Annotated in this window: 66 protein-coding genes and 5 pseudogenes (1 of these 71 running past the window's edge); 14 read left to right on the top strand and 57 right to left on the bottom strand. The window is 32.6% G+C overall.

Annotation, left to right across the window (positions count from 1 at the left end):
* The 12 genes from JCM21714_RS07875 to JCM21714_RS07825 form a co-directional block, all read right to left on the bottom strand.
* Positions 1-20: the beginning of a type IV secretory system conjugative DNA transfer family protein gene (locus tag JCM21714_RS07875; RefSeq protein ID WP_052000463.1), read on the bottom strand. 1,168 nt of this gene lie to the left of the window's left edge; 20 of the gene's 1,188 nt are visible here — the first part of the coding sequence; its start codon is at positions 18-20; its stop codon lies off the left edge, out of view.
* Positions 21-182: 162 nt separating this feature from the next.
* Complete coding sequence (locus tag JCM21714_RS07870) at positions 183-926, bottom strand: hypothetical protein (RefSeq protein WP_035723179.1); 744 nt, start codon at positions 924-926, stop codon at positions 183-185.
* 36 nt (positions 927-962) lie between these two features.
* Positions 963-2,102, bottom strand: a complete 1,140-nt coding sequence (locus tag JCM21714_RS07865) for a CpaF/VirB11 family protein (RefSeq protein ID WP_052000462.1) — start codon at positions 2,100-2,102, stop codon at positions 963-965.
* Between the two features lie 30 nt (positions 2,103-2,132).
* Entirely contained in the window at positions 2,133-2,828 is a 696-nt protein-coding gene (locus JCM21714_RS07860; RefSeq protein ID WP_035723173.1) for a hypothetical protein, read from the bottom strand.
* A gap of 11 nt (positions 2,829-2,839) precedes the next feature.
* Entirely contained in the window at positions 2,840-3,172 is a 333-nt protein-coding gene (locus JCM21714_RS07855) for a hypothetical protein (RefSeq protein WP_035723170.1), read from the bottom strand.
* 21 nt (positions 3,173-3,193) lie between these two features.
* Positions 3,194-3,595, bottom strand: a complete 402-nt coding sequence (locus JCM21714_RS07850; RefSeq protein WP_035723168.1) for a hypothetical protein — start codon at positions 3,593-3,595, stop codon at positions 3,194-3,196.
* A 17-nt stretch (positions 3,596-3,612) separates the two neighbouring features.
* On the bottom strand, positions 3,613-5,169 hold the full coding sequence (locus JCM21714_RS07845) for a hypothetical protein (protein ID WP_148294997.1): 1,557 nt from the start codon (positions 5,167-5,169) through the stop codon (positions 3,613-3,615).
* The gene (locus JCM21714_RS07840) at positions 5,109-5,567 is read right to left on the bottom strand and encodes a hypothetical protein (RefSeq protein ID WP_035723162.1); all 459 of its coding nucleotides are present in this window, start codon (positions 5,565-5,567) and stop codon (positions 5,109-5,111) included. Before JCM21714_RS07840 ends, JCM21714_RS07845 begins: the two co-directional genes overlap by 61 nt.
* Before the next feature lie 144 nt (positions 5,568-5,711).
* The gene (locus JCM21714_RS07835; protein ID WP_035723159.1) at positions 5,712-6,467 is read right to left on the bottom strand and encodes a hypothetical protein; all 756 of its coding nucleotides are present in this window, start codon (positions 6,465-6,467) and stop codon (positions 5,712-5,714) included.
* 61 nt (positions 6,468-6,528) lie between these two features.
* On the bottom strand, positions 6,529-7,098 hold the full coding sequence (locus JCM21714_RS07830) for an S-layer homology domain-containing protein (RefSeq protein ID WP_035723158.1): 570 nt from the start codon (positions 7,096-7,098) through the stop codon (positions 6,529-6,531).
* Positions 7,099-7,155: 57 nt separating this feature from the next.
* On the bottom strand, positions 7,156-7,332 hold the full coding sequence (locus JCM21714_RS20110; RefSeq protein WP_158413487.1) for a hypothetical protein: 177 nt from the start codon (positions 7,330-7,332) through the stop codon (positions 7,156-7,158).
* Between the two features lie 294 nt (positions 7,333-7,626).
* Positions 7,627-7,965: a hypothetical protein gene (locus tag JCM21714_RS07825; protein ID WP_235182690.1), complete on the bottom strand. Its 339-nt coding sequence runs from the start codon at positions 7,963-7,965 to the stop codon at positions 7,627-7,629.
* Between the two features lie 705 nt (positions 7,966-8,670).
* Here JCM21714_RS07825 and JCM21714_RS07820 point away from each other — a divergent pair.
* A complete protein-coding gene (locus JCM21714_RS07820; RefSeq protein WP_035723153.1) occupies positions 8,671-9,036 on the top strand; it encodes a helix-turn-helix domain-containing protein in 366 nt (121 codons plus the stop codon).
* An 833-nt stretch (positions 9,037-9,869) separates the two neighbouring features.
* Here the strand turns inward: JCM21714_RS07820 and JCM21714_RS07815 are convergent.
* The 33 genes and pseudogenes from JCM21714_RS07815 to JCM21714_RS07680 form a co-directional block, all read right to left on the bottom strand.
* Positions 9,870-10,478 (bottom strand): ATP-binding cassette domain-containing protein, encoded by a 609-nt coding sequence (locus JCM21714_RS07815; RefSeq protein WP_052000461.1) that lies wholly within the window; start codon positions 10,476-10,478, stop codon positions 9,870-9,872.
* A gap of 323 nt (positions 10,479-10,801) precedes the next feature.
* Complete coding sequence (locus JCM21714_RS07810; protein WP_235182689.1) at positions 10,802-11,491, bottom strand: transaldolase family protein; 690 nt, start codon at positions 11,489-11,491, stop codon at positions 10,802-10,804.
* A 71-nt stretch (positions 11,492-11,562) separates the two neighbouring features.
* Positions 11,563-11,925 carry a PTS glucitol/sorbitol transporter subunit IIA gene (locus JCM21714_RS07805; protein WP_035723152.1) on the bottom strand — a complete coding sequence of 121 codons (363 nt, stop codon included), beginning with the start codon at positions 11,923-11,925 and terminating at the stop codon, positions 11,563-11,565.
* 105 nt (positions 11,926-12,030) lie between these two features.
* Entirely contained in the window at positions 12,031-13,032 is a 1,002-nt protein-coding gene (gene srlE / locus JCM21714_RS07800; protein WP_035723150.1) for a PTS glucitol/sorbitol transporter subunit IIB, read from the bottom strand.
* A gap of 18 nt (positions 13,033-13,050) precedes the next feature.
* Positions 13,051-13,596: pseudogene (gene srlA / locus JCM21714_RS07795) on the bottom strand (PTS glucitol/sorbitol transporter subunit IIC).
* 21 nt (positions 13,597-13,617) lie between these two features.
* Entirely contained in the window at positions 13,618-14,043 is a 426-nt protein-coding gene (locus JCM21714_RS07790; RefSeq protein ID WP_035723148.1) for a transcriptional regulator GutM, read from the bottom strand.
* A 77-nt stretch (positions 14,044-14,120) separates the two neighbouring features.
* Positions 14,121-16,052 (bottom strand): BglG family transcription antiterminator, encoded by a 1,932-nt coding sequence (locus JCM21714_RS07785; RefSeq protein WP_035723145.1) that lies wholly within the window; start codon positions 16,050-16,052, stop codon positions 14,121-14,123.
* Positions 16,053-16,166: 114 nt separating this feature from the next.
* Positions 16,167-16,966: pseudogene (locus JCM21714_RS07780) on the bottom strand (SDR family oxidoreductase).
* A 505-nt stretch (positions 16,967-17,471) separates the two neighbouring features.
* A pseudogene (locus tag JCM21714_RS07775) lies at positions 17,472-17,954 on the bottom strand (transposase); the annotation flags it as partial.
* A 151-nt stretch (positions 17,955-18,105) separates the two neighbouring features.
* Positions 18,106-18,354 (bottom strand): hypothetical protein, encoded by a 249-nt coding sequence (locus JCM21714_RS07770; RefSeq protein ID WP_148294996.1) that lies wholly within the window; start codon positions 18,352-18,354, stop codon positions 18,106-18,108.
* A 125-nt stretch (positions 18,355-18,479) separates the two neighbouring features.
* Complete coding sequence (locus JCM21714_RS22905) at positions 18,480-18,608, bottom strand: hypothetical protein (RefSeq protein WP_268748314.1); 129 nt, start codon at positions 18,606-18,608, stop codon at positions 18,480-18,482.
* Positions 18,609-18,642: 34 nt separating this feature from the next.
* Positions 18,643-18,825: a hypothetical protein gene (locus JCM21714_RS07765; protein WP_035723139.1), complete on the bottom strand. Its 183-nt coding sequence runs from the start codon at positions 18,823-18,825 to the stop codon at positions 18,643-18,645.
* Between the two features lie 47 nt (positions 18,826-18,872).
* A complete protein-coding gene (locus tag JCM21714_RS07760) occupies positions 18,873-19,949 on the bottom strand; it encodes a hypothetical protein (protein ID WP_035723135.1) in 1,077 nt (358 codons plus the stop codon).
* Positions 19,950-20,184: 235 nt separating this feature from the next.
* Positions 20,185-20,736, bottom strand: a complete 552-nt coding sequence (locus JCM21714_RS07755) for a hypothetical protein (RefSeq protein ID WP_035723133.1) — start codon at positions 20,734-20,736, stop codon at positions 20,185-20,187.
* A 281-nt stretch (positions 20,737-21,017) separates the two neighbouring features.
* A complete protein-coding gene (locus tag JCM21714_RS07750; RefSeq protein ID WP_052000459.1) occupies positions 21,018-21,878 on the bottom strand; it encodes a M23 family metallopeptidase in 861 nt (286 codons plus the stop codon).
* A gap of 47 nt (positions 21,879-21,925) precedes the next feature.
* The gene (locus JCM21714_RS07745; RefSeq protein ID WP_035723130.1) at positions 21,926-22,120 is read right to left on the bottom strand and encodes a hypothetical protein; all 195 of its coding nucleotides are present in this window, start codon (positions 22,118-22,120) and stop codon (positions 21,926-21,928) included.
* 14 nt (positions 22,121-22,134) lie between these two features.
* Positions 22,135-22,488, bottom strand: a complete 354-nt coding sequence (locus JCM21714_RS07740) for a hypothetical protein (RefSeq protein ID WP_035723127.1) — start codon at positions 22,486-22,488, stop codon at positions 22,135-22,137.
* A 35-nt stretch (positions 22,489-22,523) separates the two neighbouring features.
* Complete coding sequence (locus JCM21714_RS07735) at positions 22,524-22,856, bottom strand: hypothetical protein (RefSeq protein ID WP_035723124.1); 333 nt, start codon at positions 22,854-22,856, stop codon at positions 22,524-22,526.
* 119 nt (positions 22,857-22,975) lie between these two features.
* Positions 22,976-24,820, bottom strand: a complete 1,845-nt coding sequence (locus JCM21714_RS07730) for a CD3337/EF1877 family mobilome membrane protein (protein ID WP_369403508.1) — start codon at positions 24,818-24,820, stop codon at positions 22,976-22,978.
* Entirely contained in the window at positions 24,817-25,368 is a 552-nt protein-coding gene (locus tag JCM21714_RS07725) for a hypothetical protein (protein WP_035723119.1), read from the bottom strand. Before JCM21714_RS07725 ends, JCM21714_RS07730 begins: the two co-directional genes overlap by 4 nt.
* Before the next feature lie 11 nt (positions 25,369-25,379).
* On the bottom strand, positions 25,380-25,730 hold the full coding sequence (locus tag JCM21714_RS07720) for a hypothetical protein (RefSeq protein WP_035723116.1): 351 nt from the start codon (positions 25,728-25,730) through the stop codon (positions 25,380-25,382).
* Complete coding sequence (locus tag JCM21714_RS19785) at positions 25,675-25,944, bottom strand: hypothetical protein (RefSeq protein ID WP_148294995.1); 270 nt, start codon at positions 25,942-25,944, stop codon at positions 25,675-25,677. The genes JCM21714_RS07720 and JCM21714_RS19785 overlap by 56 nt, the downstream gene beginning before the upstream one ends.
* An 11-nt stretch (positions 25,945-25,955) precedes the next feature.
* Entirely contained in the window at positions 25,956-27,632 is a 1,677-nt protein-coding gene (locus JCM21714_RS18255) for an ATP-binding protein (protein WP_052000458.1), read from the bottom strand.
* Positions 27,629-28,612 (bottom strand): hypothetical protein, encoded by a 984-nt coding sequence (locus JCM21714_RS18250; protein ID WP_052000457.1) that lies wholly within the window; start codon positions 28,610-28,612, stop codon positions 27,629-27,631. Before JCM21714_RS18250 ends, JCM21714_RS18255 begins: the two co-directional genes overlap by 4 nt.
* A gap of 18 nt (positions 28,613-28,630) precedes the next feature.
* The gene (locus tag JCM21714_RS07710; protein ID WP_035723114.1) at positions 28,631-29,134 is read right to left on the bottom strand and encodes a TcpE family conjugal transfer membrane protein; all 504 of its coding nucleotides are present in this window, start codon (positions 29,132-29,134) and stop codon (positions 28,631-28,633) included.
* Positions 29,135-29,199: 65 nt separating this feature from the next.
* On the bottom strand, positions 29,200-29,370 hold the full coding sequence (locus JCM21714_RS20105) for a hypothetical protein (RefSeq protein ID WP_158413485.1): 171 nt from the start codon (positions 29,368-29,370) through the stop codon (positions 29,200-29,202).
* Between the two features lie 3 nt (positions 29,371-29,373).
* Complete coding sequence (locus tag JCM21714_RS07705; RefSeq protein ID WP_084040625.1) at positions 29,374-30,381, bottom strand: conjugal transfer protein; 1,008 nt, start codon at positions 30,379-30,381, stop codon at positions 29,374-29,376.
* A 91-nt stretch (positions 30,382-30,472) separates the two neighbouring features.
* On the bottom strand, positions 30,473-30,697 hold the full coding sequence (locus JCM21714_RS07700) for a hypothetical protein (protein ID WP_035723109.1): 225 nt from the start codon (positions 30,695-30,697) through the stop codon (positions 30,473-30,475).
* A gap of 17 nt (positions 30,698-30,714) precedes the next feature.
* Positions 30,715-30,912, bottom strand: a complete 198-nt coding sequence (locus JCM21714_RS07695) for a hypothetical protein (protein WP_035723105.1) — start codon at positions 30,910-30,912, stop codon at positions 30,715-30,717.
* On the bottom strand, positions 30,869-31,006 hold the full coding sequence (locus JCM21714_RS20100; RefSeq protein WP_158413484.1) for a hypothetical protein: 138 nt from the start codon (positions 31,004-31,006) through the stop codon (positions 30,869-30,871). The genes JCM21714_RS07695 and JCM21714_RS20100 overlap by 44 nt, the downstream gene beginning before the upstream one ends.
* 108 nt (positions 31,007-31,114) lie before the next feature.
* Positions 31,115-31,477 (bottom strand): hypothetical protein, encoded by a 363-nt coding sequence (locus tag JCM21714_RS07690; RefSeq protein WP_035723102.1) that lies wholly within the window; start codon positions 31,475-31,477, stop codon positions 31,115-31,117.
* An 11-nt stretch (positions 31,478-31,488) separates the two neighbouring features.
* Positions 31,489-32,571 carry a ParM/StbA family protein gene (locus JCM21714_RS07685; RefSeq protein WP_035723098.1) on the bottom strand — a complete coding sequence of 361 codons (1,083 nt, stop codon included), beginning with the start codon at positions 32,569-32,571 and terminating at the stop codon, positions 31,489-31,491.
* Between the two features lie 14 nt (positions 32,572-32,585).
* Positions 32,586-33,056: a metal-dependent hydrolase gene (locus tag JCM21714_RS07680; protein WP_084040624.1), complete on the bottom strand. Its 471-nt coding sequence runs from the start codon at positions 33,054-33,056 to the stop codon at positions 32,586-32,588.
* A gap of 433 nt (positions 33,057-33,489) precedes the next feature.
* Here JCM21714_RS07680 and JCM21714_RS07675 point away from each other — a divergent pair, with 433 nt between their 5' ends.
* Entirely contained in the window at positions 33,490-33,906 is a 417-nt protein-coding gene (locus JCM21714_RS07675; RefSeq protein ID WP_035723095.1) for a hypothetical protein, read from the top strand.
* Between the two features lie 1,243 nt (positions 33,907-35,149).
* Here the strand turns inward: JCM21714_RS07675 and JCM21714_RS07670 are convergent.
* The 11 genes and pseudogenes from JCM21714_RS07670 to JCM21714_RS07630 all read right to left on the bottom strand — a co-directional run bounded on the left by JCM21714_RS07670 (position 35,150) and on the right by JCM21714_RS07630 (position 44,123).
* Complete coding sequence (locus tag JCM21714_RS07670; protein WP_035723092.1) at positions 35,150-35,440, bottom strand: hypothetical protein; 291 nt, start codon at positions 35,438-35,440, stop codon at positions 35,150-35,152.
* Positions 35,440-35,964, bottom strand: a complete 525-nt coding sequence (locus tag JCM21714_RS07665; protein WP_035723090.1) for a hypothetical protein — start codon at positions 35,962-35,964, stop codon at positions 35,440-35,442. The genes JCM21714_RS07670 and JCM21714_RS07665 overlap by 1 nt, the downstream gene beginning before the upstream one ends.
* 381 nt (positions 35,965-36,345) lie before the next feature.
* Positions 36,346-37,351: pseudogene (locus tag JCM21714_RS07660) on the bottom strand (DNA/RNA non-specific endonuclease).
* A gap of 329 nt (positions 37,352-37,680) precedes the next feature.
* Entirely contained in the window at positions 37,681-38,502 is an 822-nt protein-coding gene (locus tag JCM21714_RS18245) for a hypothetical protein (protein WP_052000455.1), read from the bottom strand.
* Between the two features lie 983 nt (positions 38,503-39,485).
* The gene (locus JCM21714_RS07650; RefSeq protein ID WP_035723087.1) at positions 39,486-40,919 is read right to left on the bottom strand and encodes a VWA domain-containing protein; all 1,434 of its coding nucleotides are present in this window, start codon (positions 40,917-40,919) and stop codon (positions 39,486-39,488) included.
* Positions 40,920-40,986: 67 nt separating this feature from the next.
* Positions 40,987-42,081 (bottom strand): AAA family ATPase, encoded by a 1,095-nt coding sequence (locus JCM21714_RS07645; RefSeq protein WP_035723085.1) that lies wholly within the window; start codon positions 42,079-42,081, stop codon positions 40,987-40,989.
* A 25-nt stretch (positions 42,082-42,106) separates the two neighbouring features.
* Complete coding sequence (locus JCM21714_RS20355; RefSeq protein WP_162833700.1) at positions 42,107-42,268, bottom strand: hypothetical protein; 162 nt, start codon at positions 42,266-42,268, stop codon at positions 42,107-42,109.
* A 17-nt stretch (positions 42,269-42,285) separates the two neighbouring features.
* Positions 42,286-43,215, bottom strand: coding sequence for a DUF6744 family protein (locus JCM21714_RS07640; protein ID WP_035723082.1), 930 nt, complete (start codon positions 43,213-43,215; stop codon positions 42,286-42,288).
* Positions 43,216-43,283: 68 nt separating this feature from the next.
* Positions 43,284-43,619, bottom strand: coding sequence for a RadC family protein (gene radC / locus JCM21714_RS19170; protein WP_052000454.1), 336 nt, complete (start codon positions 43,617-43,619; stop codon positions 43,284-43,286).
* Between the two features lie 7 nt (positions 43,620-43,626).
* Positions 43,627-43,857: a Mov34/MPN/PAD-1 family protein gene (locus JCM21714_RS24695; protein ID WP_052000453.1), complete on the bottom strand. Its 231-nt coding sequence runs from the start codon at positions 43,855-43,857 to the stop codon at positions 43,627-43,629.
* Positions 43,858-43,910: 53 nt separating this feature from the next.
* Positions 43,911-44,123 (bottom strand): hypothetical protein, encoded by a 213-nt coding sequence (locus JCM21714_RS07630; RefSeq protein WP_035723080.1) that lies wholly within the window; start codon positions 44,121-44,123, stop codon positions 43,911-43,913.
* A gap of 911 nt (positions 44,124-45,034) precedes the next feature.
* On the opposite strand from JCM21714_RS07630, the gene JCM21714_RS07625 reads away from it, so the two are divergent.
* From JCM21714_RS07625 to JCM21714_RS07600, 11 genes and pseudogenes are all read left to right on the top strand, one after another.
* Entirely contained in the window at positions 45,035-45,850 is an 816-nt protein-coding gene (locus JCM21714_RS07625) for a ParA family protein (protein WP_035723079.1), read from the top strand.
* 4 nt (positions 45,851-45,854) lie between these two features.
* A complete protein-coding gene (locus tag JCM21714_RS07620; protein WP_148294994.1) occupies positions 45,855-46,295 on the top strand; it encodes a hypothetical protein in 441 nt (146 codons plus the stop codon).
* A gap of 501 nt (positions 46,296-46,796) precedes the next feature.
* A pseudogene (locus tag JCM21714_RS24690) lies at positions 46,797-46,974 on the top strand (ATP-binding protein); the annotation flags it as partial.
* A gap of 209 nt (positions 46,975-47,183) precedes the next feature.
* Positions 47,184-49,130 (top strand): SNF2-related protein, encoded by a 1,947-nt coding sequence (locus JCM21714_RS21135; RefSeq protein WP_235182688.1) that lies wholly within the window; start codon positions 47,184-47,186, stop codon positions 49,128-49,130.
* A gap of 11 nt (positions 49,131-49,141) precedes the next feature.
* Entirely contained in the window at positions 49,142-49,543 is a 402-nt protein-coding gene (locus tag JCM21714_RS21130) for a hypothetical protein (RefSeq protein WP_235182687.1), read from the top strand.
* A complete protein-coding gene (locus tag JCM21714_RS21125; protein WP_235182686.1) occupies positions 49,504-50,442 on the top strand; it encodes a C-terminal helicase domain-containing protein in 939 nt (312 codons plus the stop codon). The genes JCM21714_RS21130 and JCM21714_RS21125 overlap by 40 nt, the downstream gene beginning before the upstream one ends.
* A complete protein-coding gene (locus JCM21714_RS07610; RefSeq protein WP_035723074.1) occupies positions 50,417-51,043 on the top strand; it encodes a DUF4391 domain-containing protein in 627 nt (208 codons plus the stop codon). Before JCM21714_RS21125 ends, JCM21714_RS07610 begins: the two co-directional genes overlap by 26 nt.
* Before the next feature lie 2 nt (positions 51,044-51,045).
* The gene (locus tag JCM21714_RS07605) at positions 51,046-53,004 is read left to right on the top strand and encodes a site-specific DNA-methyltransferase (protein WP_035723072.1); all 1,959 of its coding nucleotides are present in this window, start codon (positions 51,046-51,048) and stop codon (positions 53,002-53,004) included.
* Between the two features lie 13 nt (positions 53,005-53,017).
* The gene (locus JCM21714_RS21120; protein ID WP_235182685.1) at positions 53,018-53,797 is read left to right on the top strand and encodes a DEAD/DEAH box helicase family protein; all 780 of its coding nucleotides are present in this window, start codon (positions 53,018-53,020) and stop codon (positions 53,795-53,797) included.
* Positions 53,798-53,855: 58 nt separating this feature from the next.
* Positions 53,856-54,122 carry a hypothetical protein gene (locus JCM21714_RS21115; RefSeq protein WP_235182684.1) on the top strand — a complete coding sequence of 89 codons (267 nt, stop codon included), beginning with the start codon at positions 53,856-53,858 and terminating at the stop codon, positions 54,120-54,122.
* A complete protein-coding gene (locus JCM21714_RS07600; protein ID WP_235182683.1) occupies positions 54,079-56,130 on the top strand; it encodes a restriction endonuclease in 2,052 nt (683 codons plus the stop codon). The genes JCM21714_RS21115 and JCM21714_RS07600 overlap by 44 nt, the downstream gene beginning before the upstream one ends.
* A 445-nt stretch (positions 56,131-56,575) precedes the next feature.
* Here the strand turns inward: JCM21714_RS07600 and JCM21714_RS07590 are convergent, their stop codons facing one another.
* Positions 56,576-56,956 carry a YhjD family protein gene (locus JCM21714_RS07590; protein WP_035723069.1) on the bottom strand — a complete coding sequence of 127 codons (381 nt, stop codon included), beginning with the start codon at positions 56,954-56,956 and terminating at the stop codon, positions 56,576-56,578.
* A gap of 142 nt (positions 56,957-57,098) precedes the next feature.
* On the opposite strand from JCM21714_RS07590, the gene JCM21714_RS07585 reads away from it, so the two are divergent.
* Entirely contained in the window at positions 57,099-57,281 is a 183-nt protein-coding gene (locus JCM21714_RS07585; RefSeq protein ID WP_035723067.1) for a hypothetical protein, read from the top strand.
* Positions 57,282-57,671 lie beyond the last annotated feature (390 nt).

Genomic DNA, 57,671 nt, shown 5'->3' with positions numbered 1-57,671 from the left:
CATAGTATAGGTTCTCCCATCTTTTCTATCTCCCCCCTTTCCTATTTCATTTTTAAAGGTATTTTTTGATTTATATCTCATGTTGTCGTATAATAGAAATACCTTTAAAATTTCTTTTTAGAAATTTCTTTCTTGCACTACATTTCGTTCGATACGTAAATGTAGTGCATTATTTTTTTCTTCTACTTATACTGAATAGCTAAATCACTTACCGATTTCTCCATAAAGAAGTAGCTAATAACTATTCCTGAATAAATTGCTAATGTCAGCCCCATTCCGAAAATCCCTGTCGATAGAAACGTATCGTATAATTCATGTGCTGTAAGTGATAACAGCAATGGCATACATAAGACGATCAACATCATTACCATGACCTTATGTTTCATATATCGTTTTCTCCTGAATAATTCATCACGTTTTACGATTTCAAAGTTGATACTTTTATTTATGTTACTAAATAAATCTTTTGTGTTTCCACCCTTGTCATACTTTATTTGCAATATCTGATGAAAAATATCAACGGAAGAAAAATTATACTTTTGAAAATGATCTGTTTTCATTTCCGCATTTTTCCTTAATTCATTAATGGTGATATTAATATCTTTCTCAATTTTTGGATCTAACGTTTCTTTGGTTGTCTCAAGAGCTTTTAACACGTTATAGCCTGATTGCAAGTAAAAGGTGACGTTCGTTGTATATTTCTGTAATTCTTTAAAATAATGATTTTCCACTTGTACTTTTTTATCTGTATACAGAATGAAGTAAAAGGAAAATAGAGCTGTTATGCCACCTACTATAAGGCTTATATTCTGATCTTTTGTAATAACCCATAAGTACCCTGTTGCTAAACTGAAAATTAATAACAGATTTAATACAATCTGTATAAGTGAATAAGTTTCCAGTAGAGCTTTCATATGTCTCTTCATTTTAAAACTCCTTTCATTACACACTTTTCAATGTATTTACACACTTACACCACTTGCTAATCCTAGTTTTGCTTCTTCTTTTATAAAGGGATAAGGTAGTAAGTGATACAATTCTTTCTCTTTTAATTTCCTTAATGTATCTTCACTTAATGGATTCAATTCAACGATTTTCTTATATTCCTTTTTCTGTTCATCATAATCTTTGCTTACTTTATAAATCGTGCGGTATTCAATTCCGTTATCATTAAATCCTGTATACTCCACTATTTCATCTATATATCTTCTAATCCCTTCATCTGTCGTTTCAGATGCCATGTGTATACCGATTTTTAGCACATTCACAATATCTTTCCCAAGCAAATATTCGTTCATCTGATAGCGTTGGCCGATCATTGTCATTATTCGAGAGGGAATACCTTTGGCATCTTCTGCATGTATAGTGGTTATAATAGAGTGACCTGTTAAGGCACTTTCTAGCATGTCGTAGGCTTCTGAACCTCTTGTTTCTGCAATGATTAACCAGTTAGGATTGTTACGCAGCCCTGCTTGAATCAGTGAATTAAAATTGATTTTGTTTTCTCTTGTATCTTCCATTAACGTCTGCCAACTATTTATATCTTTTTCGGGGGGGTATAACGCTTTAATATGTGAATCCATCGTATCTTCGATCAAAGTAATCTTTTTATTATCAGGGATAAAACTTGTTAAATACTTCTGCAACTCTGTTTTTCCAGTTCCTGTTTCCCCCCCTGCAACAATCGTATTTATATCGCCTTGAATCAATACGTTTAATAGCTGTTCTACTTCTTCATTTGCAACTTCACTTAAATCAGTCATAGCAAGTATTGGCTTAGAAATACGAATAGCAAACGTACAACCTGAAGGGCTGACAGCCGAATGAATGAAATTAACACGTAAGTAGGAAAGTTCTGTGTCCAATATAGGATTATTTGTGGTAAACTCTTTTCCCATTTCATCTGCAATACGTTTTCCGAGTGACATCACATCATCATCAGAAGGTTGTTTATCAGTTTTATAACGACCTTTTTTATTATCCTGCACATACATAGTCGTTCCGTTATAAGAAATATCCGTTATCGTATCTTCTTTTAAAAAAACACCTATAAAGCTTTGTTTAATTAGATGCTGTATTCTTTCCTGGAGTTCTTTATCCACCCTTACCAGTCCTTTCTTTTTTAATTGGTATTACATCAAAGAATTAACGGATGTAAAATAAACCATCATAACGATTCCTGCAAATCCGAGAATGTAGGCTAGTGCGTATATCATAATCGGTGTCGCATGTTTCTCCATGCCATTCACTTTATATTCAATTAGATCATTTACTTTATTGTTTTGAAGCTCGTTTACAACACTTTCTAATTCTTTTAAATCGTTTTTATTAATACCTTCCTGATGAAATTCATAAATTATACCTATTATCATTCTGGCATCACTAGAATTAATGTAATCCGCAAATTCCATGAAAGCATCACGTTGCGATTCTTCATCTTTTTCTAACTTAACGACTAGCTCTTGTACTTTTTCTTTTAACGGTTCGTGCATGTAAGGTACAATTGCGCGCAATGTTTTATACACATTTCCTTGTGTTTCTATTAAACTGACGAAGTATCTTAAAAATGTAGGGAAAGCATATTGATTGATAATATCTCGCTTATTTTTTCGAGATATTAATTGGAAATAAGGAAGTTTGTAAGCTGCTAAAATAGCAATTGGATAGCCAATAAGCATCAATATATTCTGTTGTTGTAAATAAACTAGGGTATAAACTATAGTAAACAGCAGAATTAATAATATTCGTTTTATAAAAAACTGCTTTTTATCCACCTTAAAATAATCGAAGTACATTGTTTTATTTCTTTCTAAAATGAATTCTGACACCTATATCACTCCTATCTTCTTAGTATTACCGTCGAATTTCGTGTCTGAAAATCTTCATACTCATAATCCATTATGATTTCTTCTCCTACTGGAACTGTTCCACTTACTGTATTACCGTTTCCATCTGTAAAAACAATAGTAGCGCCTTGAGATTCTAATTTAGTTACTACTTCTTGTACTCTTGGGGTAATACCACCTTCTGCTGATACCAACTGCTGCACTTCAGCAGACGTTGATAATAGTTTGGTGCTATACACATGGTTCACATATGTATTAATACACAAAGGTAGAAGTCCTATTGCGAATACAAGGAGAACTGCTATAAACCCTGTTTTCTCTCCCATATGCCATTTCTCCCTTCTTCCCTAATACTTTTTCAAATCAATTCTTTGTTCAGATCTTGAAATGATTTTTCCTTTATCCATAATCTTTACTAAGAATTGAACACTTTCTATATTGTCATCATTGCTTGTTTTGTTTCCCGATCCATCTAAAAACATATAATCAACTTCTATATCCTTGCCTTGCTCTTTATGAGTTTTAGCTATGTCTAATATCATGTTGTTTACTATCGCCTTTTTATCTATCTTGTTATCGGTATTCTCTCTCATTTCCCCCCCTATTTGCGCTGATTTTGTTGCTATCTGCACTTCTTGGGTAGCTGTAACGTTGGTACTGTGCCTTACCCCCCCTGCATTTGTGATAAGGATTATCCCCGAAACGAAGATAACCCCCCCTATTACTAAATACTTGATCCAACTTATCATTTATCCACCTCTTTCCTTTAATAAGAAAGAGAAGGAAGGATATTTTTTACTTGATTATATTTTTTATAAATGTCTGTAGATCGGAAGCCATGAATTAGAAAGTTTCTGTCATTTGAAATGTCTTTTAAATCACTTATTTGATTCGATTTAATCGTAATGCTGTTATCATAATTAGCATTTAACACCTTGCTTCCTGGCTGCTCATTGATTACTGGATCATCAATCGGATTACCTAGCAGATATTTTTCAAATTCTAGATTCTCTCCTATATGCAAAGTAGCATCTGATAATCCTAATTCACCTACAATATAATCATTGCTATATTGTATATTTGGCTCTTGCTCGCTGTTCCCATTGATATTGAAATAGTATCTCGATCCATTAAATGGACTGTTTAAAACTTCATCTTCATAGGTTTCTCCTGTGAAATCCTCATATTCCTCTTTCGCCTTTTTATTAATGGCTAATATGCTAACCTGTGTATGTGGTAAAGAAAAAAGTAAACCGTTATTTTTGGTGACGAAAAAATTATCTTCTGTTTTGTAGTTAATAGAGCTGTTATTTTTCATATTAACTCGTAACGGTATCGCAATATCTGAATACGTGAAAGATGTTGTATTCTTGTACTGTTCTTCTAAATTTTCGTCTATTTCATTTGGAAAGTACCACAACTCGTCAGTTAGTGAATATAACGGATTACCAAGATCTGAACGATAGGTGACTGGTTCATTAATTTCTATCCATGTTTGTGTTTCTTTTGTGATCGTCGAATTATCCACATTAAAATGTTCCTGCTGATAGCTTTCATTCATGTTGGACAGGTTCGTAGTACGACCAACAATTAAAGATATGTTATTGGTCGGATAAACGATCTCTTGTTGATCCTGATATTTATGATCACCTTTCATTGTTTTATTAAATGTTGCTGTTTCTTGATATGTCCAATCTGGTTCTCTGTGAGAGTATGTCCATTGTATGCATCCATCGGATCGTGATGATGAGCACGTATACACATCTCGATAGTAGTTTGTGTAATCATAAGCAAAAGCATAGTTGATATTCTTGTCTCTCAGATCATGTGGATCATTTACATAATAGTTTTGCGGTGCTGTACTTGTTTTACTGATTACACTTGGACTGTTTATTTGGTATATGGAATTTCGTGTAGCAAAATGGCTTCCTGCAATTCCTGCTGTATTTCTTAACTGAACACGACTAGGGGCATTGGCATTTTGTTTATTTAATTGCCATATGAATTGACCACTCGCTTTTCCATTACCTGTACTGCTGGCTTGTCCGCTATTTGTTGGATTGTTAACAACTGCATATACCCAACCTTGATAACGGTACACTCTTGTATCACTAGTTGGTTTTGTTACAAATCCTTCATAACGGTACACCCTTGTATCATTTCCTGGTTTTGTTACAATACCTGAATACTTAGCTGTCCAGTTTTCAGAGCAAGAAGCATTTGGAAAACCTGTTTTCGCACAATATCTATTAGGTGATGCGCTTATTCTATAAAGCGTTCCTGAATATCCCTGTGCATCATTGTAACTCTCTGATGAAGGCATAATTGATTTTGATAATCAGGACTTGCTAACCTTTTCCCTTCGGAGTTATATACATATACTAGTGTGTTATAACAAGTATAGTTTGCATTTTTGCTTTCTGAAGGTGTATAACTACCACTATAAACATAAGAACTTAGCGATCCACTATAACCACTTGCATTATAATAAGAGGTTGTTTGTCCACTAATCCAAATAGTATCTGAAGGTGTATAGCTACCACTATAAATATAAGAACTTAGCGATCCACTATAACCACCTGCATTATAATAAGAGGTTGTTTGTCCACTAATCCATTTCTTATCATCCACTATCTGTTGCGCATATACATTGTTAAAATTAAATAAAAGGATAAATAAAATTATCCCGATTGAATAGATTATTTGCATTACTATTTTCAAATAAATTTCACTCTCCTTTTTAAGTAAATAGATTTTTTCTAATATCTTCAGAATAATATTTATATACAGCTTAGTTATTAATCTTTTAATTGAATATAAAAGTACCCTGTAAAATTAAGTTACTACTTTACAGGTACTTTCGTTTTAGTAATTTGTAATATTGACAAATTCAGGAGAACCTTCAAATTGCTTAATACTAAATGTATATTTATTTAACTTTACTGAATTTTTAGTGGATTGTACTTTTTTTACAGCATTATAAATTTCATCTTTTGTTAAATCTGCGCCCCCCCTATAAAATACAACATGGTAAGCCATAGTGAATAGATCTTTTTCATTATTTATCTCGTAATTACCTACAAAGCTTTTTTCTTCATTCGGAACTGGCATATCTATATGAGTATTATTCGCTTCATCTAGCCATGTAGGTTTAACAAATTTACCATTATTCAATATATACTTCGGGTTTTCACTATTATCGTCTCTCCACCAATTAGTATTATGCGTAAAGACAAATCCTTTTATGGAAATAGGATTAATGTTTAAATTTCCATCTACAAGAATAGGATCATTAGGATTAATAGGCTCTTCGATCACTATTGTTTTAACTACTATGCTAGTAATTGCCTTTATTCCTTCATATTCCGCTGTTAGTTTGGTTTCACCTTGAGTAAGTCCTTTTATATTTCCGTTTTTAATTATTGCTACACTTGAATCTTCAATTAGAAACCTGGTATCCTTTGTTACATCTTTTTTTGTTCCATCTTTATATTCAATAATTAATTTAAGTATGTGGGAATCTCCCACTTTTAAAGATTTCTCAAACGCAAAATCGATTTTTGCTATATTATCAATATTACTTGATGGTTCTTCTCGATCAGGAGACTCAGGATTAACCACTCGTTCTAAGAATGCAGAAAATTCAGCTCGTGATATATTTTTTAATGGGTTGAATTTACCATTAGTGGCCCCCTTTTACAGCACCAAATTGATCTAATGCGTTTATATCATCATACGCCCAATATTTATATTTCACATCAGGAAAACGTAAGGCCTTATCTTTGTCTCTTAAATTAATGTTGTATGCTCGTACAAGAATAGATGCAAGTTCACCTCTTGTTAATAAATCTTTTGGTCCAAAGTTACCGTTAGGGTAACCTTTTATAATCGCTTCTGTTTTTCCTGTATTGATGTAAGGTTTAGCCCAAAATTTATCCGTTACATCAGGAAAAACACTATCACTATTATCAAGTGGTAATCCTAATTCACTTACAATCATCTTAACAGCACTTGCTCTTGTAATAGGTTCATCCGGTCTGAATGTTCCATCGGGAAATCCATTAATAGATCCAACATCAATTAAATATTCAATATTGTGCTGCCCCCCCCAATGTCCTTGAATATCATCAAATGTTTTAATAGGTGGCGCACTATCTGCTTTTGTTACTTGATTGCTTTCGGCTCCTGTTAATGTTGGTGCGATTAACACCGATAGAGATAAAGTTGCGATTAACGTCTTTTTTAATTTCATCATTCATTCTCCTTTTTATTTGTTTTTATATTAAAAAAACTGTTGTTTTAATTATTGTTAAGGTGTTGCTGTTGGTGTTGTGTAGCTTCCTAATGAATCATCTACTACGCCTTGCATTCCATCTGTTACACTTTGGATTAAATTTGGAAATGCAGTTTGAGCAACTAGTAGAATACCAACCATTACAACCAATACAATTAACATATTTGTAATACCGCCTGACTTTTCGCCCATTCTTTAAATCTTCCTTTCATTTTTAAAGTAAATTTTTTCTTCTTATTCAAGAGAAAAATAGATAAATAATTGTGTTCTTAAAGAAATCTCCTTTAGTCTGTTTTCGGCAAGATACAGACACAACCAGTATAAAAAGGAGAACGAACATGGTTGCTGACCAGTTTTAAGCACTTCACTCGCCCAACTAGAACATTCGGTACATTACTTTGGCAACCTGCTCAAGGAATATACACCTATTCAGTTTTTTATTTTCATCATTCTTCTCTAACTATAAATAATTTATCGCGCACACGATTAAATTGTCTGTTTTAGGTATTCAATTTTTCTTAATTCGTCGTTTTTTCTTAGTCGTTTAGCCACTTCCAAACCAGTTTTATCAATGACTGTTTTTATATCCTTATATATAATTGTAAAGTCTTTCACTTCTTGCGTTTTAGCGTTGATTGCACACATTCCTCTTTTTTTGGAGAAGAATAGACGGTACATTTCTTTGTCAAACGTTCTTATGTATCCTTCTTTTGCTAAAACCACTACATCATACATGGAAACTCTATCACGAAATCTTCTAGGCAATCTCATGTTTGTTGTTTTCACCTTCTTCCATTGCATGAATACATTGTTCTTCTTTTTCATAAGCATTTGCTAGTTGATCAAAAGGAATTTCGCAAATGTGCAGATCGAATAAGTAAATGAGCTTTGCGATACTCGTTAATCGCAGGTCATTATGTGTTCCTCTTTCCCAATTGGAAATGGTTGAAGCTTCATATCACATAATTGAGCCATTTCGTATTGGGTCCATCCCTTTTTCTCTCTTTGGTCTTTTAGCCATTCAGCAAATGTTTTTTGTTTTGCTGATCCCCCCCCACCTTCTTTATCCCTCTTTCATTCTAATATTTGTTCAAAATATTGTTTCAACCTACACAACAATAAATTAGTACTAAATCATTAATAACAATTTATTGTTATGTTTATACCATTATTATATATATTTTCAACACCTTGTCAACAATTTATTGTTATTCTATAAATCGAACAATTCGAGTTTATTCGACATTTTTTTGTTCATGTTATATAATTAACTTAGTATTATTTCTTTGTTTTTTTACTATTTACCGTGCTTTAGTTACGACATATTAATTATCAGTGTTCTTTTTAAAGCTACACAAGGTAATAACTAATAAAGAAAAATTATAAAAAATATCAATTTTTTGTTTATTTATTCGTTTACATTATATAAAATGGTAGCAAAGGCGTTTTATTTTGTAACAAGACGTGAATACTATTTGTAATAGGAAATACAAAGTGTTCTTTTTCGGGCGATTAAAGGGAGGGCTTAATATGTCTGAACACAAGATGAATGATAAAAGCAAAGACGTGGAATTACTATTTAAAGCAGTTAGACATAGAATTTTATATCTTGCAAAAATTAATGATTTGAAGATTTCTCAAGTGGCTGCAAGGGCTGGAATAAGACAGTCAACGCTTAGTGAATTTATGAGAGGAAATTCTAATGGGTTGCGAATTGTAAATCTCTATCGTGTATGTCGCCATGCATTTGATATGTCATTGATGGAATTCTTTAATGATTCGATTTTTGATGATTCCATTATGAATAATGATATGGATACGTTTTTCATGTCAAATAAAGATGATACAGATCAAGATTCAGAAAAAGATAAGGATGACATATCTTCCCTTACTTGATTAATTCTTTAAGTGCTAAATAAAGTATATTTTTTTAATAAAATCAAACACTTTTAAAGTGTATTTTAAAATACCTGCTGTTTATAATACTATTCAGCAGGTTTTTATGTTTTATAATTTGGAACATTTGTTCGTCATCGAAGAGCAATTTGTTATATTTTTTTACTGCATAAAGGGGGGGGTAGCATTATGATTATACGGATTTATATGTATATATTAATTAAAAATTGAACCACATGTTAATCCAAAAGTGAACCACAAAAAGTTTGTGGATAATTTTATTTAGCAGTCATCAAGATTGCTTTATACGGAGAGGTGGGCATGATACCCTTTCTAGATACCGCGCTATTTAGCAAAATAGTCATGCCCGTAGAGGATCCTTGTCAAGCCAATATTTTTTTAAAATTACAGTGAAAGTTTGTGAAAAAAATTAATTTTAACTGGCTCAATTTCAATTGCGAAATACACCAACAGACAGGAGATATGTAAAAATAAATCTTACAGAATCCGAAACAAGCTACATCATCAAAATAAGTAAGGACATTTATTTAAATATGGAATTCATGTTTAAGGATTCGGATAATGAAGATATTGTATCATTCGAAGTTTGTATAACAAACATTAGCAGTCTCTTGCATAAATTAGATAAACAGTAATCTCAACAAAAGTATTTTCAGCCTTTTATTTAGCCAACTAATTTAAATAAATTTCATAAATCCTTGTTTAATTAACTGCTAGTTAGCTTAATAGATTATTATATATAGTTGTTTAAAAGTGACACTTTTTGCGCAATATGTGTCTACTAAAAAATATAAGATTTATCCTCACTCTGTCTAAAAGTATAAATACAGATTATTTGGTATTGAGCGTTCATTAAGTGCAAAGGTACTCCTTATGACAGCATTTGAATTAAGCTTAAACAACATATCTACTTCTCTATCAGTTATAGCAGATGTTGGCTCATCCATCACAACAATTTCCACTTCAAATGATATAGCTTTTACTATTTCCACCATTTGCATCTCGACTACACTTAACGAAGGTAATTTAGCTTTCGGATTTATCGTCAATCCAATTTCATCAAATAAATCTTTCGCTCGTTGATTCAGTTCTTTTCTTTTCACTACACCTAAAAATTTATAAGATGATTCTCGACCATTAAAAATATTCTCAACAACTATCATCTCAGGAATCGTCTCCAATTCTTGGTGTATCATGCCTATTCCTGCATTTAATGCATCTTTGGGATTATGAATTTCTACTTTTTCACCATTAATAATGATTTCCCCCTTGTCTGGGCGATGCTCACCTAATAGTATTTTCATTAAAGTAGATTTTCCAGCGTCATTCTCTCCCATTAAAGCATGAACTTCTCCTTTTTCGATATGCAGAGAGACATTTTCTAAAGCAACTGCCCCCTGGAAATACATACATACATACATATATCATTCATTTCTAGTAGTACCTTTGGTTCGCTCACATTTATCCTCCTTCTCTCTTTGTACAACTGCTTTTATTATAAAATGACATGAAAACTGTAACATTATAAAAAATACAGCCTTCTTATTATTAATTTTTAAGATTTTTTGAATTCGCCTACAATTTTATTGTTCAAGACATTTTTAGAACGAGCTAATATAAAAAAGAAAGAATCAAAGGAAAATCACTAAGATATTTTCAGTTCCACTGAATATCTTAGTGATTTTGATTTTAATCATAGCCAAAACTTGATATATGAATAATTCAGTAATAGTATTACATACAATTATTCTATAAAAGTTTCAGATCCATAAAGATCGAACCACTCTTTTCGAAATTGATTAACATTTGCCTCAATAGTTGGTATATTAAGAAACTCATCTATAATATCGGGAGAAGCGGTAACTCCATGAGAACCTATCAAACTAACATCTAATATTTGTTGCGTATTCTTAAAACTAGCTGCCAGCACTTTACAATTTGTATACTCTTTTGATAATACTTCTACTATATTCTTTACTACTTGGACACCATTTCCTGTTAAGTTATCAATTCGATTTACATATGGAGCTACATAACTTGCTCCTGCTTTTGCTGCTAAATATGCATTCAATGGAGTATAAACTGTTGTAGCTAGTGTTTGGACACCTATAAGGCTTAATTTTCTGATCGCTTTTATCCCTTCTTTTGTTACAGGTATTTTTATGACAACATTTCCCGATAAAAAATCTCGAATGTAGATTGCTTCTTTCACAATTTTTTCTGCCTTTTGAGCAATTGTTTGGACAAATAAAATTTTTTCATCACCTAAAACACATTGTATTTCTTTTAATAAAGGTATAAATGGCCTTTCCTCCTTAACAATAATACTTGGATTAGTTGTTACCCCGTCGATTGGATAATACTCACTTATCTGTCTTATTTTTTTATATTTGCAGAATCTATAAATAGTTTTATTTCCCTCACCCCCCCTCAAATTCAGAAATATAATAACTTAACTTTTGATAATCTTAACCTAGTTATCTAAAAAAATAAGACTTTTGTACTTTATGAATAAATACGAATGATATCACCTTGGTTGATTTCGTGAATTTCAGTATCTTCTAAGTATAGTGTTCCAGGTAGTTCTGGATCTTCAGACCCGTCAAATTTTAGAGTAATATGTCCTAGAGAAGTAAGGTTTTTTTCAACAGCGTCACCTACAGAAGTGATGTTATATTTGTTATTACCAATTTGAAGGATATCACCTACCTTGATTTCATTGTCAACATCATTAACAGTAATTGATAAACAATAATCTGATAGCTCCGTTGGTGCATTTTCATCAAATAAAATTAATATCTTTTCTCCAAGAAAATCAGCGACCGAGGAGCCAATTTTATTAACTTGCGTTTCAAATTTTATCTGCATATTCAAAATCTCCTTTATTTATATTTCTCAAATTTAGAATAATTTAAAAAAGCAGGAGCAGGATTCAGTGAAATAGAATCCTGCATACCTGATAATCTATATTACTTATTCGTATAAACCAAAACTTGCTAACCATGCGATAAATACAGTTGGTGCACCTGTTAAGAATCGACCATAAAGAACAGACGGCACTCCTACCTCTACTGTTTCTGGCTCTGCTTCTGCTAAACCAAGTCCTACTGGAACAAAGTCAGCGGCTGCCTGAGAGTTGATTGCAAATAATGCTGGTAGTGCTAAGTGAGCTGGTATATTACCTTTTCCAATTTCTACACCAATTAACGTCCCTACTACCTGAGCAATAACTGCGCCAGGCCCTAGGAATGGAGATAATAGTGGGAAAGAACAAACAATTGCTATAACCATCAAGCCCCAAACATTCCCTGCAAATGGTGACAAGAATTTAGCAAAAAGATCACCAATACCTGATTCTATAATAATCCCAACTAACATAGCTACGAATGCCATAAATGGTAGAATTGTTTTGAGTACTGTATCAATAGCATCTCGCCCTGCTTGATAAAAGACACTCACTACAGAACCCATACCCATACCTATTTTAGCCATCAAGCCTCTAGGTTTTTGCTGTTCACTGATTTTCTTTTCGGAGTTATATTTAAATTCTTTATCATTTGCCTTTTCCATTGTAGCAGTCGTCTGTGTAACTTCTTCGCTAGCTTCTGTAAGTTGGATATTCTCATCTTTAACTCCAGAGACATAAATATCTTCTGTAATGTGTTTTGCTAATGGACCACTTCGACCAGTTGGCATAATGTTTATTGTAGGTATACGCTTTTGTGGATAAAGTCCACATCTTAATGTCCCACCACAGTCAATAATAACACACGCCATTTCACTTTCAGGCACACTTGTTTTAAATCCATTAACAAGTTCACAACCTGTAAGATCTGCAATTCTATCAGCAATGTCTGGTTTTTCTCCTCCTGTAATATATACAACTTTATTCTTTTTTTCAGTTGGAGTTATTACTAATGGACCACCAAATCCACTAGCACCTTTTGTAACTTTAATCGATTTAAACGTTGTCATTTTATTTCACCACCCAAATTATAATTTAACGGAATCTTTCAATTCTACTTTTTGTTGTTTAGCGACATAAGCTGTCATAAAGTCTGTAATCCAACCTCTAAAGAAGTTTGTCACAATACCTACTAAGAAATAACGAAGTGCTAGTTCAGCAGTATCATAACCAAGCGTTGTAATACCTGCTGCAATACCTAAGAATACAAACAATTCTCCTGGGTTTACGTGTGGAAATAACCCATTATGTGTATGACACGAAAAGATGCAGCTGCATAGTAACTAGGTTTGAATTTTTCTGGTAAGAATCTCCCTAGTGATAAAGTCATTGGATTTGCTAATACAAATGTCCCGATAATCGGTAATATAAAATACCTTGTAAATGGATTTTTTCCTGATTTTTTAGCTAAGCTTTCTATCTTTTCTTCTCCCACTAAGCGAACAAGTGAATTCATAGCAACTAATAACATAATTAATAAAGGTACTATTCCTGTTACAAGATCTACAAATACTTCCCCCACCATGTCTGAATAAATCCATAAATTTCTCTGCACCTGTGATAATAATATCCATATTAATTTCCCCCTCTTTCTTTCAGCCCTTTTTAGGAATTAAATAATCAATCCATCCCTTTTTAACTTTCAACTCGCCACCTTTTGAAATAACATCATAATTATTTACTGCGTCTTCAATTGCCAGTTTAGTTAACTTGTTTACATTTCGATAATCAGCATCCGAAATTTTTAATAGGTTTATTCCATTAAATCCTTTTAATTCTCGAACGCGGGAAAATACGGTTACACCTTGCATTTTTGCGGCCCTTAAAATGTTATTATGCTTATCAATTGCAAACATAACAACAGTCCCAGCCTGGAACATACCTGTTTTTTTTCCGATAGCTACACGGCCTAAACCCCTTAATTCACTATACCTTCTATTAAAATGTTTGATTTGCAAAAAACCAAAAACACTTTGTAAAAGCCATGCAATACCTATCATTATAATAAGACCCCAGACCATCGTTCCACCCCCCCTTTTCCACTAATTATAATACCTACTAACACCGCATCCGCCTATAAATCACACCGATATACTTTTTAATTAAACTTATTTACCTTTTTTAGAATTTCCGAAGCCTCATTATAACAAGTAACACTTGCTAGTTGATCAATTAGTCGCGTATTATTTGCAATACGTATGATTTCGTCGTATATATTCACTAATTGATGCTCAACCACTTCAGATTGTTGTTCTGGGACGCCCAATAAAAATATAAGTTTTACTTCTTTACCATCCTTAACAACTTCTTTAGGGAAAATTCCTAATGCCAGTTTAATTTGTTCGGATTTATGATTAAAGGTATGAGGTAACGCTATATAACGATCAAAAACCATTGATCCTTTTTTATCTCTTTCCCTAAGACGTTTTAAAAATCTAGTATCCACTTGACCAATATTGATTAATTTGTCAACTATTGTAGATAAATTATCATCATAGCCAGTTTCGCTATCTAGTATAAAGAAACAATCTTCACTTATCAGATGATTCAAAATCGAATTATTAGTACTACTATCCGCCTTTGACATAAAAGTTTGTAAATAAGCTATTTCCTCAACCTTCCTAGAAATACGATGTTCATCAAATATCTCATTTATTATAATTACTGGTGTTGTGGTTTCACATGGTAACTTTATCGTAGAAAATATAATGTCAAATTCATTTAAAACGTCTTCTGTTACTTCTGTTTCTGAAAAAAGGATTAATTCTGTATTTTGATTTAAGATACGTCCTAATTGATTGGCAACTAGTTTAGCTGTTCCTCTTCCTGTACCACAAATAATTGCTGCATTTCGTAAATGTTTCACCTTATTTTCACCTTGTGAGATAAACACCTCAAAATAAAAGGCGATATAACCAATTTCATCGTCCGAGACTTTTAGGTCATACTTATTTTCTATTACCTCACCTGCAATCTTTGCCATTCGAAATGCAACAGGATACTTTTCTTTTAAATCTGCTAACATTGGATTTTCTATTCGCAGACCAAACATCAATCGGTTTAACATAAAGGTCAGATGATATTGTAAGTCAGTAAAAAAGGAATGATTTTCTTTTATAACATTTTTATTAAACCCAATATTTTCAACAATTTGCTCCTGGAGTTCCTTTATTTCATCTGGAATAGAAATATCGGCCATTGTACGATTATTTGCTGGTGTTCGTCTACCAGCAATTGGAATAGTTAAAAATAAAATTTCTATTTCTGGGATAGTAACTGGAAGCCTTTTCTCTATTATCGTTGCAATTTCTAACCCGATTTTATAGTCGAAAGTATATCTTAACTGATCAAAATTATTTGGTATTTTTTCCAATGGCCTATTGTTAAGTAGTCTGTCGAGCATAACAATTACAAATTCCATTAATCTTTTTTGTGTAGTTGATTCAAAATCATATTTAATCATACTCTTGATTATCTCTTCTGCAATATCATGATCTAGTGGATAAGATCTGTATAATACATCAAATACATTATCCATTATAAAAAAGCGTATATCTAACTCATCACCACTCAAATTCATGCCAGTGTTTGGCTTGCCATATATTTTTAAGTTATAGGCTTCCAAAGATACTGATGCTTTTTTTAACTCATTAACCAGTGTGGTTCGGCCAATGTTCATCTGAAATGCTAATTCATCTAACGTATATTTTTCTTCACTATTAATTAACTTATCAATAACGAATGCAATACGACGTTTTGGTGAATCAACTATATTTTTTTTGAAATTCACTTTCTCCATTAGGTTTTCAAAGTTAGATTGATTTTGAATAGATAACCAAAATCCTTTACCTCTTTTATTCTCGATGCATGCAGTACCTTCTAAATCACCATTTAACTTTTTAATATAGTTACGAATTGTTCTCGTTCCTACCCCAAGGGATTCAGCTAAAAAATTTAAGGAGCTATATTCCCTTTTTTGTGTTAATTCAATGATCTGAATTTCTTTGTCCTCCAGCATAAAGTCAGACATTTTTATCACCCTCTTTGTTAAATGAATGCCATTATATTAGATTAGGAGACTTTTGGTATTATAAGTAAACCTTCATTTCTAAGGCATCCATTAAAGGAAATCTGACTCTTTCTATTAACCTCGGGATTTCCCACCTGAGATATTTAGTGTTGTTCCCGTAATATAGCTTGAACGATCAGAAGCTAAATAGGTTACTAGATCACCAATTTCTGTTAACTTTCCTTCTCTTCCAAGTGGAATAGATTTACTATAATCTGTAGATAATTCATCTACTGTCACTCCACGAGTGTAAGCAAGTGCTTCATTATAGGCATCCGTTCTTAAACCCGTTGCTTCCACAATACCAGGAGCAATTCCTACTACTCGAATATTAAATTTACCTAGTTCCTTTGCCCATGCACGAGTAAAAGAAATAATTGCTCCCTTTGTAGCGGAGTAACAACTTTGACCTGCAGACCCTTCTTGACCAGCTTCAGAAGACACATTTATAATAACACCTTTCTTCTTGTTTAACATTACCTTTGCAACAGCTTGGGCAAATAGATAAGGTCCTTTTTGATTAACTGCCACCATAAAATCAAAATCTTTCTCGCTTAGTTCATACTCTGGTTTTTCACCCTTATCATCACTAGTAGTCTTGGCAAGTTGACACCTGCATTATTCACTAAAATATCTACAGAACCGAATAGTTCCACTGTCTTTTGTACTGCATTATCTACCGATTGTTTACTGGTTACATTACATGAAATAAAGTAAGATCCATCTTCTCTTTTCCCTTCTTCTCCCTTTATATCAGCAATAACAACGTTTACTCCATTATTTAAAAATTCGTTCGCTATTTCCTGACCGATACCAGAAGCCCCACCTGTTACAATTGCAACTTTTCCGTCTACATTCAGCCAATTACCGTTCATTAATATTTCCTCCTCTTATTATTTTTTACTTCTTTTTGTATTCGGTTTCAGTATAGGAGAAAACCATGTGTAAATTAATACAGACTTCACTTAAATGTGAAAAAGTCTGTATTAACAATAGTGTTCATTCTACATAAATAACTCATGTCATAGCTTTTAAATCAGCTATCTACTTGACATGAGTTGGACCATGTCATTAATTATCGTTAGAAAAATCTTTAACTCCGACTTTTTGTGGATCAAGTTTATGCCACTTAAAAATATTTTTGTTTATTACAGGTTGACTTAATGGAGATTAAGAAAAACCGGGAAAGCCCACCCGGTCCTTTGTCAAGATGAGAGGACATCCGAGAGTTTGTATTCATAACCATGATAACCTTTGTAGTATTCTGGATAGATTTCTCCACCACAGTTCTCACAACTGAATTGTGGTGGAACGCTCGGATCCCCCCCTCCATCCATGATGTCAAAGTCTCGTACCACACCGTACGGGATTTTTTCTTCTTCATGGCAAACCAAACAATGATAGTTGACGGTTTGTTGGCTCTTGGATGGTTGTAGATGCTCTCTCCCTTTCTGTTTCTTCTGTTTGTTTTTCTTTTTTTGGTTTTTCGCTCTCCGTGAGATGACGGATCATCCTTTCTAAATAGTTTCTAGCTTCCTGATTGACCGCTACTTTTATATGCAACTGCCCTTGATATAGACACACTTCTCCCATATATTCATAATAATTATCACAATGAGGGCAAATCATAGGATCTTTTCTACCACTAGCTATCATGCGCTCTCTCCATGTTTGACGACGAAGAAAGGTTTTTACTTTTACAATGATTCGATCTACTTTTTCCTGCCACGTTTCCATGAGTTTTCTACAGATGGACTTGCTTCGACGAGCATAGATGCCATAATGACGGATGGTTTTAAATTGTTCGTCTGGAATATGGCGAACGAGACACTGGATAAATTTTTCTACCATCATGGTTTCTGTCATAAAAAGAGGAGTTTAAATTACCACTCTATAAGTTTCATATTCACACAGGTAGAGTCTGTGATTTTAAAAGACGCAATAACAAACTACTTAAATCAATACAAGAGTATTTTTATTATCCTAATATCTTTTAAAAAGCATTATAGACACTTTATTGTTCATTATTTTCATAATATTCTCCTAGTTTAATGTATATTTCATCTGACTTCATTAACTGATCAGCTTCTTTCCTTCCGACACGCCATGTTTTATTATGACGTTGATTTCCTCTCACCTTTTTATAAGATATTTTTGCTCTTACATAAGCCATCACACCATAAATCGTTAGTAACATCATCATTGCCAACGTGATTTTTGTCATTGTAACATTGGTAAATATCGCTTCCCACTTCCATATCATTTGAATATAATGCGATACAATTAATGTAATACTGATAGGTATAAGTGAAACAAGTGTAATCTCTTTAATACGATTGGAGTGTTCATGAATTACATGAATAGCGTATAGGCATAGGGCTAATAAACCTATGTTGAATGAAATAAATGGACTGGGGGGGTATACCAATTAAAATAAGTTGTGACTAGAAATATTGTGGCTGCTAAAGAAAGTGTTCCAACAATGCCGTATTGAATTTTCTCGAATGTTGTATTCATACCTAATACCCTTTCTTTTAAATGTTATTTTAAATTAATGTAGCTCTTTTTTATTAACTGCCTTTTCCGTTTCGATTTCTATTAGGTATTTGAGATTCTTATATAATATCGTTTGTTCTTCTTTATCCAAATCTGGTATTTCGTAGCGCAAATCATTTCTTCCAATTAAGTCTAAAAAGAGCTGCAATTTCCCTGATATGCTATTTCCCTTAATCAATTTTCTACTCCTTTGATATGGTTTGTTCATATTTTCACATGCTGATTTTATATTAGAATATCCTCATACTCCCCACTTTTAATTTTTAACAGCTCTACATTATCCCATTGTTCTAATTCCTTGATGATTGCAGTTTCTATTGATAACACTAAGACTAAGACTTTTTGATTGTTGTTCCATTGTTTTTCACTTTGAGAATTATGATAAGCTTGTATCGAGTGAAATTTATTAAAATCGCTATCTGTTAGATCCACTAGGAAGTAAACTTGATTAAAGTATTCTACTGTTGTTTCAAATGCTTGTCTTTTCTCCTGGTTATCCTTTTCGATAATCCGCAAGTCATAATAATTACAGAGGGTGATGATCCATTCTTGCTTGGATAATCCCTTTGTTAATCTTTTCACATGCAAAGTATAAGGCTCTACGATCATTTCTCCTGCTGTTTGTACTGGTCTTCGTTTCATCTTTCTATCGTCGTGTCGATATTCAGTTTCTGTCATGCCATAATCTATAAAATGCAGATAACTGTTCGCACCCTTAAAGATGATGATATTATCGTGGATTTTATTTTCTTTATCATATTCCATGATTTCTTTTTGAATTTTGCCAATTATATTTTCGTTTACTTCTCGATCTAGTACGTATACACCGTATCGCTTCTGTTCAGGAGATATGACCATACCTTGTAGGTGCGCGCGATAATCTATATCATATTTCTGTTTTGCTAATCTTGAATCCCATATTTCCCAACCTATTTTATAGTAGTGATAGAGTACCTCATTTGCCAACAGTATTTGTTGTACCTGATAGTCTTTCACATGTTGGATGGTTTTATGGTTTACAGATTGCTCTACCTCTGAATATCTGAGTAGCATATTTTTTCCTCTTTCGGTTATTTGGTGTACTGCATATCCTTTTCTGTCCTTCCTGCTTTTGTTCAAGATACTTGATTTGATATATCCTTCTTTTCTCAGGACCAGCAAAACATTTTCCACGTATCTTCCTGTACCATTAAAAAAACGTTCTCTTATCATTTCAGTAGTTAATACTCGATACTCCAGCAAGTCTTTTAATATCAATATCTGCTTATCTGTTAGATGCTTATCGTATACAAATGTGTCCATTTTTACCACTCTCCCATCATGTGCGTTTCAGACTGTTATAGTTACGTATTCAAACTATGATTTTGCCTACTCACTATAACTTCTTTTCATTGATCAATTTTTAGTAATAATCTATTTTCTAATAAATACTTGACATTACTATGTTTATTCATCCTAAATACCATGATAATTAATGTGATTTTTATAGTGACAATTGAAGAATATAAAATTGATAATAATCACATTAATTGTCATACTACATTTCAAAAAAAGTATGTAATTCTTCTTTTTCTTTTCTTATCTTTTCTTGCCATTCTGATACTGTATAAATGTTTTGCTTATACCTATATTCATTAATGATACTTTCCATTTTCTGATCACAGAAATCCAAGTAATGATAAAATGGTATAACCAACAACTCCACCATGTTGCATATAGAACTTTTCCCATAATAATAAGGCGATACGTGTTCATAATTATCTTCTGGAATAATACATGTTTTTACCACAGCATCAATGAGTGGCTTATACACAAAGTTATCCATGTCTCGCTTAACCCTATCTTCAAAATGATGAATGATAAATACTACAGATTTATCTATAATTGGAAAATCAGCTGTTTCATTAAATTGTTTTTTTGTTTCTTCTACTAAAAAATCACCCAAACATAAACCATTTTCTAATTTAAATTTTTCTCGTTCTTTAAAATACTTCTTTCTATGAAGTAAAACATGAAGATTTTCTTTATAGAAGAAGTGATAATACGGTATTTTTTCTCCCTTTACCATAAAATGATTTTGCATATACATCTGTCAGCTCTCCTATTTTAATATTTTGTATACATTGTTTATCCCTTTGGTATCACGCTTTACAGCGCCTTTTTACTAATCATTGTTTACATTTAAAGTTTATTTTGTTGATATGTACATTTATATGTTTACACTTTTCAAATGAATTGCACTTCACACTATGAAATATTAGGATTTATAAGTGTTTACAACCACTTATTCTGTTTGTATACATTTTTTGGTTTTTATCTCCCTAATCCCCCCCTTGTTACACAAGGCTTCATTTATGTTTACATTTACTATTAGTTTATAAATTGACCCACATATTGCATTGGATCTACAGGCTGACCGCTGATTCTAACCTCGAAATGAAGGTGTGTTCCATCCCCCCCACCACTAGAAGAATATACATTTCCTGTGTTTCCTACATAACCTATAACTTGTCCTGCTTTTACTTCAGTTCCTACAGGGATTCCTTTTTCAAGCATATGAGCATAGTGTGTAGTTACTGCACCCCCATGATCTATGTCTACCTTATACCCATAACCCCCCCCATTATTAAATTGAGAATAAGTTACCACACCATCTGCGTAGGCGACTATTGCTTTTCCTCGTATTCCGCCACTTGCTACATCAATACCATTATGATTTCTGCCATTTCTTACTCCAAAGGACGAGGTAATATTTTTTGAGTATGGCACGACCCAAGCTGATCCATTAATAACTTCGGCCATTGCCTCGCCACCTAACATTAATCCGTTAGTATAAGAAAAATAGGTAGCTAATACTTTCTCTACATACCAATCTGCACGATTATAGGCAAATATAGCATTTCGCATAGCTTCTGTTTCATCCGATCCATTCATATTGCTACTTAAATAATTAGCAGCAGTATACGCAGCATCATAAATATTAAACATATCCACCACGCCATCACCATTACCATCTACCCCCCCATAACCGCCATATTGATTTATTATTGACGGACTGGTAAGTGCAGATTCAGGTATATTTGCGTTTCCTAATGAGCTGATTTGACAAGTTGGATAACCCCATCCGATCACGGTACAAGGCATAAATTGAAAGTGTCCAATTGCGCCTACCGGACTAACCATAGGCTTTATTTGAGAAAAATTTGTTTCAATCTTATGAATAGATGCCAATAATATCCAATCAATTCCATAGGCTTCTCCTGCTTCCTGATAGATTGCTATATTTTCAGGGGGGGAATTTGTTCAGCCCCATATTCTGATAGGCTTGTATCATTATTTGCACCTAATAAAAAAATACTTCCACTTATAATACCTATAATTGGTAGAACTATAGCAGATAGAATGATCCCTAATGCTAACACGATACCTAGTATAATCATTATCCCTTTTCCGTTAGATTCTGATTGTTGCATCTCTTTCACCAACTTTATTGTAGTTTAGCGTATGCGTAATCATGAACTTTATATTGATCATCCACTTTTACAATCTGTAATGTGTACTCCACTATTTCCTCTTTTTCTTCGCTTTTGTCTTGATTAAGCACATTGCCATTAATTCTAGCAATTAATTTAATATATTCTCCATTTGCTTCAAGAGATTCATATACATGTATTTCTTGAACTTCCCTATAAAACTCTTGGAATGTAGGTCTTGTAATACCTTCGCTTAATTTGTTTTTTAACTGATCAGTTATATAAAACTGATATTTTTCTTTATACATTAATGGATATTCCCCATTAAAAGAGTAAAAGTTTTCACTGAAATTTTTAGCTAATTTCATAGACTGATCTATTTCTTCTTTTGTATAAAAATCTTCTAATCTATCAACTGTTTTTTTGCATTTTCATTAAAATCAACTGAAATATCATCCTGGTATTCATACTCGCCATGTAGATAGTTGTGTTCATGTTCATCATCCTCTTGATGTTCATGTTCTTCTGTTTCATGCTCTGATTCAGAATTGGTTTCATTTTGCGTGAAACTATACCTTTCTTCTTGTGCTTTTTGTTCTTCTTTTTCTTTTTCTACCATTTCTTCTTTCTCTTGATTTGCTGATATTTTATTTCCAAGATAGAGTGATAGAGCTAATAGCACAATCGCAAATACGATTATGCTATTAATAAGTCTTTTTCTAAATAAATCTGACATTGTATCACCTACTCTTTATCCATTTTCCTTTTCTTCATAATCATGGTTAGAAAAATCTTCTAATGTTATCTTTTCTTCTTTTGGTTCATCGAAATATTTGTCATTTTTAACAAAATCGTTTATGGAATATATTCTTGATTCGTGTTATTTCCTGTATTAGAAACTTCTCTTTTAGGAATATCCTGAGTTGGAATATCATTCTCTATAAATTCTTGTTGCGTATCTTTTGTATTATGGTTGTTAGTTGGTATCGAATTACCTTTAGGACTATTAGAGTTTATTTTGCTTTCTCTTATTGGCTGCGGATTAATACCATTGTTTTCTACATCTGATTGGTCAAATTTTGTGATTTCAATAGATGTACCACTTTCCGTTCCTTGATGCATAGGCTCTGTAACTATCGGTATGTCTTTAGGTTCATTTGAAAATTGTTGACTGTTTGTATCCAATTTTGGAGTTTGTAAAGGTGTTGATTCATTGTTACTTTTACTATAATTATCTAATTTTTCTAAAGGTATCTCTTCAGTATTGATAGATTTATCTGCGTGAACTTCAGTTTGATGATCCTTTCCATGATCTATATTTCCTGTAGATTTCAATTGATTAGTTTCATTTTCCAACTTTTGATCAAACACTTTTCCATGCACCTTATTTGAGAAGTTTGTAGCAAAATCTTCTTTCGGTCTTTTTTCTTCTATTTCTTGTTGTATTTCACTCATGCTTGTGTTGACCAATTCATCATCTACAGCGTTTAAATCTATCCCTTTTTCATGTAACTTTTGAGTAGCTTCTTTCGCCATAGGCTCTGCTATTCCATGTTGTGACATTAGTTTTTCTTGAAAATCATCTTTTGTTTGCTGTATTTCTAATTGTTGCATGCTTTCTGCTTCTTTTTGATCGCTAATAGCTTGATTTTTATTCATGCGATCATACATCATTCCTGTGGTTGCTACGGTTCTTGTTGCACTACCAACATCATTTTCACCAGTTGCTACACCACCAAGAGAACCACCAACACTAGCACCCATCATAGCCCCCCCTTGTGGTGTTCCAGTTACAATACCACCGGCAACCGCACCGCCAACCGTTGCAGTTTTTGAGACAGCAGATTTTAATGGATCAGTATACACGTTTTTTATTTCCTCTCTTAGATAACCAATTTGTTGAGATCCAAGTGAGAATATTCTAAATATGCGTTTTCTTAATAAAAAGAAAGTGGTCCACAACGCTAATTGACACCAACTTAAAACAATAAAAGATAGTATAGAGCTAGAAGTAAAGGTACTCATAACTGAGTTCATGAGCACATTCGTCAGCATAAATACAACCAGAGCAATTACTGATACAGCTAGTTTTAATGCTAACGGTATGATTAATTCTAAAAAGTACCTTATAATTACTCCGAATTGATTTGGTAAAGCACCCCCCCAAATAAACACGAATGGTGCTATCATTCCAATGGCTAAAAACCAAAATTGAAATAATAATAAACTAAATGATAATAGTAATACTGGAATAGAGTTAATCATAAAAGAAAACATAGTAATAAATTGAAAGGTGATTTTTTCAATTAATTTCGTTCTAGTCATCATAGGATTACCACGTTCTGTTACTTCTTTTAACACTATATCGTCTCTTGTATCACTATTAGGTTTTGCTCTCAATAATTGCTCGATTCTACCCTTACCTATTTCATCTTCGTTCATTGTTCCATATTGAAGGTAAAGATAGGGTTTATGAACAAACACATTCCAAATTGATTCAGAAAACATAGACTGAGTTGTAGGGTTTTCTATGTTATTATTATCATTTACTACGGTATTAGCTTGTCCTGAGATAATTAAAGCACTGGCCTCTGTAGAGATATTATTCAGTCCTTTAATCACCTCTGAATAATTAGCAAAAAATAATAATGCTATGATTAAAGCAAGTACAGATTTTATCAATGTACTAAAAGCTGTTATTTTCGCTTTTTTATTACGAACATAAAAAGGGTATATACAGCTATAAACAAGATGATAAGCGATAGAAACCCACCAAATAAACCAGATGAACCAAAAGATAAATTATTGATCCCTGTCATGGCTATTACGGTACTTTCTATTTCGTCTATCATAATGTTGATAAAGTTTAACAGTGATACAGAGTTCAGAAGCCATATCAGAGCTACTGTAGCAGTTTTTAAAACAGTAAAGGGTAATTCTATTACGAGATTATGAATAAGCTCAAACACAAGATTTTCTGCGCCATCTTTGGCTTGTTTAAAAGGATTTAAACCATCTATAAATCCTTCTTCTTCTAACTCGCTAGAATCTATAAAGTCAATGGAATAATAGACTTTTTCATTTTGATATTCACCAAATGATGAAGTGAAAAATTCATCATTAGTCTCTTGATAATTAATTTCTGTATTTGATTTTGCATCAACTTCTACTGCTTTTATATGTATAGGTTGTATGAAACAAAAACTGATAATTAGAAATGATAGTATTATGTAAGTGATCTTTTTCATGTTTTCCCCCCTCAAGATTTTTCAGGGTATTCTTTAACTGCAAAGGTGTTTGCAGCATATCTATCCATTACTTCTTTCACTCCTACTGGCGTGAATTTACCGTCTATATCATCTAAATGGTGTTTGCTATGATGGAGATTACCACTCCCTGATACATTCATAACAAATATTTCCCCTTCTACTTCTTTTAAAAGAAAAATTAAAGGTTGTTTGTCATGCCCTGATCTGAAATTTTTATATTGAACGGAATAGTATATTTCTCTATATTGATCATAGAAGTAATCAAAACCATAGATACCTAGATAATCACCCATTTTTTCTAATTTCTCTGTATCTAGGGGGTTTTGTTGTTTTTGTAGCATTTTTTATCTCCACCCTATCTTCTAATGAAGAGGGATGGAGGTATTGCTTCATCGTGTAATAGTCCTCTGCTATTACACTTTTGGCATATTCATTTATCACCTTGTTATATTCTCCGTAATTACTAGAAGGTGCTAACTCATGTTTTTGATTGCACCCAACAACTAATATCATTAGCATCAATACCATTAGAATCATTAATATTTTTGCTTTCATTTTCTGCTCCTTTATGATACATATTCCGTTTGTTCTTCTTGTTCTTCTGGATATTCTATCTCACCAATATTACGTTGGCGTTCTCTTTCTTTTTCTTCTTCTGAAGAAGTGGAAGAATCAAATGCGGTTAATAAATCACTAAATACTGGATCAATTTTTATGGTAGCTGTACGACCATAGATGTCTTGAAACAAACATGTTCCCTTTTGTAACGAACGAAGTTTTTCTACATTTTTTCGAGTTATAGGTAGATTTAGGAATTCCAGCATTTCCTCTGCTTCTTTTCTCGTTCTTAGACCGAATGAAAACTTCATCCCTACATTCGCTACATCATCCCCCCCATGATCTGTAGCGTTTTGAGAACCTTTAATCAATGTTGTATTGTAGTAACGACCTTTTCTAATAATAAAGTCCATTAGCTCTCGGCCAACAGGGGGGGATCGATCTATGGTACTTGCTTCATCCTGTAAAATGATTTTATGGATACTTCTATCCTGGTTAAACATGTACTGTTTTGTATAAGCAGTAATAGATATTAGAATCGCTTCCGATATTTGTTGTTGTGTTCGTGGTTTCTTTGTTTCTTTATCAGGGAGATTTAAGTTTTGGACCATTAATATTTGAATTGGTTTATCTGCTTTTAATGAACGATAATCTTGTCCAACTTCACCGAATAAAAGGACTGAAAGGTTTTGACGTTGAAGCGTTAGTAAAGCATCTTTTACACGTTCTAAGGCTTCATACCTTTTATCACTCATTTGATGTCCACGTTGTTCATATTGTTCTACAAGATAATCAATTGCAGCCCCTATGCATGGATCATCCATTTCTCCCACATATTCAATCGCATCACTCAAAATGCTGTATTCTACATCATTGATGCTTGAATTGGTTAGATAGGATAGAATATCTAAGGCTATTGCTTTTCCTTCCTCTAAATCTACACTTGTACGGAATGGATCAAGACATCCTGCATCCTTCTTACTTTCCCCCCCTAGTGTCCACTTAGAAATATACTCTTTTGGGATCATCGGAAGTTCATCCCAACCCTTGCGATCACCTTTTGGATCAATCACTAAAGCCATACTTCCATTAGCAAGAACCGATAAATATAACATTAAATTCATCTCAAAACTTTTCCCTTTACCAGTCTGTCCTGCCACTAATTGTGAAATAGAATCTTCCACGTTTCCTAATCCCTCAAAAGCCTTTGCTGCTAAGTCAGGTTGGATGAATACAGGTCTACGTAATCGTTCTGTATAGCCTATATAGAAACCTCTATTATCGCCAATGTTGGTTGTTGCCCCCCCAAACATCATTCCTGAAATAATACCTGAATCGCATTCGATCTTATAATCATTGTTTATTTGACGACTACCGATAATTTTTTCCATCATCAGATTTAGTTGTTCCCCCCCAAACGGTGCTACTATTTTTATGCCATATTTTATTAGCTCATTTTTAAGTAATTTAGAACGTGTTTCTAATTCTTTTTTTGAATTAGCCGTAATTTTAAAAACGAACGAAGCGTGATACGCAGGCTGCCCTGTTTTCGTAAAATAACTCTCTGCCTTAATTGTTCCATGCTCTGATATATCTAAGGCAAAATCAGTATTAATTCCTGCTTCTTGTGCGTTTTGTCGTTGATCTCGATATTCTAATTTTTTATTGGAAAGTCGCTTTGTCATACGCTCATTCGTTTGGTGATATGCCTTACGGAAACGGAAATAGGAAAATTCATTCTTGACTGAATATTATAGAGCCATTCAAAATTAGGAAAATAATTCTCACTATCCATTGAATGTGCTACAAGATACTTAACGTGCATCTCTTTCACTTCATCATTGACTTCTTTTCTAAATATCAAAGATGTTGGTGTATCTTCCTCTATGTTTGTATTCTGTAAATCAAAGAAAGCTGTTTCTTTAGGTCTGATTGCTCGTTGTGATCTTCCTTCATCATCCAGACCTTCTACTTTTTCACCAGTTGTGAAATTTCTCCTTTTTTTAATATCAGAATTGGATTGCATAACAGAAAATTCTTTTTCTAGGAGATATACAGCTTGAGCTGTGTTTAATTCCTTGATGTTACAATTGAATGCTGATCTAATACTATCCATTGCTGTTTCAGATTGATCTTTCCACATTTTTATTTCTTCTTCTAAAATATCCATGCTGTGCAAACCATTAGCTCTATTAATTTGTGCATTTACACCTTTAAAGAACTCTTTTATGCTGCTGATTAAACCTAACCCTGCGTTTGCATCCTTATATTTATTCAAATCAGGTATTAATTGAACACCTATAAATTGTAGATATTCACTTGTTTCCTGAATTTCTTTTCGTTTACTTAATGCTTCTTTCGTAGCTTCCATTAATCGAATACCATTATCTTTTAATAAATAATTTTTCATTTTAATATCTTCGATCGTTGTTCCTAATATTTCCTCTATATTGCTAGGAAAAGGTTCTAACATAAAATGAAGGTCATTTTTATTATTGAATAAAAATGCTGTTTGAGATTGAAATGGTATTAACTTATCGTCGTGATCAAGAAAATCATAATTAAATCCTGATACTTCATAATAAGCTGTCACCGTTCCATCTTTGGAAAAAACTAAATTTCCATCAATATGTTTTATCGGAAAATCTAATACACCTGTTTTCAAATATATTCTCCTTTCTGTTTAATCAAGCTGATCCTTGATATATGTTACCTTTGGCATTCCTTTACTTTTAAATTTCGACTTTTTTGGTTTAAACCGATCATTGGAGTGGTCCTCGCCAAAGGTGATCGTTGTATATCCCTCAAATTCATATCGCATTAGCTTTTTTACCTCACGCCCTCTTGCGTATGTTATTCCTTTTTGTTTTCGCCAATAATAAAGCAATATCGAACGAAAATATTGTAATGGCAATCTTCCTTCTGTAACTACATCTGATAGCACATACGCTATTGCAAAAGGGATCATGATTAAAAATACAGCTGGCATCCAGTTAATTAGAGAACCTAATATCGGAGTGAAATATAGAACAATCTCGATTACTACTATTGTTAGAAAATAAAGAATTGTTTTTAAGGGTATTGGTCTGCCTAAAGACAGACCAAATAATTGATAGATTTTTCTTTCAAATTTCAAGTAATCATTAAGTACATATAACGGTATTTTCGTTTCAGTATTATTAGCCATTTACATTACCTCAATTGTTTAAACTCAGTTTTTCGGTTGCAAATTCAGAAATATTTTTAATAATATCAGGGGGATATGATAAACACACCGATAAATGCACATCCAATAATGACCCCTATCATTGCTATCCAAGCCCTTTTTACCCCCCCTGTAACAAAGATCCCGATAATCAAAACAATAAATAACACATAGCCTGCTTGTTCCTTAAACCAGTCAAAAAAGCTTTCTAAACCCATTTTCTATTCCTCCTTTTCACCCTCGTTATTATTTTCTTCCTCTGTTTCCTCTATTGTTTCTACTTGCTTATTAGCAATATCATCAATTCCTGCTACCATATATCGCCCCTCTCTTTTAACTAAATTCAATTGATAGTTGGTAGCAAAACTAATATCAGATTTTGGATCTTTAAATATCACTTCTGCAACGGCTAAATACTCCAACTCGTTTTCTCCCAAGAAAATATCTGAGTTCTTGATTTGATTAAATAGGACAGTTTGTTTAAGCCCAGGTGTTAGATCTTCTGTATAAAGGAGATAGTTTAACTTATCTTGACTATCTTCTGCGTAAGATGAAAAGAATGTACTTAAAAATTCCTGTATTTCATTCTTTTCACTTGTATCAGCTTTTTTATATTTTGGCGTGCTTACGCTTTTTACAGTGGTTGCTTCCTCTAAAAATGTAAACTTAGGAAGCTCGTATACACCATATGTTTTTCCATCATACGCTACTGGTACAACGAAATATTTCTCGCTTTTAATGGTTTTGGCATCCTCGCCTGATTCCTTTAGTTCATATTCTACATAAAACGTGATATGAGCCACATCTTTAGCTTTTTCCTCTATTTGTCGCAATTCTACATTCCGAACTACAGCGTTTTTCTTCATATTAGTAAAATCTATACCGCCATAATCATCTAAATCCTCTATCATGTATTTACTCATGATAGATTTGCGGTTATTTTTGCCTTCATCCGTTGCTTTCCACGTAAAATAATCTTGCGTGAAGTTTTCAGCAAATTGAATCGCTTCATCTGTCGTGGCGTGGTTTTTGTTAGCTTCTAAGATTTTTTTATAATCTATTTCTGCATTACTACTGCTGCCGCCAAACATCGTAACCAGTACAACTAGAACCATAATTGAGAATAGTGACCAAAAACTGATCACACCCATCTTTCTAGCAATGAATCCTTTAGGCTTTACCGATACGTTTTTTGTTTGTTTTCCTAAGTTCCTTTTTGTGTTTTTCATCCTCAGACGTTTTTTTAAAATAGAGGAGTACTTTTTCTAAAAAACTTTTAAAGGTAGTTTTATTTTTCACGCTTTTATCTCTCCTTTCCTTTTATAATGATTTTCTACTTGTTCCTGCTAATACACCAATTGCAATGATGATTCCGACTGTTGCTATTGTTCCATACTTCACTTTGGATGATTCATATAGTCCAATAACGACATCAACGAATTCCTGCCATAAAGGTTGTAGTTGCGGGAATGTTTCTAAAATTATGCTTCCAACTATTATTACTAGGAAAAGTCCTAATAGAATTTGTAGAGCCATACGAAACAATTTAATCACCACCTTTTTTATTCTTCTTCTTTGCCACCATCAAGTATGACGAGCTTATTCTCAGAAAGTGCTTTTTGTCGCTGTTGTTTCATGCGCAACTCTTTTTCATCAGCTTGCACAACTAAATGCACTACACAAATAGGTACTTGATTATCCTCTTTCCAGTTTGTGTTATGCCATTCTACTTTCTGTATTTCCTTGACAATTGTTGACAATTCCACCCCCCTTGAACTTCCCTACAATTACTTGTCCAATTTGTGGAAAATCATTTTCATCTGCACGTACTTTATACTTTGCTGAAATATACACTACCTATCACCTCTCAGTTTTTTATTAATCTATCTTCATTTCCTATAGGTGTTTCATTTTTTTTTAGTCATACTCTCAAATTAAGAGAAGCATCGGACTAAGGGATAATTATCCACCAAATATACTTATAGATTCTTGCATAGACTTTTTTAAACTATCACTTATTTCTGTGTTATTATTCTGGTTATCAGTAGAATTTGAATTCTCTTTTATTTCCAATGAGCCTGATTGCAATATATCAAATAGCATTTTCATTTGTTCTGATTGCTCACTTTGAAACGTATTAATCTTTTGTTCCAGTCCTTTTATATATTGTTCATCCTTAAATTCTTGCTGTAATTTATCTATTCCATATTTCAATATTTTTTTTATTGCGTTTGATTGTTCTTGTGTTGGAAATTGTTTCAAATATTCTTTTATATCATTGTCGCTTTTCGTTATTCTGAGTGAGTATACTTCTTTAAGACACATATAATCCCACCTTAACCTGTTGCTACTTTAGTTGATGGAATATCGCCTATCATAATCTTTCCTATCCTGTAATAACCAATTGCATTAGCAAATTGACTAGCAACAATAGATTCTAAACGATTATCAAAATTGCTTTGTAGGTAGTCCATAAATAGTGAACCACCACCACCTACTACGTAAATATGATCAAACGTATCTGATTCATCTTTCCACAATTTATTTATTCGATCATTAATTGCATTAGCAACGGACTCGTGAGCTTCCCTGACTTCTTCCGTTAAATCAATCTTCTTACCCTTATAGGAGATATTCTTTTGAGATAAAATGCGTTTTATTTTATTTTCTGATAGATCTTGACCACCTGTTTGATTTCGATAGGCTACTTTAATATTTTCATATAGGTTCACCACACCTTGATCTAAGGTGTCTGAGAAAGGTGCAAGTGCTTTAAAACTAGCATTATCTTGCATTTCAATAACGCATAAATCAGTTGTGCGAAAGCCAATATCTATTACTGCTATCTGATTTCCTTCAGCAAATAAATCTTTATTGGTGGTTTTTCCTTCATGATTTAATAATGTAGCCCACAGAGCCGAAAACCCTTGTGGGAAAATATATGCTTCTTTTATTACGATTTGTTTTTGTCCTTTTGTCTTACCTGTTATCCATTCTATATTGATGGTTTCTTGCAATAATTTTTGTTTGAATTTATCTTTTTGGGATTCCATATAACTTAATGGTAAGCCAGTAAATAAAACAACTTCTTCTGTTCCCTTTTCTACTACCAATTGAATAGCAGCATGCATCAATATTTGAGAATATTCGTGATTATATCTTTCTCTTTCAAACACCCTCGATCCATCTGTAGAGTTTTTTAAAGCCATCTCACCTATGAAGTAATGCTTCCCATTCAATTTGATATGAATTTCTGAAAGGTCTGTTTCCTCTTGTTCCTTTTCATCAAGAAAATTGGCAAGCATCCTTTCTCTTCCTGAACCAACAACTGAAGGGAATAATACTTTTTTGCCATTAGAACTAATTACTTTAACAAAGCCATACCCAACGTCTACTGCTACATATTCCAATTTTTTCATCTATTCTACTCCTTTCAATTTATAAAATTTCTAACAATCACATCTTGATAAATAGTGAAGATGATATATACTATTAGGGTTAATCTGGCAATACGATCTATGAGAATATAAGTAAATCTTGGAATGGATACACCAATATCTTTTTTATATGGATATAATAGTTGTACTTTTTCAGTTACCATATCACCTAATACATGAGCTATGATTCCTGATATGATAGCTAATGCTATGTAGAAGTCGAATAATATTACTGATAGACTGAAACAAATAGTGAAAAATAATAAAGAATGCGTGAATGTTCTATGTTCAAATATCCAACCAATTGGAATTGAAATAGGAAAAAATAACTTTCCAAACTTAGATCTTGGTTCATCAAGATCAGGAATAATACTGGAAATTCCACCAATTATCGCACCTTTCCAATCGTTTGTTACCATATATCCTAAAGCAACTCCTGACAATGCATGTGTACTCCATTCCATCATATGCACCCTCTCTTAACATTAAAAAAAGCCAATTTTAATCTGCATCCTTTGTTATAAAAGGATATAAAAACAGACTAAAATTGACTTTCTTTTTACATACTTATTTATGGTAAGTATGTATTGGTTCTATTTACCCTTGTATGGTAAAGTAAGAGAATGTGTGCGGGTTCCCTTACCAAACGACTAATCAAATAATAACAATTTATTGTTATTATATATAATAATAGCTATTAAATCAACAATTTAATATTAATATTAAACAAATTTTTGTTTTAATATTAATGATGGAAAATATTTGTGAAATTCTTCTTTAATTATTTATAGGAATTTAGTACAATATAGAAAGGATTACAACTTCACATAAGGAATGGTGGTCAATGGAAATAGTGAATAATGACACAACATACACACATTTAATAATAGGTTGTACCAAATGCAAAAAAACATTGAAGTGATGAATGAAGATCATATGGCAATTTCTTATACAAAATATTCTGATAAAGATTTAGATGATTTATTTATTAGTAATTTTCAATGTATTTTTTGTCATGAACGAATGATCGTAACACCCCCCCACTTAATTAATTTATTTTTTGAGTTCCAGGATAAAGGTTATTTAATAAAATTTGTTGAAGATCGAGTAGAAGTTTTTAATAAAAGTAGTATTATTATTTTTAATAAGTATGACAATGTTAATAATATAATAAATGAAGATGCTGCTGTACAGAATATCATAAATAATGATGAATTAAGTTGCATTTATGAAACTGCTCATGATATAGAATCTAATAATTTTGAAGTCATCTTACATGATTCACGATTGCCGATTATTGATTCCTTATATTTTTAATATATAAATTCCCCCCACATAGAAAATTAAGTAGTTCCGATAACGTTGAGAAAACTTAAAAACACAGCCATATTAACATGCGTTTTCGCAACGTAAACAACAAGGCAGTTAACAATATAATTAATACACCAAAAAAGCTTGGGACATCCCAAGCTTTTTGTTATTAAATGTGTTGTTCTTATTCAATTAAAGGGAGCGCGCAACAAGTTCTGTCATAAGCGCTTTTGCAGTGTGAAAATACAGGAAGTTTATTAGATAAATTTTAACTTTACAACAGAGGATTGGAATGATGGAACCCTATTTCCTGAAACACTCCCATCAATACTCATGCAGGCATCATGATTGACAGATTATGGGGTTCAAAGCACATGTTGTTTCGGCAGAAGAAAGGCTAAAGTCATTCCGTCGGAAAAGGTATGCTAACTGATATGCCGCATGACTGAAAAACTAGATAAGGTGAGAATGTTTCAATAGTAGAGAACTGACTAACTTCCGAATGTACAGGTCTAATGTTAGAACATAGTGTAAAGCTATATCCCTATCAACGTTGGGTGGGTGGTGTAGAGTAAAAATGCCTCCTTTGAAATACATACCTAACAAAGGCGGTATCGCGCTCACAGGCTTAAAGGAAGCACCTACGTTTAGAATGGATAGCTACGTTGTATAAGTAAGGTGCTTGAGAAGCAGAAAACGTTGAAAATAAGAACTGTCATCCAAAACGTTTGCTATAAGGTGAAAGCTGAAATGCATTTATTCTTGCGAAGGTAGGGCTACGACTGACGAAACTCTTGTAATAGGAGTTAAGGAACAGCCCCAAGTCTAGCGAAATACAATGATAATTTTCTAAGCGTTCATCACACCGATCGGGTAGGAATGCGAGGTTTTTCGCAGTGCGAGCTCTCAACAAGTAGAGTAGTAGGTACCATCTTGTCTAAGGGTAACGAGGAACTTATAGTCTCAAGCACATAGCGTTAGACGAAACGCGGAACGACGGAAAACTGTCACATTCCGTGTAGAGCACGGGAAAAACTGGAGATTCCTTCAAAATAATACCACACTCCCTTTTGTACCCTATGCAATAAAAAAGTTAAACTAAAAGAATTATTGATGAAATGGACTGGGGGGGTTAATGTAGAAATTACTACATTACCCATATTTTCAATTAAACGAAATGGATTCTATAATCATTTGGACATCCACGTTTACCATCCTCATTAATTCATCAAGTATTGGTTTCATCTCTTCATTCTGTAATAATTCCGTAGGGGGGCTCTGCTAAGGAATTAGATGCGTAAACTTTTCCGTCATTTGTAGTAATATATATATTCATACCTTGATCATGATAACCATAGAATTCTGAATCATTAAAAATTAAAAGGCTAAAAATATATGAAATAACTTCTCCATCTTGTACATAATCAAACGTGATACTTGCTTCCGCACCATTATACCAATTGTTTTCATTTACATTATACTTATCTGCCCAAGATTCTGGGAATGTTAGTGTGAAACCATATTCCTCATTTTTATACACTAAAGATTCACTTGGAGACGCAGTTTTATCTCGATTATGATCTGCAAATGCTTGTGACTTCTCCTCTTCCTCCATGTCTTCTCGCATATTTGAAATGGCACTTTGCCTAATTGATCATAAACCATTGGCTTTTCAAATATTCCAATGCTTCCGGGAACATAAGCATCTAAAATTTGGTAATTGCCATCCAATAACATTTCATAATTATAAGTAGAAAGACTGTTCGAACCATGTACATCATAGGCGGAAGTGATATAATAAACACCATCTTCACGCTTTATAATATTGCTATTTTCATAAGACTCATGGTTAATTGCATCAGGGTTACCCTGACTATAGAATGTAGTGATATAATTCTGTGCAGCTTCATATGCCTTAAAATTTCCACTTCTCTTGTCTACATTTTGCATATCTGTTGTATTTGTTATCTCGCCACTTGAATGGGTCGTGGTTTCTTCGCTACTTTCAGCACAACCACTTATAATTAATGAAAGAAACACTAGAACAATCCATCGTAATTTCAATTTTCAACACTCCTCATATATTATATTATATTCCTTAATAAAATTTCGCATTGCCTCAAGGTTGACTTTTTAAAATTTTAAATGCACTTTTACCCAAACTTTGACTTTTTTAATTCAGGCTTACCTTTAAACAAATACTTTCCCAGTTATTATTAATTTTTTCCTTAAACTCTTCTGCTTCATTAACAAAAGAAGCGACTGCTCTTGTTCAGCAATCGCCACTCGTTAGTGAAAAATAATTATATTTCCGCCATACCAATTTAGATGATATGACCATTAACTTTAGTGTACCTGTACAGACACCCATTCGCGAATTGTTATAAAGCGTCCATTGAAGAATATATTCTTTCTTTTATTTTTTTGTCTCAAAGTTTTAGAGTCTTACTCTCCAACCATCCCATCTGCGTCATTATCTCGCATATAAGTATAACCAATGGTTGTCATGGATAGGCATGCTGAAACCTGCATCTTTTGCTTCTTGTATGGTCACTTGTCCATTACCATTCACATCAACGCTAGACACATCCCCCCCTTTTTCATCGGAACTAGATGGATTTGAATTAGAAGTGTCCTCGCTATCTGTTAAACCTAGTGACTCATTAACATCATCGGGATTGACATTATTGAACGTATCTACTATCTCATTACCATTTATTGTGTACGTATACTGATACTTTGAAGGTATTTGGGTTTCTGTGTCTGCATAAGAGATAATGGCTTCAAAATGGCTTGCGCCACCTGCGTTACGTATCGCATCTTCCATGTAGGCTTGATCACCGTGTCGGTTAAGTGTACTTTCTTGAGGTGTGATATTATATGCGTTGGATACGCCACCAAGCGAATCCGCAATCACATGTCCTTCATCGAGTACATCACTTTCAACACCTGGTACTTTCGCTTCGTCTGAGAAATATCTGCCCGATGATAATACATCTTCTGTATCGTCATCCTGCAAAATAATTTCCTCTGCAACTACCCTTACCAACTGACCATGCTCGTTCGTAAATGCCCAATACTCTCGATCTCCAAAGCCAATATCTACGACAACACTTGATTCTCGATTTCCACTTAATTCTCCACCATCTACATTTATTAGTTCGTATCCTGAAAACAAGTCATCATTTGTTTCAATTGGCGTTTCCTCTACCTCTGGTTCATCAACAACCTTAGTAGAAGCTTCTTCTTCACTATCTTTATTAGTATTAGCTGGGGTTACTTCTTGCGAATCCGTTTCTTTATCTGTTTCACTATTCTTATTTGTATTAACTGTGGTTACTTCTTGTGGATCTGTTTCTTTATCTGTAATGGATGCATCTTCTACGTTGGTACAACCAAACATAAAGATGGTCGTTAAAAGTAAGATTAAATAGTTCATTTTCTTTTTCATTTTAGAACGCTCCTATAATAGTTTCATATTGTCCATTCTATAAATCTTGAATTGTTAAAATAGGTTAATTATTGATACTTCCAATTACTTTAAGAACATCAGCTTTATCAAATCTATCCCCCTTTTCTGCTGCATTAGTTGGAGAACTGAATTTTCATAATCTTTAAGTACATTTTACCACATAATGTTATAAAACATTGGTAAATCAACGAAGATATGTCTGCGATTTACAGTGCTAAAAAGTATATAAATACAAATCCATATACCATTTACAATGTTTCTCTACGAAAACGGAGATACTTAATAGAAAATCAAGTTTTTTTATTGACTTAATTTCTATCAAAGAAATTTTCCTTTTTATAATGTATTGCTGATAGTACCCATTCTTTTAGAAGTGATTCCATTTTATATATCGGTCTATCTACTTTTTTAAACATTTTCCTTACAGTATGTGTAAATTCAGTATCATTTAATGTATCTATATCATCCCTAGTACACTTAGAATCAATTAATTGGACATATGTATTATAAAAATACTCTATGGATTGAATATCAAATGTAGGATCATTTACCAAAACCTTAACCTGATCGAAAAAGTATTTTTTTAAGCCCATAGGTAGATTGGTAGATTCAATATAATCTTTTAATTGATCTTCTTGATTATGGTTTTGGTCTTGTGTGTTATTTTTATGTATATTATCTTTATGTGTATTATCTTTTATATTTATTCTATTATCTGCTGATTTTGTGCTTCCCATTTTGGGCTTCTCATTTTGGGCTTCCGAAAATCGGAAGCTCATAGCTTTAGCTGATTCCTTGTTTTCTAATTCTTGTACTTCCACGTTTGTAAAAGGGGGGGTTAAATTAAAATAATAAATATAATCCCATTTTTTACCTTCCCTTCTTCTTAACTGAATTATATATTTTTCCTCTACTAATTCTTCCCATGCATTTGCAACACTCGTTTTTTTGTTTTTTGGAAATCTTGTATAAACTTCTGTTTTATTCAAATTCCAAGTTTCAGGATAGGATTGTAAATTACAAAGTAAACCAATAGCTTGTAAACTTAACCTGGGATGTTGTAGTAAACCTCTGGGAATTATTTCAAATCCTTTATCTTTTGCATAATTTTTTATATTTCCTTTAGACATAATAAAAGCTCCTTCTCATTTTAATTTTGAGAAGAAGCCCCACCAATTTTTACCCCCCCGAATGTTATAATCATTTATATAAAACTATTAAGAAATTATGTAAGATGTTACTAGAATGTATTGACCTTTTTTTTAATATGTTTTATAATCATTATATAATTTAATCAGATTTTTTCGAGGGAGTCCTTCTACTTTGGCGAGTGGTGGGGACTTCTTTTTCTTTGTATAACAATTTTTTGTTACTTTATGTAAGATTATATCATGTTTTGTGGAATTGTGAATACATTTTATTGTAATTTCTTTTTAAAATGAGACTTAAATAATCTGTAATGTCCGTAAAAATCGGAGCGCAGTAGATAAATTCTTTTTATATAATCATGTCGTTTAATTCTTAACTCTTCCTTTAAATTTTTTAGGATTTTCATAAAAAAACAAACAAAAAGCACCATATAAAGCATCATTATAATAATATGATCGTGCTTCTGATGGACGGGGAATCTATTTCACAAATTTATCATCATGATTTCCCCCCCTCAGTAAAATAACCTGGTCACCATATTGTTGTTTTAATTCCATGAATCGTTTAACCAATCCACACGAATCGACCATATCCCCCCCTAGAAACACTAATGTTTCTGTTTGTTGCTTATATTTTTTAGTAATTCATCTAATTAACTTATGCAACCATGTACATCTGATAAAATAAAACGCATTTTAAACACCTCTCGTTATAATTTAAAAACGACAGATATTAAGCATGATTGTTATAATACCTGTCTTAATTAACCTTTTTAAAATTTTACCTATCCATTGGTTGATTGGGAGTATTCTGATCTCCCTTGTATTCGTTTATACATTCCTCACATTCAACAAAAAACCCTGTATATCTTTCTACCATTCGTAGTTCGGCTTCTGTATTTGAAACCCCACAACACATGCATTCTTTTACTACCAATGCCATATTTCTTCTCTTCCTTTCTTTGTTATATGTTAAAAATTTGTTGTGCTTCTTCATCTTCAAAATCATTCGCATGAAACACACTGTCTGAAAACATATCGACCGTTCTTCTTTTTGCTTGATTTCCAATTAATAAGCTCAACACCTGAAACTTATCCTTTTCTTTATGTCGATTAAAAGATGTAATAAAATCTTGAGAAATATTGTCTTGGCCATCTGTAATGAATATAATGTCAGCATCTTTAAAACGACTTTTATTTATAATCTTTTCACTTAGCATTAAAGGTTGAGTGAAATTTGTTCCACCGTCTAAAAAATTATTACAAAGTTCGACCATTTGAGAGGTAGATATTTTCCCTTTTGGATATTCTTTGTTATACGCCTTGTCGCTAAAGTTGATTAAAGCAAAGTCACGCTTTTGTTTTTTGGCAATACTCATAAGGGCAAGCGCAAAACCTTTGGATTGATCATCTAACTTTCTCATTGAACCTGATTGATCCAAACAAAGAATGATAGATCCTTTTCCTAAAGTGCTTTTTCCTTCGCTGTTGTATTGCAATGTCTGTCCTTCTGCTAATCTTCTAAGAAAGTCAGCTTTCGCTTGTGGAATAGCTAAATAAAGCATTTCGCTAGGCAATATCCGGTCTATTTCATTTCCAGTCGTTACACCGGATTTAGATATAGATTCCTTTGACTTTTGCTTTTGCTTAGATTGAGCTATTCTTTTGAATCTACCAGTCCATTCAGCGATACGTTTCATCTTATGATTAGTTTTTAAGTGAGCAGCAAGAGTAAATTGATCTCGTAAGGGGGGGATCTTTTTCATTTCTGCTTGTCCTTTTCCTGCTTCCATTCCACCTAAAAAATTTTCCATATTTACTTTGGTTTGTTTTGCTTCTTTTGTTGCTTCTGTTAGGATTTGAGATAATTGATCGCTGTTTTTATCTTGCTTTAATGAATCTGAAAGAGCTTTATTAAACTGTTCCATAGCTTGCTGATATTCTTTGGAATGTTTATTATCCAATGTAGTATTAATCTGCATGTTTTCATAAGACTGCTTCAAGCTTTCATCTTTTTCTATTTTCTCTTTTATCCATTCCATTGTTTTTTCAGAGAAACCAATAGTGGATAGAGCTGAATGAAGATCATCCAGTATAGTAAATTGATGTGTATCATGAAAAGCATCTTCCTGAAGCATACGGTCCATTATCGAATGGTTGTTATATAAATCCATTTCGATACCTTCTTGATCCAGTAAAGATGGTTTGTTTTTATAAAAGCTACTCCACATATCACCGATTAACTGATCAAATTGCGGAATATCTTCACCTTGTTTTTTAATTTCCTTCAGTCCTTTTGACATTTTCAATAGTTCGTTAAACCTTCTTTTATCAAATGAATCTGCATTAATAGTAGGTTTTTGATAAACATGTTCTTTTCTTTTTAAGGCATTAGCCATTTAAAAACTCCTTTCAAATCGAATATTAAAATACAGACAACCTTATTTGATTGCCTGTTTATTTCTTCTAAAATATACCTAGCTGTTTAGTAGCGTATTCATCCCTCGTATTCTTTAGATAATCGACAAATTGCTGTTGTTTTGTCGCATCATCTAATTGGATCTTAGCCACTTCATCAGCTAGAGCTTTTAATTTTTTCATAATTTCTAACTCGTCTTTAGCTATATCACTATGCAATAACTCAATTAACTCATTTGCGTTTTGCTTCAATTGTTCAAACTTTACTTCGTTTACATCCGAACAATGGTCATACACAATATCACGAACGGTGTTTCGTTGTTCAGGTGTTTCCCAAAGTGTATTACTTAAAAGTCCTAAGTCTTTTAAGACTACTTGCGTACGTTGATCAATAAAAGCTTTTGCCTGCAATAGTGAAAGTGATTGTTTAAATCTTCTGTCAGATGGTCTGATACCTTCATCTTTTAATTCTGTACGGATAGTAGCCAACGTGTTTATTGCATTATCTGGAATAATTATTTGCGCTACTTCCGATTGGTATTGTTTTAATTCATCCAATGTTATGGTAGGAATTTGAACATTGTTATCTCCTTTTAATAAAGAAATAAATGCTTTTTCTTCCTTGATGTAATCTACCTCGTAACGTAGCAGAAAACGATCAAACAAGGCTTCTAACCCTTCCCCTTCTTCGGGATACTCATTAGATGAACCAACAATACTCATCAAAGGAGTTTGTACTGGTGAACCGTTATTATAAAACAACCGTTCATTGATGATAGTAAGTAAGCTGTTTAAAATAGCACTATTTGCTTTAAAGATTTCATCTAAGAAACCAAAATGAGCTTCAGGTAGCTTATGACTTGTATTTCGCTTGTAAACCCCCCCTTGCTCTAATTCTTTTAGTGATAATACTCCGAATAATTCTTCAGGAGTGGAAAATTGGGAAAGTAACCATTGAAAATAGTTACTCCCTTGAACAATATTTCCTAATTCACTAGAAAGTTGAGATTTACCTGTTCCTGCATCACCAATGAATAAAACGTGTTGCTTAGATAACATAGCTGTCAATAACGCTTCGACTTCTCCTTCTCTTTCATAGTATTTTTGATTTAACGCTGCTTGAATATCTTGAATTTTAGACATAATAATAATCTCTCCTTTAATTTTTTTATCTATTTAACTCTCTTTTTTTATGATTTAATTCAACTTCTTTTAAGTCATTACCTCTCTCTATCTCAGAAGCAATTTTTTCTAAACTGGCAGCTATTTTAGGAACATCGCCTTCATAGAAATTGCGCCCAAGTACGGTATTAAAAAATTCTAATGGCATAACTATACTCTCCTTTATTATTTTCTATTGACATATTTATTGGTAAGTGCCATAGCACTTGCACGTAAATCGTCTAACTGATCTTCTAAGGACTCAACATGTAATGAAATGTTATCCCGATAATTTTTATAGGTGTTAGCTACTCGTTTTGCATCTTCAATCGCATCTTGAATTTTCTTCTTCGGCACATCCATATTTTCAAGCTCCTGGCATCTTGCTAAGGCTTGCATAAATTCATTTTCAAGTTTTTTAAGCACCATATCACGATTATCTGATGTGTCATACAATGGTATAACTACACCTTCTGAATGAAGATCCGTACATAATTGCTGTAACATCTTTAATTCATTCGTAAAAGAAGCAGGTACAAAATAAACTCCACCATTTGGTCTTACAGCTGTGGGTGCTAAAGAGGAAAGATATTTCGACACCATCACACGTAATTGCTGTGACGAGTAAAACCGCATATAGCGTTCAAATTTATGTTTGGATTGATGTGCTAACTCCTTTGCTAGTTCTTCACTATCTTTGGCAATTACTTTAAACGTGCCATTCTTTTTATCCAATTCAATAATGGCAGCATCGACACGATAGTTTAATCGTTTGCCTGATTGATCTACTTCTTCAACAACAATATTTCGTTGTACCGTTTTCGTGTCCGCATATACTTCTCTTGTTAAGAAGTTTTGCAATATATTAGGATTTTTGGTTGGTACTTTCTTCTTTTGAATTTCTGTTGTAGTTCTCCTGAAAGCGTCAGATGGTCTAATTTCATTTGGTAACCAGGAGTGATCGATTCCAATGTTATCGAACAGTTTAGATAGATCCTCCCGAGTGACTTCCACTTCTGAGTGGATGGAATACCAAAAGATGCTACCTAAAGCACCTTCACCTTTACTTTCCATTGCTACGACATTTCCGTTACGAATGTTTTCATTTACACTCATTAACATCTCTCCCTTTCTATAAAAAATAAGTCAAGCAACTAGTAAAGCCGCTTGACTGTTTCTTCTCTTTAGAGATAACCTTTTTCTTTTAAGGAAATAAAATTACCATCACCGATAATAATATGATCCAATACTTCAATTCCAATCATTTTCCCTGATTCTTTCAATCTCTTTGTTACCTGTACATCTTCGTTTGACGGAATGGGATCTCCACTTGGATGGTTATGGCACACGATAATAGAACCACTCGCTTTCTTAATAGCAATACGAAATACTTCACGTGGATGAACAATGGAAGCATTCAAAGACCCTATAAATACAGTTTCTTTGTGTATTACTTTATTTTTCGTATCTAAAAACAATGCAACAAAATGCTCTTGTTTTAAATACCTCATTTCATTCATTAAATGATCAGCTGCATCTTCTGGGGGAACGGATAATATATTTATCCTCTTTATGAGCAATAGCATATTTTCCTAAGTTAATAGCGTTAAATATTCTTTCTGCTTTTACTCTACCCACACCTTCAATCTGCATTAATTCTTCCACAGTAACATCGAATAAATCATATTGTGATACTGCTTCTGAAATAGCTATTCCTTCTTTTTCCCCCCCTACTAAATTAATGAATAAATCTCTCATTTATATCTCTCCCTTTAAAATTTCTTTTGAATTTTCTCTCTTCTTTATAAAATCTAAATTTGTTGAATATCTTCGATTAGACACTCTTTGCAACAATAATTTTCTCCTTCATATTCCATTGCATCTACTTCATTTTCATTGGTGATCGTTTCATCACAAATAAAGCAATTTGCAATACGGACTGGAAGTACATCATCCAATGGATCATTTTGTGATATATAACCACGCTGATTCATTTGAGTAATGTCAGGGTGTTCTAAGCTCATTTTTAAACTCCTTTCTTTTTGATTTTTTATATAAATAAAAAACATTCCTTGCCTACATGCAAACGCACATAGAAAATCAAGAAATGTTTTAATATATCAATCTATTTTTTTATAAATTTACTACATAACAAAATAATTTTAATCGTTCATGCACTCTGTAAATGAGGACATTAAATACATTTTACGATGCCTTTCCTCTTGAAATAGAGGATGCGCAACCACTCAAAGAGTGAATAAAAAAATAATAATACAAGTAAATCATAGCAAAGTATTTAACATATATCAAATACTTTTTATACAAAGTTTTATAAACTTACTTTTTATATTACGTTTCTTTATTAGATTAAATAATATTTTATATATACTGATAAGTAATTTTATCTAATTACTTAATTTTATAAAGAAACAAATAATGTTATAATTGATTAATATTAAATTAATACTTATATATAATATATTATTTATAATCAAACGTTTAATATTACATAAATGTATACATATTATGAAACTTAATATTAATTTTCTGAATTTAATATTATAGAAAATGCGAGATAGTCGATGGGTTTCTATTAGGGTAGGATTTTAATGAAAAATCAAAGGAGAGATCATTATGAAGTTACTTTTCGAATTACATCTCCTTATTATAGCCATTAATTAATTAAACATATAATTACGTAATATAAATAGTTTAATTAATTTTATAAAAAAACAATTCATTTTATAGTTAATGAATATAATAATGATTTTTATACTTATTATGTTCATAATAAACAAACGTTTAATATTACATAAATGTATACATATAAAAAACATAATCTTAAAATTTTAAAATTAATTATATAAAAACGTTGAGATAGTTGACGGATTTCGATTAGAATAGGATTATAGTAAAAATCGAAGGAGAGATTAATATGAGTAAGGTCATTACTTTTGGATTACAAAAAGGCGGTGTTGGCAAAAGCACAACAGTTGGTGTCGTATCTCATTTATTTGCTAAAGATGGATACAAAGTGTTAGTTGTGGATATGGATTCTCAAGGAAATGTGTCAGAAACTTTATCAGGTTTATCTTCCAATGAATTTGAAGATAAATCTATATTTGAAGCTATCATTACAAAAAATCCAAAAGAATATATTTATAAGGCAGATGAAAAAATTGATTTGATACCAGCAAATAATTATTTAGCCTTATTTCCAAAATGGATTTATACAAATGATTATTTCGGAGATACATTTGATTTAAACGGGAAAGCATATGAACAATTAAAGCTAACTTTAGATTCTATTAAAGATGATTACGACTATATATTAATTGATACACCCCCCCCTGCTTTATCAGAACAAACTACAAATGCTCTGATTGCTAGTGATTATGTAGTGACTATGTATGAATGTTCGCAATATTGCTATTCTGCTATTGAAAATTTCTTCAAATCCATTGAGTCTGCCCAATCCATCCAGGAGAGAACCTATAATAAAGGGTTGAGGAAACTAGGTATATTAAGGACATTAACTGATAAAAGACGATCTGATGCTAAAATGTTTAACGAATTAATAGAAAGTGATTATCCTGAGTTAGTGTTTAATACTATTATTACAAGGAAGGCTAGTACAGGTAGATTACCAGTTTTCGGATTTAATGCAGACAATAAAGAATTAAATGATGCAATTAAAGAGTATAAGGATTTCTACAAAGAACTGTTGGCTCGAATTGAAAGGACTGAATAAAAACATGGCGAATACAACACAACAATTACAGGAAAAAATGAAGAAAATGCAGGAAAAAAAGAAGGGGGGGAAAAACCCACAGGATGAATTACTAGAAAGGGAAGTAGTAGAAGAAAAGAATACTCCTGTAAAAGACGAAAAATCACAAACAGAATCTACAACAAATGCTGCTAAAAATACAAAAGAAGAACCTAGTGCAAGTGTTAATACTATTAGTGAAACGGAAGAGGATAAAAGTGATAAGGAAGAAAAGAAAAAACAATTAAAAGCAAAGTTGAAACCTCAAAAAGTCGAGGATACACATATCAGAAGGACCTTTCATGTCAAGAAGGAATTATCAAAAAGATTAGATAAACTAGCTGGGAAAAGTCATGGCTTCAAAACGGAATTTATTAATTTTGCAATAGAACAGGCATTAGATGAATTGGAAGAAGAAATTGATTAGTATTAATATAATGTAAGTTATTGTGTGTAATAAAAAGTAACATAAAACGTTTAAGTAAATGTAAACATATATAATATTAAATATTAAGAAGTCTTATTCCATATAAGCATGGTCTCGAGAAACAAGCATTGGATAATATAATGGGAAAACACCTTTAAATACAAGGAAGTCTATTTAAAAAACTAGATGATACACCAAAATTAGCAAGAAGCAATATAAGGGATCACATGGATCTCTATAAACATGAACAGCATCATTAATAAATAGATTATCAATAACCGACATCTATTTATTTTGGGTAGTCGGTTATCCTTGTCCATCATGGAGCAATTTTTTCCTGTACCAGAATCTGATACAGGAAAGAGTTGATCAGTAAAATGGGAAAAGGACAAAAATTATAACCCCTCCTTATTTGATTATATAGCAAGCAGTTAGAAAAAAGTAATCCATAATAAGCTAAAAGTTAAAATAGGAAAAATATTTTTTCTCGCATAAAGAGAGGTCGATGAAATTGGCTACTTGCCAATTGATTTTGAAGACTTCAAGTTGTTTTTCCAGCAACTTGATGTGATATATGAAAAGAAAAGTACAATTTTAACTACAAAATACAAATTTTAACAATGAGGAGATATGTTTCAGGACGTCAAAAATAGCTACTACCATCATAGACCGAGTTCTCATTGGTGAACATAACTGGAGATTCTTGCCGACACTTCCTTGAGTAACTCTTCATACGTGTGGGAACTGTTTATCATTTATAAATCCGATAATTTTTTTCTGAATTTATAAAATTACTGTTTGTGGGATGAATATACTATAAAATTTGATATAATTGTATCATAAATTTATTGAACAGGTGATTACCTTTTAGGGGGGGGTGTGTACAAAATGAAGGTATTTAACAATACTACGAAAGTAGTAAAAGATGATTTAGAGCAGGTTATACTACCAAATAGTCGTATTTCTATTGCAGCTGGTTATTTTTCCATCTATGCTTACCAAGAATTAAAGAAACAGTTAAGTAAAATAGACTCCTTACGTTTTATTTTTACATCTCCTACTTTTGCTTCAGAACAGTTTCCAAAGGAAAAAAGAGAATTCTACATACCGCGATTAAAAAGAGAAACAGGTCTATATGGTACTGAATTTGAAGTAAAACTCAAAAATAAATTAACCCAGAAGGCTATTGCTAAAGAGTGTGCGGATTGGATTAGGAAAAAGGTAACCTTTAAATCTAACTCAACACAAGATAATATGGGTGGATTCTTAAATGTTGAGAATAAAGATGACCAGAAGTTAACATACATGCCCCTAAATGGATTCACAAGAGTTGATATAGGTTGTGAGAAAGGTAAGAACGCCTACAATATGATAAATAAATTTGATGCACCATTTAGTAGTGAATACGTTCAACTCTTTGAAAATGTTTGGGATGATGATAAGCGTCTTCAAGATGTTACAGAAGAAGTGATTGAGACTATTTCAGAGGTTTATCAGGAAAATCCGGCGGAATTGATCTACTTTTTAACTCTATTTAATATTTTTAGTGAATTCCTAGATGATATAACAGATGATGTGCTGCCAAATGATGCAACTGGTTTTAAAAATAGTGTTATTTGGAACAAACTTTACAATTTTCAACAAGACGCTGCACTAGCAATAATCAATAAACTTGAAACGTATAACGGGTGTATTCTAGCTGATAGTGTTGGTCTTGGTAAAACTTTTACTTCGCTGGCAGTGATAAAATACTATGAAAACCGCAACAAAAACGTTTTGGTTCTATGTCCTAAAAAACTGAAAGATAACTGGATGACTTTTAGAGGAAACCTAATCAACAATCCACTTGAAAAAGACCGTCTACGATATGATGTTTTATTTCACACAGACTTATCTCGTGAGCGTGGAGATTCTGCAATTGGTTTGGCCCTTGATCGAATCAACTGGGGGGGGAATTACGATTTAGTGGTTATAGATGAATCACACAACTTTCGTAACGGAGGCACAACAAACGGTGAATTTGATGAAAAGGAAAATCGGTATTTAAAATTACTGAACAAAGTTATACGTTCAGGAGTAACAACTAAAGTTTTGATGCTTTCTGCTACCCCTGTTAATAATCGGTTTTATGATTTGAGAAATCAACTTGCTTTGGCATATGAGGGTAAAACAGAGCTAATCAATTCAAAGCTCAACATTAAGTCAGATATTGATTCGATTTTTAAACAAGCCCAAAGAATCTATAACAATTGGAGTAAGCAACCACCTGAACTTCGAACTACGGATACATTGCTTAAACAGTTAAGTTTTGATTTTTTTGAGGTATTAGATAGTGTAACAATAGCGCGTTCAAGAAAACACATACAGCGTTATTATGATACTACTGAAGTTGGTACATTCCCGCAAAGAAAAGAACCAATTTCTAAACGTCCAAAATTGACAACATTGAATAATGCAATTAACTATGAACAAATATATGAACAATTAGCTGGTTTAAACTTATCTATTTATACTCCTACGAACTATATTCTTCCTAGTAGGTTAAGTAATTATATGGATTTGGATTCGGAAGACAGTAGACGTTTAACTCAAAGTGGACGTGAGGAAGGAATCCGTCGTTTAATGAGCATTAACTTGCTGAAAAGGATGGAGAGTTCAGTTCATTCCTTTAAATTGACAGTTAAACGAATTTATGGCCAAATTATCAAGACGATTAAAACAATAGAAGAGTTCCGTTCAAATGCAGAAATTACTGTTAGAGATATCGATTATAATGATTTGGATTTAGATGATCAAAACATAGATATATTTTGGGTAGGAAAAAGTTTAGAATAGACATCAATGATATGGATTACTTATCATGGAAAAGGGATTTAACCGCAGATAAAGAGGTCCTTGAATTGTTAATCCTAATGATTGAGGATATAACACCAGAATACGATTCAAAACTTAATGAATTATTGAATGTCATAGAAAACAAAATTGATAATCCTATAAATAAGGAAAATAAAAAGGTTATTGTTTTCACTGCTTTTTCTGACACAGCAGAATACCTGTACGAAAATGTAAGTGAGTTTGTTAAAAATCAATATGGTTTGAATACTGCGTTAATTACGGGATCAACTGACAAAACAACTATTAAAAAATTTCCAAATGATATGAACACTATTTTAACTTGTTTTTCCCCCCAATTTCAAAGGATAAAGAATTGGTTACACCAAATGACAAAAATAATATTGATATTTTAATAGCAACGGATTGTATATCAGAAGGACAAAACCTACAAGATTGTGACTACTGTATAAATTATGATATTCATTGGAACCCAGTACGTATTATCCAGCGTTTTGGACGAGTTGACCGTATTGGAAGTAAAAATTCAGTGATTCAATTAGTGAACTTTTGGCCAGATATAGCGTTAGATGATTACATCAACTTAAAGAGTCGTGTAGAGTCAAGAATGCGTATATCTGTAATGACCTCCACGGGTGATGATGATTATATAAATCAAGATGAGAGTGGAGATTTAATATATCGGCGTAAACAGTTGGAAAGACTTCAGAATGAGGTTGTAGATTTAGAGGAAATGACCACTGGAATATCCATAATGGACTTGGGTTTAAATGAATTCAGAATGGACTTACTTGCTTATATAAAAGAAAATCCGAATTTGGAACGGACTCCATCAGGCATTCATGCAGTAGTATATGGGGGGGGAAAACCTGGAGTGATTTTTGTATTAAAAAACATAAATAGAATTGGAGATGTCGAAAGTCATAATAGGCTTCATCCATTCTACATTGTCTATATTGGTGATGATGGTGTCGTAATAATAAATCACCTTGAACCGAAAGCAATACTTGATATGATGCGGTATCTTTCACGTGATGGAAAAGAGCCCGATATGGAGGCGTGCCATATCTTCAATCAAGAAACAAATGATGGAAGAAGGATGGAACGAATGTCTAATCTGCTTCAGCAAGCAATTTCATCTATTATTACAGTTAAAGAAGAAAGTGATTTAGACAGTTTCTTTGGTGCTGGACAAACTACATTTTTAGCTAATAATATATCTGGTCTGGATGACTTTGAGTTATTATGCTTCTTGGTGGTGTTAGACGATGCTCAGATTTCCAAGCAAAGCTAAAGTGGAGCGTATTATACCCAAAGATGCATTCTACAAGAATCTCAACCTCAAAAGTGATATAAAAGAAAAATTTGTTTCAGATATTAAACGGATAGTATTGGAATTCAAACTATCATCAGATACTTTAAACGTTGATAAAGGCAAAGAAACATCAGAAATCCTTGTTCTATCTATTGAGTTAAAAAAACAGGAAATAGATTATCGTATTGTTGAAAATATAGCACGTCAAAATGCTCATAAATTGATATTTCTATTGAATTTTCAAGATAAAGGACAATTGGCAATCTTTTATAACAAACTTTATAAAACAAATTGGATCCCATTAGAAGAAATAAACCTGATCGCGAAAGGTCTTAATCTTGATATCATTTGGGATGAATATATCGAACAAATTACTTTGAAAAAGAATGTTATTTCTAATACTGATAACATTACCGTAGAAGAAAAACTGCAAAAACAAGACTATATTCAAAAATTACAAAAAGAAATTAAAAGATTAGAAAAAAGATCACGAAAAGAAAAACAGCCTAAACAACGTTTTGAACAATTTACTCGTCTTCAAGAATTAAAGGAAAAATTAGCTCAAGAAAAAGGAGAATGATAATGGATAAACTAAAAATGCATTCTTTGAACAAAATAAAGGATAACGCTAGTAAAATCGGTGAGTTATTTCCTAACACATTGACGGAAGTAATTAAAGGTCATAATGAAGATGGCACTCCGATAGTAGAAAAGGTTATTGATTTTGTTTTGCTACAACAAGAACTTTCCGATTTTATAGTGGAGGGACCCGAGGAGCGTTATCAATTCACTTGGCCAGATAAAAAAAATTCGATATTACTAGCTAATGCTCCTATTACCAAAACTTTACGTCCTTGTAGAGAAGAAAGTTTAAGTTTCGATTACACCGAAAATCTATATATTGAGGGAGATAATCTAGAAGCTCTTAAATTGTTGCAAGAAACTTATCTGGGAAAGGTTAAAATGATTTATATTGATCCACCATACAACACTGGTAACGATTTTATCTATGAAGATGATTTTAGAATTGACCATGATTTCTATCTTGCTAATAGTGGGCAGTTTGATGAAGAAGGTAATCGTCTTGTACAAAATCTAGAAAGCAATGGAAGATTTCATACCGATTGGATAAACATGTTTTATCCCCCCCGTATAAAATTAGCAAAGAATTTACTAACTGATGATGGGATCATTTTTATTAGTATAGATGACAATGAACTTGAGAATGCTCAAAAGGTTTGTAATGAACTTTTTGGAAAGTCTAATCATATTGCAACTTTGGCTGTACAGTTGAATCCTCGTGGCAGACATCTGGATAAATTTGTTGCAAGAACTCATGAATCTATCCTAATCTATGGTAAAAACATTCAACTTTCTTCTACAATGGGTGGTGTTCCAAAAGAAGGAAGGATGATTGAGGAGTATAACAAAGTAGATTCCTTTGGTAAATATAGAATCCTTGGATTAAGGAATCGAAATCAATCGTTTAATCCTGTAACTAGGCCAAATCTATATTATGCTTTATACGTTAATCCGAAAAATGGACAAGTTTCGTTAACAAAAGATGAAACATTCACTGATGAAGTTTGGCCTGATGCTCCTGATGGAACTAAAACATGTTGGACATGGGCGAAGCAAAAAGTTTTAAAAGAAAATAATCTTCTTATTGCTGAAAAGTCTGGGGGGGAAGAATGGAGGATTTATCGAAAGGACTACCTTTCGGACCCAAATGGAAATGTTGCTAAAACTTTAATTAAGTCACTCTGGACAGATAAAGAAATAACAAACGATTACGGAAGAAAAGTTATTAAGGATTTATTTGGAACTAGTATCATGGATTTTCCTAAAGCAGTTGAGTTAATTAAAAAACTTATAATTACTGGTACAGATGAGAATTCAATTGTTATGGATTTCTTTTCTGGTTCCGCGACAACTGCACATGCTGTTATGGAGTTAAATGCTGAAGATGACGGTAATCGTAAGTTTATCATGGTTCAGTTAGCAGAAGAAACGGATGTTAAATCTGCTGCTTTTAAAGCAAGGTATAAAACAATATCTCAAATTGGAAAAGAACGAATCCGACTTGCAGGAAAAAAAATATTGGAAGATAACTTTGAAGTAGTCGGAAAATTAGATATTGGTTTTCGCGTATTGAAAGTTGATTCTACTAACATGCAGGATGTTTACTATCACCCTACAGAGTATACGCAAGACTTGATATCTGAACTTGAAAATAATATAAAGATAGATCGTACTCCTGAAGATCTATTATTCCAAGTTATGTTAGATCTAGGAGTGTTACTATCGAGCAAAATTGAAGAAATGACAATAGGTGGTAAAAAAGTATTCACCGTGGCCGAAGGTTACTTAATTGCATGCTTTGAAAACGAAGTTACCAGTGAAGTGATTACTGAAATTGCCAAAAGGAATCCTTATTATGCGGTATTCCGTGATAGTAGTATAGCAAACGACAGCGTGGCAACTAACTTTGACCAAATTTTTGAAACGTATAGTCCTACTACAGTAAGAAAGGTACTGTAGAGGAGGTGTCCAGATGAAGTTTAAATTTAAAGTCCAACAATATCAAACTGAAGCAGTAAATAGTGTAGTCCAAATTTTTGAAGCTCAACCTTTTAGCAGTCGAGTTAACTATGTAAGAGATATAGGAATAAAAGAGAAAAAACAAGCCTATCAAACATCTTTGTTTTCTGATCTGGAATTGGCAGATGTGGATGAGAATACCGGTTTCAAAAATGCAGATTTGACATTAACAGACTCCCAACTACTTTTGAACATCAAGAATATGCAAGCTCATAATAATATAAAGCAATCTGAAAAAATAGTGAGTGGTTTAGGAAGATGTAGTTTAGATGTAGAAATGGAAACTGGTACTGGTAAAACATATGCTTACATTAAATCTATTTTTGAACTAAACAAAAAGTACGGATGGAGTAAATTTATTATAGTTGTCCCTTCGATCGCCATACGTGAAGGGGGGGTAAAAAAATCCTTTGAAATAACACAAGAACATTTTATAGAGCACTATGGAAAAAAAATACGATACTTTATCTACAACAGTAAGAACCTTACAGATCTTGATAGTTTTAGTTCTAATGCAGGAATAAACGTAATGATAATCAATATACAAGCGTTTAACACAACAATGAAAGAAGGAGGAAGAAGTAAAGAAGCTCGTCGTATATACGAAAAATTAGATGACTTTGGAAGCAGAAGGCCAATTGACGTTATAAAAGCAAATCAACCTATACTTATCTTGGACGAGCCTCAAAAGATGGGGGGGAGAAAAGACACAGAAAGCATTAGCGAATTTTGATCCGTTGTTTAGTTTGAATTATTCTGCTACTCATACCCATAAGCATAACCTAGTATATGTGTTAGATGCTGTAGATGCCTATAACAAGAAATTAGTGAAAAAAATTGAAGTGAAAGGTTTTGAGGTAAAGAATTTCAGAGGAACGGATAAATTCTTGTATCTGGAGAACATTATAATTTCATCAAATAAGCCGCCAAGAGTAAAAATAGAACTTGAGATTAAATATAATAAATCTATAAACCGTGAAACACGTATTCTTGACGTGGGCGATGATCTTTACCATGAATCAAAAAAATTGGAACAGTACAGGGGGATATCTGATTAGCGAAATTGACCCTATAAGCGGTACTGTTACTTTTACTAATGGAGAAATACTCTCTCGCGGCGAAGTTGTAGGTGATGTTTCCGAAAGAGACATGCGTAGGATACAAGTAAGGGAAACAATCATTTCTCACTTTGAAAAGGAAAAGCAACTATTTGAATTTGGCATTAAGACCCTTTCTTTATTTTTTATCGACGAAGTAGCTAAATACCGTGTATATAACGTGGATGGTGAAGAAGAAAACTCTGAGTATGGAGAGATGTTCGAACAAGAGTATATTAATGTACTGAATGATTACATTACACTCGAAGATACACCATACGTTCGATATTTAAAAGGAATAGACCCTAATACGACTCATACGGGATATTTCAGTATTGATAAACATGGACGTAAAGTGGATAGTCCTACTAAAAGAGGGTCTGATGAAAGTGATGATATTTCAGCCTATGATTTGATACTAAAAAACAAAGAACGACTTCTTGACTTTAAAGAGCCTGTTCGTTTTATCTTTTCGCATTCTGCTCTCCGAGAAGGATGGGACAACCCTAATGTCTTTCAAATATGTACATTAAAACATGGAGGGATAAGCCCGATACAAAAGCGCCAAGAAGTTGGCCGTGGACTTCGTTTATGCGTAAATCAAAACGGAGAGCGAATGGACCTAGAAAAAATAGGCGATGCAGTCCACTCTATAAATGTGTTAACTGTTGTTGCAAGTGAAGGTTATAAAGACTTTGTTGCAGATTTGCAGACAGGTATTAAAGAAGCACTGTATGATCGTCCAACTAAAGCTACTCCTGAATACTTTTCTGGTAAAACAATTATTGTTGATGAACAACCAGTGGTAATAGACGCTAATCAAGCCAGGGATATTTATCGGTACCTTATTAAGAATGATTATATTGATGATAATGACAGTGTTACCAATGAATACAGAACCGACTTGAAAAATGAGTTATTATCTCCTTTACCAGAAGGTATAAAAAATCTGGGAGAAGGTATTCATACTTTAATTCAAAGTGTATTTGATGAGAATGTACTAAAAGAAATGATTGATAATGGAAATAAGACAAAGATTACAGAAAATCCTTTAAATGATAACTTTTATAAAAAGGAATTCAAAGAATTGTGGGGGGGTTACATTAACCATCAATATGCCTATTCTGTTGAATTTGATAGCGATGAACTGATTCAAAAATGCATAAGACATATCAACGAAAATATGTCAGTAACCCAATTAAAATATACAGTTACTTCTGGTCAACAAAATGCAAATTTAGATGAGCACTCTATAGAACGTAAAGAAAGTTTTAAATCACTAAAATCAAGAACAGAAACACTGCAACATGCAGCAACTAGCCAGATTAAATATGACCTTGTTGGGAAGATTGCTGAAGGTACTACACTGACTAGGAGAACAGTAGTGAAAATTTTATCAGGTATTCAAAATCACATATTTGCATTGTTTAAACAAAACCCTGAAGAATTTATCACTAAAGCAATTCGCTTAATTAAGGAACAAAAAGCAACCATGATTGTAGAACACATTCAATACAATCAAATTGATAAGCAGTATGATAGTACAATATTTACTACTGATAAAGGATCAGCAGATTTTACAAAAGCATTTAAAGCGAAAAAGCATGTGCAAGACTATGTCTTTACAGACGGTATAGCAGAGAAAAGCGTTGAGCGGAAATTCGCAGAAGATATGGATATAGCTGACGAAGTCAGTGTATACGCAAAATTACCAAAAGGATTTGCAATCCCAACACCTGTTGGAAATTACTCACCCGATTGGGCCATTGCATTTTACCAAGGTGCTGTTAAACATATCTACTTTATAGCTGAAACAAAAGGTAGCATGAGTAGTCTTGATATCCGCCCAATTGAGAAGGCAAAAATTGCTTGTGCTAAAAGAGTATTTAATAGTATTTCAACGAATAAAGTAAAATACCACGAAGTGGATAGTTATCAAAGTCTACTTGATGTAATGGAAAAAATATAAAAACGTATAACAATTATTTTTAGGAGTCAACTTAAGTAATAGTTGACTCCTATTTCTTTAAAATTAAATAAGCACGGGGTGTATGGATGCATATAATTAAGAACAAGTATGTTGAAAAAATTAAGAAAACAAGGTTTTTGCTTGAGTATAGAGTATGCTCAATTTTAGAAAAACATGGTTGGAAAGTGGGGTGTCTATTTAATCCCATTTACCAATATCCGACAAAACAGGTATGGGGGGGTAACAAAAGGGTAACGCAATCAAAAAAAACAGTTCATTAATCTAAGTGAAAGATGTTACTCTTTTGTTTTATTAAAATATTGATATGAAGTACTTCAAATAATGATTGTGAAAATGTTATCTCCTAAGGCAAGATGGATGTCCTGATAGAAAGCGTAAATTTATCCTGACTATTAATTTATTCAGATGGATATATATTTTACTTTTATGTTTCTTTTATGGGCTTAACTTGTACTCGTAACAGATCTCGCAAGATCAGCAGCACCTTTTTCCTTATAGCCGGATTAAAATACCTTCGCTTTTCCTCTTTACGTTTAGCATAATAAGTATACTCGGTAAACCCCCCCTCTGATCTATCCGTCAGTAACACTTTTAATTGATTAATATGCATTTGTTGCTTCAGCTTTTTTCTTTCCTCAATAGCTTTTCTCTCAGCTACTTCCAATAACTTTATGTAAGGTTCATTAATTTTAAAAATGCTGTTGTTACGTAATGTGTTTAAATCCTTCTGAATGACTTCAATGGCCATACTTAAAAACAAATACCGGCTAGCGATTTTAAATTCTTCATCAGTTATGTTTCGCATAATATTTCACCTCAGTAATAAGAACATTTGTTCTTATTATACGCTATGTGAAGTAATTTATACAATATAAAATAATTGGAAGGAATTTTATATATTATGTCAAATAAGTATACATGTCATAGTGAAATTGGAGGTTATTCTGTTGAATGATGAATATTTGAAAATGGTTGAAAAGGATTCAAAGAACATCCCAGAAGCAGACCGAGAACATTTTATTCGATTTATGACAGATGAAAAATATCAACAAGAAAAAATGTTAGAGTATTTGGCAAATACATTAAATCAAAAAGTAACAAGAGAGTTATTGAAGAAGGCACTTAAATAATTGGTGTCTTTTTTATTTTTTCCCGTTAGTTTCGTATTATTAATTGCTCTTCCAGATCTTAAAAAGATCTTTTAAATGTCTATGTATCTAATGCAGAGATGAAGCGGAGATTCTATTGATTTTGGTAAAATGAATCTTATGTTTTTTTACTTTTTTGAAAGTATATTGGGACTGAGGTAAGTATATGTATAACAACGAATTAATAAGAAAACAGTATGTTAATAAACCATCATAATCTGAACTTTAAATGTAATATATTACTTAATCCTGAATTATTCATAAAAAATTTTAAAACAGTCAAATCCCTTGTTTTAATGAGGGTTGTAACCAAAACATCATTCACTTAAAAAATGAAAAAAGAACCCATTTCTGCTAAAGTTAAAAGTACGA

The organism is Gracilibacillus boraciitolerans JCM 21714, from assembly GCF_000521485.1.
In the GTDB taxonomy this organism is placed as follows: Bacteria; Bacillota; Bacilli; order Bacillales; family Amphibacillaceae; genus Gracilibacillus; species Gracilibacillus boraciitolerans.
Note: the sequence above shows the minus strand (reverse complement) of the source record. Positions and strands in the feature narration are given on the sequence as shown.

Bases quoted from the DNA above. Each gene is read 5' to 3' on its own strand.
- JCM21714_RS07870 (WP_035723179.1), bottom strand. From the start codon at position 926: ATGAAGAGACATATGAAAGCTCTACTGGAAACTTATTCACTTATACAG.
- JCM21714_RS07855 (WP_035723170.1), bottom strand. From the start codon at position 3,172: ATGGGAGAGAAAACAGGGTTTATAGCAGTTCTCCTTGTATTCGCAATA.
- JCM21714_RS07850 (WP_035723168.1), bottom strand. From the start codon at position 3,595: ATGATAAGTTGGATCAAGTATTTAGTAATAGGGGGGGTTATCTTCGTT.
- JCM21714_RS07845 (WP_148294997.1), bottom strand. From the start codon at position 5,169: ATGCCTTCATCAGAGAGTTACAATGATGCACAGGGATATTCAGGAACG.
- JCM21714_RS07830 (WP_035723158.1), bottom strand. From the start codon at position 7,098: ATGAAATTAAAAAAGACGTTAATCGCAACTTTATCTCTATCGGTGTTA.
- JCM21714_RS20110 (WP_158413487.1), bottom strand. From the start codon at position 7,332: ATGGGCGAAAAGTCAGGCGGTATTACAAATATGTTAATTGTATTGGTT.
- JCM21714_RS07825 (WP_235182690.1), bottom strand. From the start codon at position 7,965: ATGAAAAAGAAGAACAATGTATTCATGCAATGGAAGAAGGTGAAAACA.
- JCM21714_RS07820 (WP_035723153.1), top strand. From the start codon at position 8,671: ATGTCTGAACACAAGATGAATGATAAAAGCAAAGACGTGGAATTACTA.
- JCM21714_RS07815 (WP_052000461.1), bottom strand. From the start codon at position 10,478: ATGTATGTATGTATGTATTTCCAGGGGGCAGTTGCTTTAGAAAATGTC.
- JCM21714_RS07805 (WP_035723152.1), bottom strand. From the start codon at position 11,925: ATGCAGATAAAATTTGAAACGCAAGTTAATAAAATTGGCTCCTCGGTC.
- srlE (WP_035723150.1), bottom strand. From the start codon at position 13,032: ATGACAACGTTTAAATCGATTAAAGTTACAAAAGGTGCTAGTGGATTT.
- JCM21714_RS07790 (WP_035723148.1), bottom strand. From the start codon at position 14,043: ATGGTCTGGGGTCTTATTATAATGATAGGTATTGCATGGCTTTTACAA.
- JCM21714_RS07785 (WP_035723145.1), bottom strand. From the start codon at position 16,052: ATGTCTGACTTTATGCTGGAGGACAAAGAAATTCAGATCATTGAATTA.
- JCM21714_RS07770 (WP_148294996.1), bottom strand. From the start codon at position 18,354: ATGATATGGAAGTGGGAAGCGATATTTACCAATGTTACAATGACAAAA.
- JCM21714_RS22905 (WP_268748314.1), bottom strand. From the start codon at position 18,608: ATGAATACAACATTCGAGAAAATTCAATACGGCATTGTTGGAACACTT.
- JCM21714_RS07760 (WP_035723135.1), bottom strand. From the start codon at position 19,949: ATGGACACATTTGTATACGATAAGCATCTAACAGATAAGCAGATATTG.
- JCM21714_RS07755 (WP_035723133.1), bottom strand. From the start codon at position 20,736: ATGTATATGCAAAATCATTTTATGGTAAAGGGAGAAAAAATACCGTAT.
- JCM21714_RS07745 (WP_035723130.1), bottom strand. From the start codon at position 22,120: ATGCAACAATCAGAATCTAACGGAAAAGGGATAATGATTATACTAGGT.
- JCM21714_RS07740 (WP_035723127.1), bottom strand. From the start codon at position 22,488: ATGAAATTAGCTAAAAATTTCAGTGAAAACTTTTACTCTTTTAATGGG.
- JCM21714_RS07735 (WP_035723124.1), bottom strand. From the start codon at position 22,856: ATGTCAGATTTATTTAGAAAAAGACTTATTAATAGCATAATCGTATTT.
- JCM21714_RS07725 (WP_035723119.1), bottom strand. From the start codon at position 25,368: ATGAAAAAGATCACTTACATAATACTATCATTTCTAATTATCAGTTTT.
- JCM21714_RS07720 (WP_035723116.1), bottom strand. From the start codon at position 25,730: ATGCTACAAAAACAACAAAACCCCCTAGATACAGAGAAATTAGAAAAA.
- JCM21714_RS19785 (WP_148294995.1), bottom strand. From the start codon at position 25,944: ATGAAAGCAAAAATATTAATGATTCTAATGGTATTGATGCTAATGATA.
- JCM21714_RS18255 (WP_052000458.1), bottom strand. From the start codon at position 27,632: ATGACAAAGCGACTTTCCAATAAAAAATTAGAATATCGAGATCAACGA.
- JCM21714_RS07710 (WP_035723114.1), bottom strand. From the start codon at position 29,134: ATGGCTAATAATACTGAAACGAAAATACCGTTATATGTACTTAATGAT.
- JCM21714_RS20105 (WP_158413485.1), bottom strand. From the start codon at position 29,370: ATGGGTTTAGAAAGCTTTTTTGACTGGTTTAAGGAACAAGCAGGCTAT.
- JCM21714_RS07705 (WP_084040625.1), bottom strand. From the start codon at position 30,381: ATGAAAAACACAAAAAGGAACTTAGGAAAACAAACAAAAAACGTATCG.
- JCM21714_RS07690 (WP_035723102.1), bottom strand. From the start codon at position 31,477: ATGTGTCTTAAAGAAGTATACTCACTCAGAATAACGAAAAGCGACAAT.
- JCM21714_RS07685 (WP_035723098.1), bottom strand. From the start codon at position 32,571: ATGAAAAAATTGGAATATGTAGCAGTAGACGTTGGGTATGGCTTTGTT.
- JCM21714_RS07680 (WP_084040624.1), bottom strand. From the start codon at position 33,056: ATGATGGAATGGAGTACACATGCATTGTCAGGAGTTGCTTTAGGATAT.
- JCM21714_RS07675 (WP_035723095.1), top strand. From the start codon at position 33,490: ATGCAAAAAAACATTGAAGTGATGAATGAAGATCATATGGCAATTTCT.
- JCM21714_RS18245 (WP_052000455.1), bottom strand. From the start codon at position 38,502: ATGTCTAAAGGAAATATAAAAAATTATGCAAAAGATAAAGGATTTGAA.
- JCM21714_RS07650 (WP_035723087.1), bottom strand. From the start codon at position 40,919: ATGGCTAATGCCTTAAAAAGAAAAGAACATGTTTATCAAAAACCTACT.
- JCM21714_RS07645 (WP_035723085.1), bottom strand. From the start codon at position 42,081: ATGTCTAAAATTCAAGATATTCAAGCAGCGTTAAATCAAAAATACTAT.
- JCM21714_RS20355 (WP_162833700.1), bottom strand. From the start codon at position 42,268: ATGCCATTAGAATTTTTTAATACCGTACTTGGGCGCAATTTCTATGAA.
- JCM21714_RS07640 (WP_035723082.1), bottom strand. From the start codon at position 43,215: ATGAGTGTAAATGAAAACATTCGTAACGGAAATGTCGTAGCAATGGAA.
- radC (WP_052000454.1), bottom strand. From the start codon at position 43,619: ATGAATGAAATGAGGTATTTAAAACAAGAGCATTTTGTTGCATTGTTT.
- JCM21714_RS24695 (WP_052000453.1), bottom strand. From the start codon at position 43,857: ATGAGAGATTTATTCATTAATTTAGTAGGGGGGGAAAAAGAAGGAATA.
- JCM21714_RS07630 (WP_035723080.1), bottom strand. From the start codon at position 44,123: ATGAGCTTAGAACACCCTGACATTACTCAAATGAATCAGCGTGGTTAT.
- JCM21714_RS07625 (WP_035723079.1), top strand. From the start codon at position 45,035: ATGAGTAAGGTCATTACTTTTGGATTACAAAAAGGCGGTGTTGGCAAA.
- JCM21714_RS07620 (WP_148294994.1), top strand. From the start codon at position 45,855: ATGGCGAATACAACACAACAATTACAGGAAAAAATGAAGAAAATGCAG.
- JCM21714_RS21135 (WP_235182688.1), top strand. From the start codon at position 47,184: ATGAAGGTATTTAACAATACTACGAAAGTAGTAAAAGATGATTTAGAG.
- JCM21714_RS21130 (WP_235182687.1), top strand. From the start codon at position 49,142: ATGGATTACTTATCATGGAAAAGGGATTTAACCGCAGATAAAGAGGTC.
- JCM21714_RS07610 (WP_035723074.1), top strand. From the start codon at position 50,417: ATGCTCAGATTTCCAAGCAAAGCTAAAGTGGAGCGTATTATACCCAAA.
- JCM21714_RS07605 (WP_035723072.1), top strand. From the start codon at position 51,046: ATGGATAAACTAAAAATGCATTCTTTGAACAAAATAAAGGATAACGCT.
- JCM21714_RS21120 (WP_235182685.1), top strand. From the start codon at position 53,018: ATGAAGTTTAAATTTAAAGTCCAACAATATCAAACTGAAGCAGTAAAT.
- JCM21714_RS07600 (WP_235182683.1), top strand. From the start codon at position 54,079: ATGAATCAAAAAAATTGGAACAGTACAGGGGGATATCTGATTAGCGAA.
- JCM21714_RS07590 (WP_035723069.1), bottom strand. From the start codon at position 56,956: ATGCGAAACATAACTGATGAAGAATTTAAAATCGCTAGCCGGTATTTG.